At 39.4% G+C, this 56641-nt stretch carries 63 protein-coding genes (1 of these 63 cut by a window edge); 27 read left to right on the top strand and 36 right to left on the bottom strand.

The genetic code is table 11. The annotated features are described in order from the left end of the window. From HMPREF3279_RS05290 to HMPREF3279_RS05250, 9 genes are all read left to right on the top strand, one after another. Positions 1-1161, top strand: partial view of an ABC transporter ATP-binding protein gene (locus tag HMPREF3279_RS05290; RefSeq protein WP_070868290.1) — the 3' portion only. 684 nt of this gene lie to the left of the window's left edge; only the last 1161 of its 1845 coding nucleotides appear in the window; its start codon lies beyond the left edge, outside the window; it ends in the stop codon at positions 1159-1161. A gap of 133 nt (positions 1162-1294) precedes the next feature. Continuing rightward, positions 1295-1819: a 23S rRNA accumulation protein YceD gene (gene yceD / locus HMPREF3279_RS05285; protein WP_070868289.1), complete on the top strand. Its 525-nt coding sequence runs from the start codon at positions 1295-1297 to the stop codon at positions 1817-1819. Positions 1820-1841: 22 nt separating this feature from the next. Beyond that, the gene (gene rpmF, locus HMPREF3279_RS05280) at positions 1842-2012 is read left to right on the top strand and encodes a 50S ribosomal protein L32 (RefSeq protein ID WP_005544470.1); all 171 of its coding nucleotides are present in this window, start codon (positions 1842-1844) and stop codon (positions 2010-2012) included. Positions 2013-2033: 21 nt separating this feature from the next. Continuing rightward, positions 2034-3053, top strand: a complete 1020-nt coding sequence (plsX, locus tag HMPREF3279_RS05275; RefSeq protein WP_070868288.1) for a phosphate acyltransferase PlsX — start codon at positions 2034-2036, stop codon at positions 3051-3053. A gap of 18 nt (positions 3054-3071) precedes the next feature. Further along, on the top strand, positions 3072-4022 hold the full coding sequence (locus HMPREF3279_RS05270; RefSeq protein WP_032822546.1) for a beta-ketoacyl-ACP synthase III: 951 nt from the start codon (positions 3072-3074) through the stop codon (positions 4020-4022). A 92-nt stretch (positions 4023-4114) separates the two neighbouring features. Then, positions 4115-5053 (top strand): ACP S-malonyltransferase, encoded by a 939-nt coding sequence (fabD, locus tag HMPREF3279_RS05265; RefSeq protein WP_070868287.1) that lies wholly within the window; start codon positions 4115-4117, stop codon positions 5051-5053. Between the two features lie 13 nt (positions 5054-5066). After that, positions 5067-5795 (top strand): 3-oxoacyl-ACP reductase FabG, encoded by a 729-nt coding sequence (fabG, locus tag HMPREF3279_RS05260; protein WP_005695317.1) that lies wholly within the window; start codon positions 5067-5069, stop codon positions 5793-5795. A gap of 218 nt (positions 5796-6013) precedes the next feature. Next, positions 6014-6244, top strand: coding sequence for an acyl carrier protein (acpP, locus tag HMPREF3279_RS05255; RefSeq protein WP_005544465.1), 231 nt, complete (start codon positions 6014-6016; stop codon positions 6242-6244). 282 nt (positions 6245-6526) lie between these two features. Beyond that, positions 6527-8194: an anaerobic C4-dicarboxylate transporter gene (locus HMPREF3279_RS05250; protein ID WP_070868286.1), complete on the top strand. Its 1668-nt coding sequence runs from the start codon at positions 6527-6529 to the stop codon at positions 8192-8194. A 48-nt stretch (positions 8195-8242) separates the two neighbouring features. Here HMPREF3279_RS05250 and HMPREF3279_RS05245 read toward each other — a convergent pair whose 3' ends face one another. The 18 genes from HMPREF3279_RS05245 to HMPREF3279_RS05160 are packed head-to-tail and all read right to left on the bottom strand — an operon-like array spanning position 8243 to position 23430. Further along, positions 8243-9487, bottom strand: coding sequence for a beta-ketoacyl-ACP synthase (locus tag HMPREF3279_RS05245; protein ID WP_070868285.1), 1245 nt, complete (start codon positions 9485-9487; stop codon positions 8243-8245). A gap of 59 nt (positions 9488-9546) precedes the next feature. Next, the gene (fabG, locus tag HMPREF3279_RS05240; protein WP_070868284.1) at positions 9547-10275 is read right to left on the bottom strand and encodes a 3-oxoacyl-ACP reductase FabG; all 729 of its coding nucleotides are present in this window, start codon (positions 10273-10275) and stop codon (positions 9547-9549) included. 3 nt (positions 10276-10278) lie between these two features. Then, positions 10279-10731, bottom strand: a complete 453-nt coding sequence (locus HMPREF3279_RS05235; RefSeq protein ID WP_005695322.1) for a hotdog family protein — start codon at positions 10729-10731, stop codon at positions 10279-10281. Next, on the bottom strand, positions 10724-11944 hold the full coding sequence (locus HMPREF3279_RS05230) for a beta-ketoacyl-ACP synthase (RefSeq protein WP_180365027.1): 1221 nt from the start codon (positions 11942-11944) through the stop codon (positions 10724-10726). Before HMPREF3279_RS05230 ends, HMPREF3279_RS05235 begins: the two co-directional genes overlap by 8 nt. A gap of 8 nt (positions 11945-11952) precedes the next feature. Next, positions 11953-12453, bottom strand: coding sequence for a hypothetical protein (locus HMPREF3279_RS05225; RefSeq protein WP_070868282.1), 501 nt, complete (start codon positions 12451-12453; stop codon positions 11953-11955). 26 nt (positions 12454-12479) lie between these two features. Then, the gene (locus tag HMPREF3279_RS05220; protein ID WP_070868281.1) at positions 12480-14756 is read right to left on the bottom strand and encodes an MMPL family transporter; all 2277 of its coding nucleotides are present in this window, start codon (positions 14754-14756) and stop codon (positions 12480-12482) included. A gap of 13 nt (positions 14757-14769) precedes the next feature. After that, on the bottom strand, positions 14770-15354 hold the full coding sequence (locus HMPREF3279_RS05215; RefSeq protein ID WP_070868280.1) for an outer membrane lipoprotein carrier protein LolA: 585 nt from the start codon (positions 15352-15354) through the stop codon (positions 14770-14772). A gap of 2 nt (positions 15355-15356) precedes the next feature. Next, on the bottom strand, positions 15357-15800 hold the full coding sequence (locus HMPREF3279_RS05210) for an acyl-CoA thioesterase (RefSeq protein WP_005695327.1): 444 nt from the start codon (positions 15798-15800) through the stop codon (positions 15357-15359). Continuing rightward, positions 15797-16735: an LpxL/LpxP family acyltransferase gene (locus tag HMPREF3279_RS05205; RefSeq protein ID WP_070868279.1), complete on the bottom strand. Its 939-nt coding sequence runs from the start codon at positions 16733-16735 to the stop codon at positions 15797-15799. Before HMPREF3279_RS05205 ends, HMPREF3279_RS05210 begins: the two co-directional genes overlap by 4 nt. After that, entirely contained in the window at positions 16732-17460 is a 729-nt protein-coding gene (locus tag HMPREF3279_RS05200) for a glycosyltransferase family 2 protein (protein WP_070868278.1), read from the bottom strand. Before HMPREF3279_RS05200 ends, HMPREF3279_RS05205 begins: the two co-directional genes overlap by 4 nt. A gap of 6 nt (positions 17461-17466) precedes the next feature. Next, positions 17467-18774 carry an AMP-binding protein gene (locus HMPREF3279_RS05195; protein WP_070868277.1) on the bottom strand — a complete coding sequence of 436 codons (1308 nt, stop codon included), beginning with the start codon at positions 18772-18774 and terminating at the stop codon, positions 17467-17469. Continuing rightward, a complete protein-coding gene (locus HMPREF3279_RS05190) occupies positions 18767-19324 on the bottom strand; it encodes a COG4648 family protein (RefSeq protein ID WP_083327171.1) in 558 nt (185 codons plus the stop codon). Before HMPREF3279_RS05190 ends, HMPREF3279_RS05195 begins: the two co-directional genes overlap by 8 nt. Further along, entirely contained in the window at positions 19299-20984 is a 1686-nt protein-coding gene (locus HMPREF3279_RS05185; RefSeq protein WP_373897132.1) for an ApeI family dehydratase, read from the bottom strand. Before HMPREF3279_RS05185 ends, HMPREF3279_RS05190 begins: the two co-directional genes overlap by 26 nt. Further along, the gene (locus tag HMPREF3279_RS05180) at positions 20981-21232 is read right to left on the bottom strand and encodes an acyl carrier protein (RefSeq protein ID WP_005695334.1); all 252 of its coding nucleotides are present in this window, start codon (positions 21230-21232) and stop codon (positions 20981-20983) included. Before HMPREF3279_RS05180 ends, HMPREF3279_RS05185 begins: the two co-directional genes overlap by 4 nt. A gap of 3 nt (positions 21233-21235) precedes the next feature. Further along, positions 21236-21499, bottom strand: coding sequence for a phosphopantetheine-binding protein (locus tag HMPREF3279_RS05175; RefSeq protein ID WP_049380663.1), 264 nt, complete (start codon positions 21497-21499; stop codon positions 21236-21238). After that, a complete protein-coding gene (locus HMPREF3279_RS05170; protein WP_070868275.1) occupies positions 21499-22272 on the bottom strand; it encodes a lysophospholipid acyltransferase family protein in 774 nt (257 codons plus the stop codon). The genes HMPREF3279_RS05175 and HMPREF3279_RS05170 overlap by 1 nt, the downstream gene beginning before the upstream one ends. Then, on the bottom strand, positions 22257-22994 hold the full coding sequence (locus HMPREF3279_RS05165; RefSeq protein ID WP_070868274.1) for a beta-ketoacyl synthase chain length factor: 738 nt from the start codon (positions 22992-22994) through the stop codon (positions 22257-22259). Before HMPREF3279_RS05165 ends, HMPREF3279_RS05170 begins: the two co-directional genes overlap by 16 nt. Before the next feature lie 16 nt (positions 22995-23010). Continuing rightward, positions 23011-23430, bottom strand: a complete 420-nt coding sequence (locus HMPREF3279_RS05160) for a hypothetical protein (RefSeq protein WP_070868273.1) — start codon at positions 23428-23430, stop codon at positions 23011-23013. A gap of 156 nt (positions 23431-23586) precedes the next feature. Between HMPREF3279_RS05160 and HMPREF3279_RS05155 the strand changes: the two genes are divergently transcribed. Beyond that, complete coding sequence (locus HMPREF3279_RS05155) at positions 23587-24012, top strand: excinuclease ABC subunit A (protein WP_049364834.1); 426 nt, start codon at positions 23587-23589, stop codon at positions 24010-24012. A 33-nt stretch (positions 24013-24045) separates the two neighbouring features. Here HMPREF3279_RS05155 and HMPREF3279_RS05150 read toward each other — a convergent pair whose 3' ends face one another. The 9 genes from HMPREF3279_RS05150 to HMPREF3279_RS05110 are packed head-to-tail and all read right to left on the bottom strand — an operon-like array spanning position 24046 to position 31346. Beyond that, positions 24046-24642 (bottom strand): beta-ketoacyl-[acyl-carrier-protein] synthase family protein, encoded by a 597-nt coding sequence (locus HMPREF3279_RS05150; protein WP_070868272.1) that lies wholly within the window; start codon positions 24640-24642, stop codon positions 24046-24048. Further along, complete coding sequence (locus HMPREF3279_RS05145) at positions 24639-25625, bottom strand: beta-ketoacyl synthase N-terminal-like domain-containing protein (RefSeq protein WP_070868271.1); 987 nt, start codon at positions 25623-25625, stop codon at positions 24639-24641. Before HMPREF3279_RS05145 ends, HMPREF3279_RS05150 begins: the two co-directional genes overlap by 4 nt. Beyond that, positions 25625-25915, bottom strand: coding sequence for a phosphopantetheine-binding protein (locus HMPREF3279_RS05140; RefSeq protein WP_070868270.1), 291 nt, complete (start codon positions 25913-25915; stop codon positions 25625-25627). The genes HMPREF3279_RS05145 and HMPREF3279_RS05140 overlap by 1 nt, the downstream gene beginning before the upstream one ends. After that, positions 25915-27156, bottom strand: a complete 1242-nt coding sequence (locus tag HMPREF3279_RS05135; protein WP_070868269.1) for an ABC transporter permease — start codon at positions 27154-27156, stop codon at positions 25915-25917. The genes HMPREF3279_RS05140 and HMPREF3279_RS05135 overlap by 1 nt, the downstream gene beginning before the upstream one ends. Beyond that, positions 27150-27872 (bottom strand): ABC transporter ATP-binding protein, encoded by a 723-nt coding sequence (locus tag HMPREF3279_RS05130; protein ID WP_070868268.1) that lies wholly within the window; start codon positions 27870-27872, stop codon positions 27150-27152. The genes HMPREF3279_RS05135 and HMPREF3279_RS05130 overlap by 7 nt, the downstream gene beginning before the upstream one ends. Then, positions 27869-28858: a BtrH-related acyltransferase DarH gene (locus HMPREF3279_RS05125; protein WP_049364840.1), complete on the bottom strand. Its 990-nt coding sequence runs from the start codon at positions 28856-28858 to the stop codon at positions 27869-27871. The genes HMPREF3279_RS05130 and HMPREF3279_RS05125 overlap by 4 nt, the downstream gene beginning before the upstream one ends. Positions 28859-28883: 25 nt before the next feature. Then, on the bottom strand, positions 28884-29273 hold the full coding sequence (locus HMPREF3279_RS05120) for a DarG family dialkylresorcinol biosynthesis protein (RefSeq protein WP_049364841.1): 390 nt from the start codon (positions 29271-29273) through the stop codon (positions 28884-28886). Beyond that, the gene (locus HMPREF3279_RS05115) at positions 29263-30423 is read right to left on the bottom strand and encodes a beta-ketoacyl-ACP synthase III (RefSeq protein WP_049364842.1); all 1161 of its coding nucleotides are present in this window, start codon (positions 30421-30423) and stop codon (positions 29263-29265) included. The genes HMPREF3279_RS05120 and HMPREF3279_RS05115 overlap by 11 nt, the downstream gene beginning before the upstream one ends. A gap of 2 nt (positions 30424-30425) precedes the next feature. Next, positions 30426-31346, bottom strand: a complete 921-nt coding sequence (locus tag HMPREF3279_RS05110; RefSeq protein ID WP_049364843.1) for a hypothetical protein — start codon at positions 31344-31346, stop codon at positions 30426-30428. A gap of 364 nt (positions 31347-31710) precedes the next feature. Between HMPREF3279_RS05110 and aroK the strand changes: the two genes are divergently transcribed. The 3 genes from aroK to HMPREF3279_RS05095 are packed head-to-tail and all read left to right on the top strand — an operon-like array spanning position 31711 to position 34220. Then, positions 31711-32253, top strand: a complete 543-nt coding sequence (gene aroK / locus HMPREF3279_RS05105; protein ID WP_005699620.1) for a shikimate kinase AroK — start codon at positions 31711-31713, stop codon at positions 32251-32253. 9 nt (positions 32254-32262) lie between these two features. After that, the gene (gene aroB, locus HMPREF3279_RS05100; RefSeq protein WP_070868267.1) at positions 32263-33351 is read left to right on the top strand and encodes a 3-dehydroquinate synthase; all 1089 of its coding nucleotides are present in this window, start codon (positions 32263-32265) and stop codon (positions 33349-33351) included. A gap of 14 nt (positions 33352-33365) precedes the next feature. Next, the gene (locus HMPREF3279_RS05095; RefSeq protein ID WP_070868266.1) at positions 33366-34220 is read left to right on the top strand and encodes a Dam family site-specific DNA-(adenine-N6)-methyltransferase; all 855 of its coding nucleotides are present in this window, start codon (positions 33366-33368) and stop codon (positions 34218-34220) included. A 1-nt stretch (position 34221) separates the two neighbouring features. Here HMPREF3279_RS05095 and HMPREF3279_RS05090 read toward each other — a convergent pair whose 3' ends face one another. Then, positions 34222-34542, bottom strand: a complete 321-nt coding sequence (locus tag HMPREF3279_RS05090) for a DciA family protein (RefSeq protein ID WP_070868265.1) — start codon at positions 34540-34542, stop codon at positions 34222-34224. 72 nt (positions 34543-34614) lie between these two features. Between HMPREF3279_RS05090 and secM the strand changes: the two genes are divergently transcribed. From secM to HMPREF3279_RS05070, 4 genes are all read left to right on the top strand, one after another. Continuing rightward, positions 34615-34932: a secA translation cis-regulator SecM gene (gene secM, locus HMPREF3279_RS05085; protein ID WP_005698080.1), complete on the top strand. Its 318-nt coding sequence runs from the start codon at positions 34615-34617 to the stop codon at positions 34930-34932. Positions 34933-35005: 73 nt separating this feature from the next. Continuing rightward, positions 35006-37702, top strand: a complete 2697-nt coding sequence (gene secA / locus HMPREF3279_RS05080) for a preprotein translocase subunit SecA (protein WP_070868264.1) — start codon at positions 35006-35008, stop codon at positions 37700-37702. 86 nt (positions 37703-37788) lie between these two features. Further along, positions 37789-38193 carry an 8-oxo-dGTP diphosphatase MutT gene (mutT, locus tag HMPREF3279_RS05075; protein ID WP_005699596.1) on the top strand — a complete coding sequence of 135 codons (405 nt, stop codon included), beginning with the start codon at positions 37789-37791 and terminating at the stop codon, positions 38191-38193. Positions 38194-38215: 22 nt separating this feature from the next. Beyond that, positions 38216-39880 carry a sulfatase-like hydrolase/transferase gene (locus HMPREF3279_RS05070; RefSeq protein WP_070868263.1) on the top strand — a complete coding sequence of 555 codons (1665 nt, stop codon included), beginning with the start codon at positions 38216-38218 and terminating at the stop codon, positions 39878-39880. Between the two features lie 30 nt (positions 39881-39910). Here the strand turns inward: HMPREF3279_RS05070 and holA are convergent, their stop codons facing one another. From holA to HMPREF3279_RS05035, 7 genes are all read right to left on the bottom strand, one after another. Next, entirely contained in the window at positions 39911-40948 is a 1038-nt protein-coding gene (gene holA, locus HMPREF3279_RS05065; RefSeq protein ID WP_070714877.1) for a DNA polymerase III subunit delta, read from the bottom strand. Then, positions 40948-41451, bottom strand: coding sequence for an LPS-assembly lipoprotein LptE (lptE, locus tag HMPREF3279_RS05060; protein WP_054420312.1), 504 nt, complete (start codon positions 41449-41451; stop codon positions 40948-40950). The genes holA and lptE overlap by 1 nt, the downstream gene beginning before the upstream one ends. An 87-nt stretch (positions 41452-41538) precedes the next feature. After that, entirely contained in the window at positions 41539-44127 is a 2589-nt protein-coding gene (gene leuS, locus HMPREF3279_RS05055; RefSeq protein WP_070868262.1) for a leucine--tRNA ligase, read from the bottom strand. Positions 44128-44245: 118 nt separating this feature from the next. Beyond that, positions 44246-44533, bottom strand: coding sequence for a DUF167 family protein YggU (gene yggU, locus HMPREF3279_RS05050; protein WP_070868261.1), 288 nt, complete (start codon positions 44531-44533; stop codon positions 44246-44248). A gap of 78 nt (positions 44534-44611) precedes the next feature. Next, positions 44612-45157 (bottom strand): YggT family protein, encoded by a 546-nt coding sequence (locus tag HMPREF3279_RS05045; protein ID WP_070868260.1) that lies wholly within the window; start codon positions 45155-45157, stop codon positions 44612-44614. Then, entirely contained in the window at positions 45157-46104 is a 948-nt protein-coding gene (gene corA, locus HMPREF3279_RS05040; RefSeq protein WP_070868259.1) for a magnesium/cobalt transporter CorA, read from the bottom strand. The genes HMPREF3279_RS05045 and corA overlap by 1 nt, the downstream gene beginning before the upstream one ends. 312 nt (positions 46105-46416) lie before the next feature. After that, positions 46417-47016 (bottom strand): YajG family lipoprotein, encoded by a 600-nt coding sequence (locus HMPREF3279_RS05035; protein ID WP_070868258.1) that lies wholly within the window; start codon positions 47014-47016, stop codon positions 46417-46419. Positions 47017-47100: 84 nt separating this feature from the next. On the opposite strand from HMPREF3279_RS05035, the gene HMPREF3279_RS05030 reads away from it, so the two are divergent. From HMPREF3279_RS05030 to mnmA, 10 genes are all read left to right on the top strand, one after another. Continuing rightward, positions 47101-47412 (top strand): BolA family protein, encoded by a 312-nt coding sequence (locus tag HMPREF3279_RS05030; protein WP_070868257.1) that lies wholly within the window; start codon positions 47101-47103, stop codon positions 47410-47412. Positions 47413-47811: 399 nt separating this feature from the next. Beyond that, positions 47812-49155 (top strand): Na(+)-translocating NADH-quinone reductase subunit A, encoded by a 1344-nt coding sequence (locus tag HMPREF3279_RS05025; RefSeq protein WP_070868256.1) that lies wholly within the window; start codon positions 47812-47814, stop codon positions 49153-49155. A gap of 2 nt (positions 49156-49157) precedes the next feature. Further along, positions 49158-50393 (top strand): NADH:ubiquinone reductase (Na(+)-transporting) subunit B, encoded by a 1236-nt coding sequence (locus tag HMPREF3279_RS05020; protein WP_014064157.1) that lies wholly within the window; start codon positions 49158-49160, stop codon positions 50391-50393. Then, on the top strand, positions 50386-51177 hold the full coding sequence (locus HMPREF3279_RS05015; protein WP_005695373.1) for a Na(+)-translocating NADH-quinone reductase subunit C: 792 nt from the start codon (positions 50386-50388) through the stop codon (positions 51175-51177). The genes HMPREF3279_RS05020 and HMPREF3279_RS05015 overlap by 8 nt, the downstream gene beginning before the upstream one ends. After that, complete coding sequence (locus tag HMPREF3279_RS05010) at positions 51177-51806, top strand: NADH:ubiquinone reductase (Na(+)-transporting) subunit D (protein WP_005695375.1); 630 nt, start codon at positions 51177-51179, stop codon at positions 51804-51806. Before HMPREF3279_RS05015 ends, HMPREF3279_RS05010 begins: the two co-directional genes overlap by 1 nt. A 3-nt stretch (positions 51807-51809) precedes the next feature. Then, positions 51810-52406, top strand: a complete 597-nt coding sequence (nqrE, locus tag HMPREF3279_RS05005; RefSeq protein ID WP_049362633.1) for an NADH:ubiquinone reductase (Na(+)-transporting) subunit E — start codon at positions 51810-51812, stop codon at positions 52404-52406. A gap of 10 nt (positions 52407-52416) precedes the next feature. After that, positions 52417-53652: an NADH:ubiquinone reductase (Na(+)-transporting) subunit F gene (gene nqrF / locus HMPREF3279_RS05000; protein ID WP_070868255.1), complete on the top strand. Its 1236-nt coding sequence runs from the start codon at positions 52417-52419 to the stop codon at positions 53650-53652. A 144-nt stretch (positions 53653-53796) separates the two neighbouring features. Further along, on the top strand, positions 53797-54837 hold the full coding sequence (locus HMPREF3279_RS04995; protein ID WP_049369781.1) for an FAD:protein FMN transferase: 1041 nt from the start codon (positions 53797-53799) through the stop codon (positions 54835-54837). A gap of 2 nt (positions 54838-54839) precedes the next feature. Beyond that, positions 54840-55100 carry a (Na+)-NQR maturation NqrM gene (gene nqrM, locus HMPREF3279_RS04990; RefSeq protein ID WP_005629187.1) on the top strand — a complete coding sequence of 87 codons (261 nt, stop codon included), beginning with the start codon at positions 54840-54842 and terminating at the stop codon, positions 55098-55100. A 116-nt stretch (positions 55101-55216) separates the two neighbouring features. Then, positions 55217-56371, top strand: a complete 1155-nt coding sequence (mnmA, locus tag HMPREF3279_RS04985) for a tRNA 2-thiouridine(34) synthase MnmA (RefSeq protein WP_143422662.1) — start codon at positions 55217-55219, stop codon at positions 56369-56371. Between the two features lie 46 nt (positions 56372-56417). Here the strand turns inward: mnmA and rplS are convergent. Beyond that, a partial coding sequence (gene rplS / locus HMPREF3279_RS04980) for a 50S ribosomal protein L19 (RefSeq protein WP_070868254.1) occupies positions 56418-56641 on the bottom strand: 224 nt, incomplete at its 5' end.

Genomic DNA, 56641 nt, shown 5'->3' with positions numbered 1-56641 from the left:
GATGCTTACTCAAATATTGCAACGGTGAAACTATTTTCACATGATGCGAGAGAAGCGAATTATGCAAAACGTTCTATGGAAGAATTTATGGTCACCGTGCATGCACAAATGCGTTTGGCGAGTTCATTAGATACCTTAACTTACGCAACCAATATCTTCTTAACGTTAAGCACTGCAATCTTAGGCGTGGTGTTATGGCAAAACGGCCAAGTGGGCGTGGGAGCCGTGGCGACTGCAACGGCGATGGCATTACGTGTAAATGGGCTTTCTCGTTGGATTATGTGGGAATCAGCTCGCTTATTTGAAAATATCGGGACAGTGAATGATGGTATGGCAACGCTAACCAAACCGCATACCATTGTTGATAAGCCAAATTGTGCTGCATTAGAAGTGAAACAAGGTGAAATCAAATTTAACGATATTTCGTTTGCCTATGATCCGAATAAACCGTTACTTAACCATTTTAATCTCACTATTAAACCAGGTGAAAAAGTGGGCTTAATTGGTCGTTCTGGTGCGGGCAAATCAACCATTGTGAATTTACTTTTACGTTTCTACGAGGCCCAAGAAGGCTCAATTACTATTGATGGTCAAAATATTTTAGATGTAAGCCAAGAAAGCCTTCGTAGTCAGATTGGTTTAGTGACACAAGATACCTCGCTTTTACACCGTTCTGTTCGTGATAACATTATTTATGGTCGTCCAACTGCGACAGATGAAGAAATGATCAATGCAGCTAAACGTGCGGAGGCGGCAGATTTCATTCCTTATCTCAGCGATGCACAGGGTAGAAAAGGCTATGATGCCCATGTTGGTGAACGAGGGGTGAAACTGTCGGGTGGTCAACGCCAACGTATTGCCATTGCGCGTGTCATGTTAAAAGATGCGCCAATTTTACTGTTGGATGAAGCGACCAGTGCGCTAGATTCAGAAGTAGAAGTCGCGATCCAAGAAAGTCTCGACAAGATGATGGAAAATAAAACGGTTATTGCGATTGCTCACCGTTTATCCACTATTGCGGCAATGGATCGTTTAATCGTGTTAGATAAAGGACAAATTGTTGAGCAAGGGACTCATGCAGAGTTGCTCGAACAAAATGGCCTTTATGCTCGCCTTTGGAAACACCAAAGTGGCGGCTTCTTGAGTGAGCATGCCGAGTAAAACACAGGAAAAAATGACCGCACTTTGTAAAGGTACAAATCTTGAGAGAGTTTAGATAGCAATTGAACTTTTCTCATAATTAGTGCGAATTTCCTTTGACTATTTTATTGACAACAGGTAATATTCGCACCCTATGCAAAAGGTAAAACTACCCCTAACCGTTGATCCGGTTAAAGACGCTCAACAAAGAATTGATTATGATGGTTATTATACCGCTAGTCAGTTAGTGCGTTTAGCTGAATCTACGGGGAAAGTGCTCAGCGATGCACTGGTAACATTATCGTTTTATATTGATCCACAAAAATTAGTGGTGATGAAAGGGCAAGTACAAGTTGATGTTGAATTAGAGTGTCAACGTTGTGGCGAACCATTCAAACAAACATTGGAATGTAACTTTACTTATAGTCCAGTGGCTAATTGGGATCAGGCTGATGACTTGCCGGAAATTTATGAGCCAATCGAATTTAATGAGTTTGGTGAAATAGATTTACTTGGTGCAGTGGAAGACGAACTTATTTTAGCTCTACCGCTTGTCCCAATGCATTCATCTGAACACTGTGAAGTGTCCGCGCACGAACAGGTTTTTGGCGAATTGCCTGAAGAATTGGCAAAAAAACCGAACCCGTTCGCTGTATTAGCTAATTTAAAGCAAAAGTAAATTAAATTTAGGAGTATAGCCAATGGCTGTTCAACAAAACAAAAAATCTCGTTCACGTCGTGATATGCGTCGTTCACACGATGCATTAACTACTGCTGCAGTATCAGTGGATAAAGCAAGCGGTGAAACTCACTTACGCCACCACGTAACTGCTGACGGTTACTACCGTGGTCGCAAAGTGATCAATAAGTAATTTTACTTATAAGGTATTCACTTGAACCGTCTAACCTTAGCGTTAGATGTGATGGGCGGGGACATTGGTCCCCGTATTACTATCCCCGCATCTCTTTCAGCGTTGGAAGCAGATCCAATGCTCTCTTTAGTGCTGTTTGGCGATAGCCAACAAATTTCCCCTTTACTGGAAAATGCACCTTCTTCCCTTTTAGAACGTATTCAAATTCATCATTGCACTAAGACTATTGATAACAATCAAGGTATTTCTCATGCATTGCGTCATAGCAAAGGCACGTCGATGCGTTTAGCTATTGAAATGGTTCAGAAAGGCGAGGCGCAAGGTTGTGTCAGCGCAGGAAATACGGGCGCATTAATGGGATTGTCAAAGGTTCTCTTACAGCCTTTAGAGGGGATTCAACGCCCAGCGTTGGTATCCTTATTACCATCGATGACGGGTGATAAAACCGTGATGTTAGATTTAGGTGCGAACATAGAATGTTCTGCTCAAAATCTCTATGAATTTGCCGTCATGGGCTCGATCTTTGCCGAAAACCGATTGAACTTAGTTTATCCACGTATTGCCTTACTCAATATCGGTGCGGAAGAAATTAAAGGGCATCAATCCATTCGTGAAGCTGCGAATTTATTAGAAAAATCAACCGCACTTAATTATACCGGCTTTATTGAAGGTAACTTTTTATTAAATGGTGTGGCTGATGTGATCGTGAGTGATGGGTTTTCGGGAAATATTGCATTAAAAACCCTTGAAGGGGCAGCTAAGAATCTGTTATCTCTTCTGAAAGGAAAAGAAAAACAGCCTATTTTTAAATCATTTGCCAAATTTATTCTGCGTTTTTTCTTTAAGGATGCTTATCATCGCTTGAAACGCATTAACCCAGATGAATATAATGGGGCATCTTTACTCGGATTAACGGCTGTTGTGGTGAAAAGCCATGGCAGCGCAAATGTGGATGCATTTGCTCGTGCAATTGCGGATGCAGCTTTGCAAGCTCGTTTGCAAATTCCACAAAAAATCTTGGCGGGTTTACAACGTTATTAATTAATAAGTTTTGATATGATGAATAGTAGAATTTTATCCACCGGTAGCTATTTGCCGAGCCATATTCGTACCAATGCGGATTTGGAAAAAATGGTTGATACTTCAGATGAATGGATCGTGACACGTTCAGGCATTCGTGAACGTCGTATTGCAGCTGCAGATGAAACTGTTGCAACAATGGGATGTGAAGCAGCCAAAAAAGCACTTGAAATGGCCAATCTTGATCCTCAAGAAATTGAGTTGATCATTGTTGCGACAACCAGTGGTTCTCACGCTTATCCAAGTTCAGCTTGCCAAGTTCAAGGTTTATTAGGTATTGAAGACGCGATTTCTTTTGACTTAGCAGCAGCTTGTACCGGTTTTGTTTATGCTTTAGGTGTAGCGGATAAATTTATTCGTTCAGGTAGCGTGAAAAAAGCCCTTGTGATTGGTGCAGATCTTAACTCGCGTAAATTAGATGAAACGGATCGTAGCACTGTTGTGTTATTTGGTGATGGTGCGGGTGCCGTGATCTTAGAAGCATCAGAGCAAGAAGGCATTATTTCAACGCATTTACATGCATCGCCAGATAACAATGCGGCATTACTACTTCCACAAGCAGAACGTGGCGTGGAGAAGTCTGGCTATATTGAAATGCAAGGTAATGAAACCTTTAAATTAGCGGTGCGCGAGCTTTCCAATGTGGTGGAAGAAACCCTTTCTGCCAATAATCTCCAAAAAACAGATATTGACTGGCTTGTACCACATCAAGCGAATTTACGCATTATCACTGCAACAGCGAAAAAATTAGAGATGGATATGTCGCAAGTAGTGGTAACGCTTGATCGTACAGCCAATACCAGTGCGGCGACAGTACCAACAGCTTTAGATGAAGCAGTGCGAGATGGCCGAATTCAACGCGGTCAATTGCTTTTACTCGAAGCTTTTGGCGGTGGTTGGACTTGGGGTTCAGCATTGGTGCGATTCTAATTAATTTGTTAGAATCCCGACAGAATTTTAAAAGTGCGGTTAAATTTGACCGCACTTTCAACATTTAAACGATGAAGAAATAGGAAGAAAACATGAAAAAATTCGCAATGGTTTTTCCAGGACAAGGTTCTCAAGCTGTTGGTATGTTAGCTGATCTTGCTAACGAATATCCGGTAGTCACTGAGACTTTTAAACAAGCATCAGAAGCACTTGGCTATGATTTATGGAACTTGGTTCAACAAGGTCCAGCAGAAGAATTAAATAAAACTTGGCAAACTCAACCAGCATTATTAGCGGCATCCGTTGCGATCTTCCGTGTATGGCAAGAAAAATACCCACAATTACAACCAAGTGTGATGGCTGGTCACAGTTTAGGTGAATATTCTGCGTTAGTCTGCGCAGGTGTCATTGATTTTAAAGATGCGATTAAATTAGTCGAATTACGCGGTAAATTAATGCAGCAAGCAGTACCAGAAGGTACGGGTGCAATGTATGCGATTATTGGTTTAGACAATGAAGCAATTATCAATGCATGTAAACAAGCAGAACAAGGTGAAGTCGTATCTGCAGTAAACTTTAACTCACCGGGCCAAGTGGTGATTGCAGGGGCAAAAGAAGCCGTAGAACGTGCAGCTGCTTTATGTAAAGAAGCGGGGGCAAAACGTGCTTTACCATTATCGGTAAGTGTTCCTTCACATTGCGCATTAATGAAACCTGCAGCAGACCAATTAGCTGTAACACTTGAAAGCATTGTGCTTAATGCGCCAGCAACTGCTGTCTTAAATAACGTGGATGTCAAAGCGGAAACTGAAAGTGCAGAAATTCGTACCGCACTTATTCGTCAATTATATAGCCCGGTTCGTTGGACTGAAACCGTTGAGAAAATGGCGCAAGATGGCGTAGAAGTTTTAGTTGAAATCGGCCCAGGTAAAGTATTAAACGGTTTAACAAAACGTATCGTGGCAGAATTACAAGCAACATCAGTAAACGATGTGGCATCATTAGATGCTGTTGAAGCATTATTAGCATAAAAGGGGATTAAAAATGCAAAATAAAATCGCATTAGTGACAGGTGCAACACGTGGTATTGGCCGCGCAATTGCAGAAGAATTAGCATCAAAAGGTGCATTTGTAATTGGTACCGCAACCTCTGAAAAAGGTGCTGATACCATTTCTGCTTACCTTGGTGATAAAGGTAAAGGTTTAGTATTAAATGTGGCAGACAAAGAAAGTATTGATGCCGTATTAGAACAAATTAAAGAGCAATTTGGTGATATTGATATTCTTGTGAATAACGCAGGTATCACACGCGATAACTTATTAATGCGTATGAAAGATGAAGAATGGTTTGATATTATGCAAACTAACTTAACTTCTGTATTCCATCTTTCTAAAGCAATGTTACGCTCAATGATGAAAAAACGTTTCGGTCGTATTATTACTATCGGTTCAGTGGTGGGTTCAATGGGCAACCCTGGTCAATCTAACTATTGTGCAGCAAAAGCGGGTTTGATTGGTTTTTCTAAAGGTTTAGCGAAAGAAGTGGCATCACGTGGTATTACTGTAAACGTTGTGGCTCCAGGTTTCATCGCAACGGATATGACAGAAGTGCTTACTGAAGAACAAAAAGCAGGTATTCTAGGTAATGTCCCTGCAGGTCGTTTAGGTGAACCAAAAGATATTGCAAAAGCTGTGGCGTTTTTAGCTTCTGATGATGCAGCTTATATTACAGGTACCACATTACATGTAAATGGCGGCTTATATATGAGCTAACCCTTTAGGGGAGATATATCGGGGATTTTGTCTATAAAATATAGCAAAGCAGTTTAGTTAATGATAAAATCCCAACCGCAATGTAACTTTTTCTCTGTATGTGTTTTTACATTGCCTGTTTTTTTGTGGTGCGACCACCTAAGAAATAGTTGCAACTTTATCAAAAATGCATACACTAACCGCTCTTAAATGAGTTAAAACAACAATAGGAAAAACAAATGAGTATTGAAGAACGCGTGAAAAAAATCATCGTTGAACAATTAGGTGTTAAAGAAGAAGACGTAAAACCAGAAGCTTCTTTCGTTGAAGATTTAGGTGCGGATTCTTTAGATACAGTTGAATTAGTAATGGCTTTAGAAGAAGAATTCGATATCGAAATTCCTGATGAAGAAGCTGAAAAAATCACAACTGTTCAATCTGCGATTGACTACGTTCAAAACAATCAGTAATTTTTAAGTTGGGCGATCTTTTAGGTCGCCTAATTTTTTTCTTTAAATTTCTTTTCTAAATTCTTTATCTTCAAATAAAACAAGATACATCTAAATCTTTTAAATTTCCGACCGCACTTCCCTTTATTTAATCTTTCTCAGATTTGCTTTTATTGTTTGGTTCTCCTATTTTTTGATTTAAAACAAAATTTACCCTAAAAATACTTATTATGAGTTAATTTTAGTGCTAATATTTGGTCCAAATTTTTTTCTAATTAACCATAAAATGATTCGGAGTATCTTATGGATTTTCTAATGAACCTAGGTGAAGGTAGCCAGTTTGCTATTCAGCTTGTTATTGTTCTTATCTGTTTGTTTTACGGGGCAAAAAAAGGTGGTATTGCACTGGGTATGCTCGGTGGGGTAGGCTTAATTGTTCTTGTTTTCGGCTTTGGTATTGAACCAGGTAAGCCAGCTATCGATGTGATGTTAACTATCCTTGCAGTGGTGGTCACATCGGCAACATTACAAGCCAGTGGTGGTTTAGATGTAATGTTACAAATTGCGGAGAAAATGCTTCGTCGTAACCCGAAATATGTCAGTATTTTGGCACCATTCGTCACCTGTTTCTTAACTATTTTATGTGGTACAGGACACGTGGTTTATACCATGTTACCAATCATTTATGATATCGCGATCAAAAATGATATTCGTCCTGAACGTCCAATGGCGGCAAGTTCAATTGCTTCTCAAATGGGTATTATCGCATCACCTGTTTCTGTGGCAGTAGTAACTTTAACCACATTCTTAGTGAATGCTAAAACCCCATTAGCAGGTTTTGATGGTTATTTAGATTTATTAAAAATTACCGTGCCTTCAACCCTTTGCGGTGTGTTGGCTATCGGTATTTTCAGCTGGTTCCGCGGTAAAGATTTAGATAAAGACCCAGAATTCCAAGAGAAATTAAAAGATCCTGAATTCAAAAAATATGTTTATGGTGATAGCACATCATTGTTAGACAAAAAATTACCACAATCTAGCTGGAATGCGATGTGGATCTTCTTTGGTGCAATTTTAGTGGTAGCGGTATTAGGTTACTTTAAAGATTTACGTCCAGCTTTCGAAAAATCAGCACCAGCTCAAGTGGTTGAAATTGTTTCTGCCGATAAAGCCGTGAAATCTTTCAATGTTAAAGACGGTAAAATTGTTGCATTAGCAAAAGATGGTACATTAGTGCTTGATGTTAAAGACAGCAAAGCGAAAGCTCAAACAGCCTACAATAATGTTGCAATTTATAACGATAAAGGTGAAGTCGCTCAAACAATTACCGCTCAAGATAACAATGTTGTGATCACTGCGGGTGATAAAACTGAAACTATCGATAACGCTGCAATCGTATTAAAAGACACCACTAAGAAAAAAGTGAATTTAAGTATGGTTCATGTTATTCAAATCTTCATGTTATTAGCGGGCGCATTAATTGTTATCTTTACTAAAACTGATGCGGGTAAAATCAGTAAAAATGAAATTTTCCGTTCAGGTATGATTGCATTAGTAGCCGTATTCGGGATTTCTTGGATGGCAGAAACCATGTTTACCGTTCACACGCCAATGATGAAAGCGGCACTTGGTGATGTGGTAAAAGCACATCCTTGGACTTACGCCGTGATGTTGTTATTAATTTCTAAATTTGTAAACTCACAAGCTGCAGCATTGGTTGCATTCGTTCCATTAGCTTTAGGTATCGGTGTTGATCCAGCTGTTATCTTAGCCTTTGCTTCAGCTTGTTACGGTTACTACATTTTACCTACTTACCCAAGTGACCTTGCGGCAATCCAATTCGACCGTTCAGGCACAACCCACATTGGTAAGTTTGTAATTAACCACAGCTTTATTTTACCGGGCTTAATCGGTGTAATTACTTCATGTATCTTTGGTTACATTTTCACAAGCTTGTTTGGTTATCTATAATAACTAACAGATAAAAGAAAAGGCTATTCGTTTGAATAGCCTTTTTTATTATGCTTCCCAGCGTTTAAAAATGAGCGAGGTATTAACGCCCCCAAAAGCAAAGTTATTATTCATAACATAGTTTGTTTGAATTTGTCGGCCATCACCTTGAATATAGTCTAATTTGCCACAGCGTTCATCAATATTGTCTAGGTTAATGGTTGGGGCAAACCAGCCATCACGCATCATTTCAATTGAGAACCATGACTCTAATGCACCACAAGCACCTAGGGTATGTCCTAAATAGCTTTTTTGTGAGCTAAGTGGTATTTTTCCAAACACAGCTTCCGTTGCGAGTGTTTCTGCGATGTCGCCTTGTTCAGTGGCCGTACCATGGCCATTTACATAGCCCACTTGATCTGGAGATAACTGCGCATCTTTTAAGGCTAACTCCATACAGCGCTGCATAGTATCTTTTTGTGGACGTGTCACATGAGCTCCATCGCTATTAGCACCATAGCCAACAATTTCTGCAATGATATTGGCACCACGAGAAAGCGCATGTTCCAGCTCTTCTAATACAAAAATACCTGCACCTTCACCAATCACTAATCCATCACGATCTTTATCATAAGGACGAGGCGTTTGTTTAGGATGTGCATTGTTTCTACTTGCCGCATAAAGAGAGTCAAATACATAGACCTCAGATGGGCAAAACTCTTCTGCGCCGCCAGCAAGCATCATTGGGATTAAACCATGTTTAATTGATTCATAAGCATAACCAATACCTTGGCTGCCAGAAGAACAAGCACTAGATGTGGGAATGATTCGGCCTGTTAGGCCAAAGAAAATGCCAATATTCGCTGCAGTGGTGTGAGGCATCATTCGTACATAGGTATTGGCATTAAATCCATCTGATTTTCCGGTCATGAGAAGTTCTGCTGCATCTCTGACATCATTTGTTGAGCCAGTAGAAGAGCCACAGGCGACACCCATTATTCCTTCTTTTAAATAAGGTAAAATGATTCCATTCTCATCTAATAAATTGGCATTTGCTAAGGCGAGTTCAGCGGCTTCAACAGCAAATTGAGAGACACGGCCTAAACTGCGAAGTTGTTTTCTATTCCAATGGGCAGGAGGGGTGTAATCATGGATTTCTGCACCGAGATTTGCACCTAACTCAGGATAACGTTCAGCCCATTCAGTTTTCGCTTGAACTGCATTTTGTTTGCGTTGAAAGGCAGCTTTTACGTCTTCCCATGTTTTTCCAAAGGCTGTGACCGCACCAATACCTGTAATGACAACTCGTTTCATTTTTTTATCTCAATTATTCATTATTAGACTAGCACAAACAATTTTGTACTGTAAATGTTTTAGCAAAGCCCGCCATTTACAGCGATAACTTGTCGAGTAATATAAGCTGCTTTTTCGTCCATCAGAAAATCTACGGCATGCGCAACTTCTTCAGGGCTTCCCATTCTTGCCGCTGGAATCATTTTTAAAATTTCATCAATTGGGAGATTTTCCTCCAAGATATCCGTATCGATGAGACCTGGAGCTACACAGTTTACCGTGATTTTGCGTTTAGCGAGTTCGACGGCGAGCGCTTTTGCTGCCCCGATAATACCAGCCTTAGATGCGCTATAGTTAACTTGGCCTCGGTTGCCAATTAGTCCAGATACAGATGTAATACAAACGATTCGACCCGCTTTACGGCGTCGGATCATTGGCATCATAATAGGATGGAGAACATTATAAAATCCATCTAAATTCGTGCGTAGAACAACATCCCAATCTTCATCAGTCAGAGCGGGGAATGCATTATCTCTCGTTAATCCTGCATTGAGAACAACGCCATAATAAGCACCATGAGATTCAACATCCGCAAGTAGTTTTTCTGCTGTTTCGTTTCGATGACTAACATCAAACTGTAATACGCGAGCTTGACGACCTAATTCTCGAATTGATTGTGCGACCTCTTCAGCTTCTTCAATACGACTGCGGCAATGAACCACAATATCAAAACCTGATTGTGCAAGGCGTAAGGCGATGGCTTTACCGATACCTCGGCTTGAGCCTGTAACTAAAATGGTTTCACTCATTTTTTATTCCTGTGATACTTGTGGTCTGAAAACGTTTAATGCACCTTCCACTAAAGGTTGCTGATTAGAAAGATCGATTAACGTACAGTCAAAAACACCAAATCCTGTTGCGTCTTCAATAGAACGTTTAATTTGAATTTGTAATAAACTTCCGACTGAGATATCTTGGCGATGTAATGTCAGTTTTCTTGAGCCGATCCAATAGCCTAATCCAATAGGTTGACCCGCTTTTACACATTTACATCCCGCCCATGCTGCTACGCCTTGAGCTAAGATTTCAGCGCCCATATAAGTAGCCAATTTACCGTCTTTTAAGAGCAGGCAATCTGGTTTTACGGTCATCTCTGCGATCAAATAATCTTCGCCAAATTCAGTAATTTTATCTAGCATGACCATTTCCCCACTATGAGGGATTAATGGTGAGATATCAGTAATAGGACAGGTTAAATCAATCATTCACTTCCCCTAAAATAAGTACTGAATTATTCCCACCAAAAGCGAAAGAGCTACTTGCACCAATGCGTCTGTCGGATTTCCAATGACTCATGTGATCAGTAATGGCAATCGGTGGCATTTTTTCATCGGTTTGTTCATCCCATAATTGTGCAGGGAGTTTACCTGTTGGGTTAAAAGTGCGGTCAATCATTCCCCATAAAATAGCGGCCTCAATAGCACCCGCAGCACCTAGTGTGTGTCCTGTATAAGGTTTTGTTGTTGTGCAAGGGGTATCGTGACCAAAAATATGGTGAATGGCTAAGGCTTCCATCTGATCATTATGAATGGTGCCTGTGCCATGTAAATTAACCCAATTGATGGCTTCTGGTGCAAGTTTTGCTGAGTTTAATGCGTTTTGGAACGCTTTAATCGCACCTTCACCTTCAGGGTGTGGCGATGACATATGATAGGCATCACTGCTGGCGCCATAGCCTAATAGCGCAACATTATGATCATCTAATTTTTCTTTACTCATCACGAATACAGCGGAACCTTCACCAAGATTGATCCCTTGTCTGTTGGCAGAAAAAGGATTGGTTTGTTCAGCAGATAAAACGGAGAGAGAGTTAAAACCAACTAAGGTTAATAGCGATAAAGTATCGACGCCGCCGCAAATTACCGCATCGCACAAATTTGCATTCAATAAGCGAGCTGCACTAATTAATGCTTTCGCACCCGATGTGCAAGCGGTTGAAATGCCATAGATAAGATTGGTTAAGCCATATTGATGGGCAATGAAATCAGCCGGAGCAGAAAAATATTGTTGTTGTTGATTAAATTCCGCGCCAGACCAATCTTCATGTTCTGCAGCATATTTAAATACAGGTAAATTTTCATCTACTCCCGTGGTAGATGTACCGATAACTACTGCAATACGGTGACGACCAAAACGTGAGATAGCTTGCTGAATCGTTGGTTCAATTTGTTCTAAGCTGTGCCAGAGTAATTGATTGTTTCGGCTGTGATGTTTTTTGGGTAAATCAGCCGGAAATGCACGCAAGGAGCTGTTGACTTCACCCAGAGTATTATATTTACCCTGTAAGCCATTTTCTTGGAAATGCTTGTTAGAAAAAGTCAGTGGCGAGTCACTACCTTCTAATAAAGTTTGAATATGTTGAGATAGACTATCGCCAATACTACTCAAAATGCCTGGTTGAGAAAGAAATAATTGCACAGAGATTCCTAATTGTTAAGTTCTTCAATTTGCCAACGACTGCCATCTGCTAGCTGAATAAAATATTGATTTGATTGTTTGCGAACGTTCCATAAAAAACGACCATTTTGCTGGTAAATCGTCGTGTTTTGTTGATGCGATACATCCACATTCATTAATGTTAAGTGTTTTGCATTGGGTTGTTGTTCTGTAAATGCAGTTGCCAGTGCCAAGAATAAACCTTGTGCTTGTTTATTCGGCATCACAAAGCCATCATTTTTCCAGCCTTGTTTCGTTAATAATAATCGAGCAATGGGTGAGCCAAGAGGATCTGTTTGAACCCATCGCCATTGGTCAGGCTGGAATTGAACAGTCAGCAAGCTTGTTTGTTTAACTTGTTGTTCTGAAAGTTGCTCTACTTTAAAGGTTCGGCTATCTGTTTTTACTTCCGGTAATGCCTCAATATTAGGTAAAGTTGAGCAAGCTGTTAGTAATGTTAATGCCCATAATAAAAGGTATTTTTTTATCATAAAGTGCGGTCATTTTTATGCGTTTTTTAGCGCATGAGTTTTAATGTGGTTAAAAGACTTATTATAACACCAATACTGACACTTATACCAAATGTCGCCACTGCTGGGGTGGAGCTAATGGCGAGCAGTAAAAATGAGATTAATGTGGTACAGGCGGCTAATGTTAGTGTAATGCGTTTATGGGATGCCTCTTCATTGACAGTTTTCATATAAACGGCGTAGTCAATGCCAATGGCCGAAACCAGTAATAATCCAAACATTGAAAATAAACCAATAGGCAGGTCTATCCAACCAAAAATAGCGATCGTTCCTAAGATTGCTATACAAGGAATAAATAAGATTCGAATACTTGTTTTGGTTTCAAATACTTTCCATAAAAGTAATCCAGCGATAACAAAAGAAATGATTTTTAGCCAGGCAGCTTGCTCTTTTGCTTCTTTAAAAGCTTGATTTAAATAAGCGCGTTTATCTTGCCAGAAAATATCTCGATTATTTGCTAATGCTTGCATTGTTGCACTATCCGCTTGAGATATTTTTATGACACTCGCCACTTGGTTAGGAGCTAGCTCGCCTAAATAAAGCATCTTCCACGCTTGCCCAAGTTGCGTGTTAAGTGCTTCAGATAATGTCAAGGGTTTATGTTGAGAAAGTGCGGTCAAATTTTGCTGAATTTTTTCAGTGGGTACACCAATATCATTTAATACAGCATAATCATCAGCAGAAATATGTTGAAGGTATTCTGCTAATTGTTTCTGTTCTGCGTGTGGAGAAATCCACTGGCTTAATGATTTAAATGTGATGTTACGTTGAGCTAATTGCTTGCTTAACTTCGCATCCTTTTCAAGTAGTAATGCCTCATTTTCAGCCGTCAATAAAAAATATTGGCTTCCTAAATCAACCCCAGTGAGTTCACCGATAGTTTTCGCTTCATTTAACATGGATTGAGGCATGGAAACCCATTGTCGGATATCGTCATGCCATGAGGATTTAATCCCGCCTCCTAAAACTAAAAGAGAGATAATAAGGAGTGTACCTTTATTAAAGCGTTTGTTTGCAAAGGTATTTAATCCTTTTTGTATGAGATTAAATGTTTTTCTTTCGGGTAATAATGTTGTTGGCTGATACCGATAAAATAAATAAGGTAAGAATAACTGTGTCGCAAGTAATGCGGTAATCAAGGATACAGCCGAAAAAAGAGCAGTTTGCTGCAAGATAGGCAGATGGGTAAAGGCAAGTAGTCCATACCCAAGTAAGGTAACTAACAAGCTGATGAAAAACGTAAAATGCAATTTTTGCATCGCAAGAAGGGGCAACCATTTTCGGTCAAAAAGGGATCCTGCAAGCCAGTGAAGAGGAAAGTCAATTAATACACCGACGAGACTGGTCCCAATAACAAGGGTGAGAATATGAATTTGACCAAATCCCCACACCGTTGCTACAACACCTGAAAGCATCCCAATTAGAATAGGCAAAAATAACCATAAAATACGAGGAGTGCGAAAGACAATCAGTAATAATAATAACGTTAAGCTCACGCCGAGTACGCTCATTAATGTACTTTCTTTTTCGGCTTTTTGTTTTGCATCAGCGGCAAACAATGCACTACCCGTAATTTTAAATTGGGCACCAGATTGAGTGAGATATTGGCGATTTTCTGTCAGAAGTGCGGTTAAATTTTCTGATGGATTGATGAAATCATTTTGTTGCAGTTCAGCACGTAATAGAACCCAAGTCATATTATCTTGGTTGACTGTGAGCATGCCATTTTCGGCGTGCCATTGCACATTACCTTGTTGTGTTTGCTGTGCAAAACGTCCAAAACCAAGCCAATCTTGTTCTAGTGAAAGTAAATTATTTCGCTTAAATGGGTTAACGATGTCCTCCGCATATTGTTGAAAATAGCCTTTAGGATCGTTAATCAACTGTTCACGAACAGTTTGTGGCAAAGTAGCAAATGCGACAAGCTGAATATCTTGTTGTAGCTCAGTAAGATTAGGCTGAATGCGATCGGTAATATGAGAGAAAAGTTTGCTACTATGCCACGTTTGCACAATATGGTCAGTCAGCTGAAAAGCCTGTTTTTCGTCAGGATGTCCGATAAGTGCAATAATTTGGCTGTTTAGCTGTTTTTCTTGCTGTTGATCAGCGAGAACTTGAACATCCGCCCATTCTTGTTGAGAGGGTAGTAATGTGTGTAAATCTGTTTGTAGCCAATTTCCTTGTTTGACAAAATAGCCAAACAAGAGGGAAACAAACAAGATAAATACAGCATATAACAAGGAAAGTGCGGTTGTTTTTTTCATCTTTTACAATCGTTTATTCCAGCGCTGAACGGGCAAACTGACTTAATGACTGATTTAGCTGGATTTGTTTAAATTCAATTTGTGTGCGATCGCCTTGTTTTTCATTTAAGGTTAATTTTTTCACAGTTTGATCGCCTGAAATTTCAATAGTTGTGAAGATTTGCTGCATTAATAATGAATTAGGCGTTAAGGTCAGTTGCCATTGGTTAGCATTGCCGGATAATGCAAAATCAAATTGAGATTTGAGTCTATCAATATTGCCGGATAACAAACCTAAAAAAAGACCAATTTGCTCGTTTTGCCCAACATTACCGCTATTCACCCACTGAGTTCCATTCCATTGTTGAATCCCGTTAGGCGTGACTCTTAAGCTGTTATTAAACGGTTTTTCAAGCTGCCATAATAGCCCTTTTTGAGCTAACAAGGCAAATTGACCTTGCATTTCAATTGGCTTGTTTAATGCCTTTAAATAGCGATGTTGGATAAAGTTTCCTTGAACACTTTGCGGTTGCTGGAGTTGTTTAACTAAATCAGCTTCAGAAAAAGCGAAGCTTACGCTGCTTAGGAACAAACCTAAGATGAAGATCATCAATCGCATTATTATTCCCCTTCAGATACAAAAGTAGGATGAGTTTTGACCGCACTTTGCCAACATGGTGGTGTTTGTAATTGCATTTCGCGTGTTTGCATACTAACGGCTACTTGGGTGGTACTTGCCGTGGTTAATTTTTGATTGGTTTTAGCATCAAAAATAACATAATCAATGCGCAAACAAGTTTCATATTCGACTACTTTTAATTCAATTCGGATTTTTTGACGAAATAATGCCGGGTTAACATATTTAATATTAAGTTGAACGATTGGCCAACCAAACCCTTGTTTTTTCATAACATCATAGGTATAGCCAATTTCCTCTAGGAATTGACAGCGTGCCATCTCAAGGTATTTGACGTAATGCCCATGCCACATAATATCCATCGAGTCGACATCAAAGAATTGCACTTCGAATTCAGAATTATGACGGCAAAAAACATGTTTTTTCATTTTTTATCATTCCAAAAGTTATAAAAGTTAAACCAAAGTAGAGGATTTTCTGCACATTCTTTGGCAAGTAAGTCTGCATATTGTTGCATGACTTGTTTAATATTTTCTTCTCGCGCTTTGCCACGCCCGCTAATTGGGGGAGAAAAACGGCGCAATTTCATTCGATATTGTCCTTTTTCTTTAAGGCAAAAAATTGTATTTAAAGGTGCTTTTAAAATACTTGCAAGTAGCCACGCACCTTGAGGGAATTCAGCATAATGGCCAAGGAAGTTGACTGATTGTGTTTTATCGCCACGGATAGGTACGCGATCAGCCGCAATCGCAATCCATTCACCTCGCTCTAAGCGTTGAGAAAGCTCTAACATTTTTTGCGCATCTAAATCTTCAACTTGAATAAGGGGTAAGGCATCTGCACCGGCTTCAACTAATGCTTTATTAAAAGCTTCAGCATTTTTGCTATGTACTAATACATTCAAATGAAAGTTTTTGTGTTGTCCGCTATCGACTAATGCTCGACAAATCTCGATGTTACCAAAATGCGAGCAAACAAGAATCTGACCTCGTCCACCTTGATCTACATCGCCATATAAATTATCAGCATCATCGACAATTAAATCCGTGTAATGGATTTTCCGCTGCCAAACCGCAAAGTTGTCACAAATGATTTCACCAAAAAAGAGAAATTGACGAAATACAGGGAATGAAGGGAGATGACAATGCGGAAATTGTTGTTTAAGACGATATTGGTAAGCTTTAATGTTGTTTCGCGCTTTTCTGGCAGTCAGATAAAAATAACAAACCACCACAAATGTGGCGATTTTAATTAACCATAATGGGCAATATTTCACGATTAATCGCGTGAGATTTAAGAAGAACGCATTTCCTCGCTCTGATTGTTTCGCCCAATGTTGGCTATTCTCATTTGATTGATTCATAGCGGCTTTCCGGTTAATAAGCGTTTTAACATACCAAAAAATAAATACATGTGCATTTTACTGATTAACACATTGTCTTTCCAAGCATTGAAGTGTGAAACGCCATTTTTATCATAGGAAACAGGGGTATCAACCCAAATTAATGGTATTTGATACCAGTGAGCCTTGATGAGAATTTCGATATCAAAATCCATGCGGTTTCCGACATGTTCATTATCTAGAATTTCAATGGTGCGATTTAATGGATATAAGCGAAAACCACACATGCCATCTTTAATATCGAGAGAAAGCGTGTGAATAGCATTCCAAAAATCCGTAATTTTGCGTCCATAAAGTCGAGATTTAGGTGCATCATCACCATATATTGGCTTACCACAAATAAGTGCGGTCGGATTTTTGAGCATTTTTTGTTGCATTGAAAGGGCATCAATCAGATTATGTTGGCCATCTGCATCCACTTGCAAGGCATGTGTGAATCCTTGCTCAAAAGCTAACCTAAAACCTACTTTCATCGCGCCACCTTTACCTTGATTTTGTGGGCAATAATGAATATGTAGATTGTCTTTTTCTGAAAGAGAAGCTAATGCTTGTTTATGCTGTTCAGATGAGCCATCATCAACCACTAATACAGGCAAATTTAGCTTGTGTAATTGGTTAATTACATCGCCAATTTTATCGGAATGATTGTAGTGCGGGATAATCGCAATAAGTTTCGGTTCCATCATAGCAAGTTAAAATTGTTCTTCTTTTTCATGTAAAAATATGGCATCAAAATCTGCTCGGCTAATCTTGAATTGGCTATTACGTGGCAATTTGTTAGTAAATCGCCAAAAGCGTGGTAAGCCTGAATGTTCCTGGGTTTTACTTAAATGGAGACGGAGTTGTTTTAATAATTCAGCCCGTCCTTTTTGTAGATAAAAGGAAATGCCTTCTTCCTTTAATTCAACCCAAGCAGCAGGGCGTAAATGATTAGGGTGTTGTGCAACATAGCAATCTCGAATATAAGGGTGTTTCAATAGGTCTTGTTCAATTCGAACTAAAGAAATACGCTTATCGCCAAATTTAACGATACGATCAATGCGGCCTAATAAGTTAAATTGATTACCGATGATTTCAACGCCATCAGCCGTTTGTTCACGTTGATCAAGCCAAGGTGATTCAACCCATAATGCATTTTCTTCATTAACCCCGATTTTAGTTACGGGGGTAGGGGTCCAAAGTCCGGCTTGTTCACGAAATGCAATGACGCCTGTTTCTGTACTGCCATAGCCTTCAATGGTTTTAGTTTTAAGCTTGGCGCGCATGGCTGTTGCGGTTTCTTCTGGCAGCATCCCACCAGAAGATAGAATACCTAAAATACGACATTGATGAAGTTGAGGTTCATCTAAATTTAAATGGGTCAGTAATGCAGGGCTACTAACCCAAATAGATTGTTTCGCAATAAGGCTCTCTGCAATCATATATTCTGGATAAGGGAGCTGTTTTCGACCAATTGACCAGCCCATTGTCAGCGGTAACATGACTCGATAGGATAAACCATAGTGGTGTTGTGCAGAAACGCTTGAGACAATATGGATGCCATTTCCTTCTGGGAAAGGAAGTGACTGACTGATTGCTTCAGATTCTTGCCACATTTTTTCAGCTGTTTTCATCATGATTTTAGGTTGACCACTACTTCCTGATGTTTTTAGCCAAATTTCGGTTTGACAATGTTTATCAATAAAGAAATCTTTTTTATCAATAACTTGTGAAATGCCGTAGGTGTTGAATTTATTGTCATCAAATAACATATCAGCATTATCACGAATCCATTCTTGATTTTCATCGAGAAGATTAGGTGGAAGCAAAATTCGGGTTTTAGCATCAAAACAGGCAAGCATTGCACAGGCATAGTTTGCGGCATCTTCAAACCAAAATGCTGCACTTTGAATATTATCTTGTTGGAGTTGTTGGCTGATTTGTTGACAACGATAAATAAAATCTTGCCAGCGCCATTCTGGATTTAATGCAATCAGTGAGTTAGGTTGATGTTTATTCATAGTGATTCCGTTTTACGCGTTGACGAATGAGCCATTCAATACTCATAACTAGGCCCATAATAATGTAAGAAATAACCCCAGTATAAATTGCCCAATATTCTAATAAGTTAAATGCAATAAAGAGCGTTGAAAGCAAAATATTTAAACAAAATACACCACACCAGACTTGGGTTACTCGGCGAGTATATTGAATAGCTTGAGCATTGAGATTAGGCGTCTGTAAACGCGCTAATCTTTCAACCAATGATTGAGATTGGAATAGACTTCCGCCAAATAACACCAACATGATGCCATTCATTAAAATAGGGTACCAATACATCATATCGAGTGAGCGTTGCCACCCCACAAGGAATAATAGGCCAGCCATGCATAATGCAAAAATTCTTTGTCCCTTATTCGGGTGTATTAGGCTTTTAATCAACCATAATAAACTCATCACATAAGGTAACGTATGCAAGAGTTGGTCTGCTTGAAAGAAAAGCCAAATAATCGGGTAAGCGATGGCTGTTAGCGCAAGCAATATATTAACAATCAGTAGGATGATCTTCATGCTCTATGATGGCTAATCCAGTACAGCAAGTTTCATTATTGGCAAGTAATTGAAATGCCATTCTATTTTTTGATGAATCCCATTTTAATTGAATATCAAAGCGATCATTCGGTCGTAAGAATGTTTGATACTTCAGCTTATCGAATGAACGAATAATGACTTCTTTACCAAAAAACGCCTTTATTTTTTCCGAAATCCATTGTAATTCAATGACACCAGGGACTAATGGAAATTCAGCGAAGTGATCTTTTAGATACACTAAATCAAGCGGCACAATACCAGTTGATGTTTGTGAATTTTCATTTTTGCTTTGTTCAAGCCAAATCGCATCCTTACAGGTTTCTAAACAAGTGCGGTTAAATTCCAGCTTATTTATTTTTGACTGACTATTACGTGGTAATTGATAAGTGAATCGCCAGAAACGAGGGATAGCTGCTTTTTCTTGAGAATGCTCTAAGAAAAGTTTTAGCTTATGAATAATCGCTCTTCGACCTTTCTCTCTAAAAAATTGAATGCCTTGCTCGGTTAAGCCAATCCAGGCGGCAAGACGAGATTTCTCAGGATGTTGAGCAATATAACAATCCTCAATAAATTCGTGTTTATTCAACGCCGTTTCTACGCCTAATAAGGAAATTCGTTTATCTCCTATTTTGACGATGCGATCTGCTCGTCCTAATAAACGGAAACCGTTTTCTTCAAACTCAACCACATCTGCGGTCTGCTCACGTTTAGCAAGCCAAACACCTTCAATCCATAACTCGCCTTGCTCGTTGCTACCAAGTTGGCTATTAGGTAATTGTCGCCAAAGGGAAATATCATCCCGAATAGCAATTGGACCCGTCTCCGTACTGCCATAAATTTCGATAACGGGATGGTGAATTTTGGCTCTAATTTGCTCAGATAACTCTTCAGCTAGTGCACCACCTGAAGAAATAATACCCACAATGTTTTCGGCAATTTTCATTTGCTGCCAATCTATGCCTGAAAGCATCGCTGGACTGCTCACAATAACTGCTGATTGTGATTTATTAGCTTCTTGCATGATGCATTCAGGGTAGAAAAGTTGTTTTCGACCAATTTGCCAACCGTTAACCAGTGACATCATAATATGTACGGTTAAGCCGTAAATATGCTGAATACTCACTGTGCTAATTGCCGTAATGTTATTTTCTGCAGGGAATGGTAAACCTTTGGCTAATACTTCTCCGCCTAACCACATTTGTTCTGCTGTTTTAATGATGGTTTTGGCTTCACCGGTGCTACCTGATGTTTTCAACCAGATTTCAGTTTGGTTACTAAAGTCAAAGAGCGGTCGATTTTTAGCAACTTTTTCCCAATCTTGTGTGATGCCAAATTGAGAGATTTGCTCGCATTTTTCGAGTTCAATATCACGATCAGTGAGCCAAAGTTCAGAATGCTCATTTGCCCACTGAACACTTTCTTCAGTGAAATTAGGTGGAAAAAGAACACGAACATTAGCATGCCAAGCACCTAGCAGTAGGCATGCCAATGTTGCACCATCTTCTAGCCATACCGTAACGGATCGAAGTTGACGCTGTTGCAATTCAGCTGAAATTTGAAACGCTCGGCACTCAAAATCAGCATAGTGCCAACTTGGGTGCTGAGCAATAAGAGAAGTCGGTAAGTAAGGTGTCATTATTGTGCGTTTTGACTAAGTTTTAGAACCGCCTGAACCACGTCATCTACAGTACGCACATTGCGGAAATCTTCCGCTTGAAGTTTATGCCCTGTTTTACGTTTAATATGATCGATTAAGTCAATAGCATCAATACTATCGATCTCTAAATCTTCATAAAGATTAGTTTCCGGCTTAATTCTTTCTGGTTCAATCTCAAATAAAGATTCCAGAGCTTCCGTTAATAAATCTCTGATTTCCTGTTCAGTCATGAATTATGCCTCACCTTTTTGTGTACGAATAAAGTGAGCAAGTGTTGCTACGCTTTCAAAGTGATCTCTTAATTGAGTTTGTTCACCATCTAATTGTAGACCAAATGTTTTTTGAACAGCTAAGCCAAGTTCTAAGGCATCAACTGAATCTAAACCTAGCCCTTCAGATGAAAAAAGAGGCATGTCAGTTTCAATATCTTCGATACTGATGTCTTCTAATGCCAGGCTGTCAATGATAAGTTGTTTTAATTGTTGTTCAAGTTGCATTATTGTGATCCTTTTTGTGAGGTTTGAGAATTAAAATAATCTTCTAAATATTTCGTTAAACGGCGAGACGCCATCGGGATAGATTGATTTTCTATCCATTCTTGTGGATTAATATCATCGCCAACGGATAATTCATAATGAATTTGTTTGTCTGGTATTTTATACCATGGATGACCTTTTTTTAGGCTTAATGGATTCATCCTGATAGTGACGGGGGTAATAACTTTTGCGCTACGTAAACCAATTGAAACAGCACCGCGATTTAATTTTACGATGCCATCCCAGCCAGTTCTGGTTCCTTCAGGGAACAATAAGAGGCTCTCTTGTTGCAATACACGCTCACAATGATCCAAGAGTTCTAGAGACTCGGTGTTGGGGATAAAACCACAAGCGAGAATTTGATTCCTCATTGTGGGATTGTGTAAAAGATCTTTTTTCACAATACAGTTAAGTGAAGGCGCTTTACTGAGAATCAGTACTACATCAAGTAGAGATGGGTGATTGACCACAACTAATTGACCTGGACGTCCCAATTTTTCAAACCCTTGGTAAGTCACTTTTAAAGCACCCGCACAAGACAGGTAACGAATAAAATAATACCAAATCCCGCCAACAAAACGACGAACTTTTAATTGGGTAGCTAAATTAGCTTGCTTTCCTTTTTGGACAAAAGGAAGTAAAACGAGTTGTAATAGTGTGCCTGCCACAGCCCAAAATAAAAAGGCAATGGCGGTAGCCAGCCAACGTTTAAGAAAATCTAATTTTTCTGCCATAGCCAAGTTCCATTTGAACTACTTGGTGTGTGCCAAGTGCGACTCTCAAGATATTGGTGAGAAACCCAAGTTAGTGCATTATCGGTAACATCATGATTAAAAGGGGAATCAGTCAGTGTTAATTGATATTGCTCACCTTTAGTGACGACTAAAGCTAAAGCATAACCTAAAGGTGTACGAATGACAGGTTGAGCATTATATTTTGCTTCAAGCGGCGATTCAGCAATAACAACAAGCACTTTTTCATGCCCTTCATTAAGTAGTAATGTCGCTTCTAATAGTGCAGTTTCAAGGTTGTCCACTCGAGCCATAATCGAAGTGGTTTCTGATTTAACTTGACGTAATTCAGACCATTGTCCAATTAATGCATTATGAACTGAGAGACTAAAAGAGGTGGGAGAAAGATCCCCCTCTTTTAATAAGGAATGCCACAACGCAAAATTACGATTCATTTCACTGTTTGATGAGGCATAAACCACAGGCATATCTGCATTTTCTCCTACCAAATCCCACGCAGCCTCAAAAAATAGACGGGCTGAATCACTTAAACGACGACGTTTTAGTGGAGGTAAAAAGGCTAATTTAGGTGCAAAGTCTTCAAATGTTTCACTTTTGTTTCGCAAATAAGTATAGCCTTGTTTCCAATCATCTGCAGTTAGCGATTTATTGCAAACAATATTCCACCCTTGAAGTGAGAAAGAGAAATTACAGATTTCAGTCATGTTATATGGTTAAAAATTAATTGTTTTTGAATAATTCATTAATCATTAAATCTGTTTGGCCTTGTAAACCAACTTGTTTTACACGATCAGCTTCGTCACCGCGGTGTTTATGAGAGACAGAGCCAAGAGAAAGTTTATTTGAATCTCTTAAATCTAATCTTGCTCTTGCAATAATTTTAGAGTTACCTTTTACGCTGAAGTGTAAAATATGGCTACAGCCTTCATCTTTTTTAACAAGTCTTGCGGTGATATGTTTTTGTTTTAAACTTTTTGTTAACGCCTCTACAATTTCATCTGGCGCTTTACGAATAGATCCTTTCAAGCATACTTCTTTGATATTTTTAGCTTCTACCGGTTTTACATCATTAACGCCTGATGAACAAGCTGAAAGAACAAATGAGCCAAATAAAAGTGAGGAAAGTAATAGTTTTTTCATGGGTTGGTACCTTAAGTTATAAATAAAAAATTTTTAAGATTTTACACTACTTCTATTCACAATAAAATAGTCGTAGATAGGTTAAAATTTGATATATTACTCATCTCTATGTTATAAAGAGAAATATTTATTTCATTCAAATCAAAAGGAGTCAAAATGAAATTAGTATCTAAATTAAGTATTGTTGCTACGGCTATGCTTATGGCTGCTTGTGCACCAAGAGATACAACGCATTATTATTCTATTCAGGATGCGTTAAATTCTTCAGAAGCAAAAGAAATTATTGACCCATCGGTTAAACTTTATTTTGGCAAACCTGCACCCGGTAAAGTGGTTAAAGCAGGTTTGGTAAGTAATAAGAAAACGAATGCGGCAAATAAATCAGATGAAAAATCTTGTCAGTGGGCATTCCTTTCTACGGTAAAACAATTCCAAGATAGAGCAAAATCACAAGGTGCGAGCAAAGTGGGTAATATCGTCAGTTATTACAAAAAACACACGTTCCAAAGCTCAACTCAATATGAATGCCATGCAGGTAACTTAATGAGTGGTGTAGCATTAAAAGGCGACATTGTTAAGTAATTGCTTATTAAATAACACCTTAATTGATATCAATTAAGGTGTTATTGTTCTTATATGAGAAAGAAAATCTAAGTTTTCAGACATTGAATGCTCAAGAGATAAGAGAGCAAGTTTTCTTTCCGAATTTTCCCCGTCTTTAGAAATAAGCCAAAATACAGCCCCTTCAGTTTGCTCAGAATGTTCACTTTTTTCTAGCGTCCAACCGATTAATGCTGATGATATTTTATCGTTTTCAAGATCCAATAAGGCGAGTTTTAGCGGTTGCCAAATGGTTTGGTGGTTAACCGCTAAAAATATGGAGTTGGTGGAGGTTTGTAAGGTCTGAGTCAGCTGAAATGTCGCCGCGTTATTAATATTTGCCATAAAATCTAAAGGACTAGGCAAATTTTGCTCCATCAGTTGATGAAACATTTTATTGAATTTGCTCGGCGAATTAAAAAGCGATCCTAAATAAATTCCTGTATTTTCATCAATATAGGGTTTTAATGGTATCGCACCAAGCAAAGCAAGTTGAGTGAAACGGCTTAAACGACGAGCATCGAGACCTTGTTCTTTGAGTTGCAGGCGTAATGTTTTATCATCCACATCATTGGCGATGAACTGATTAGTTTGTTTTATATAAAATGTCATTCACCCACCTTTAAAATCCATGCAATATTGCTACCGCCAAAACCTAAAAAATAATTTAAAAAGTGACCGCACTTTATATCAGTTTTTTGTAAGTGTTCGATTAAAAATGCGGTTTCTAATGCACCACAAGCACCTAGCGTATGTCCCATATCGGGTTTAACTAAAATGGTTTCGGTATTAGGGAATAATTCCTGTAAAACAGATTGTTCCATCTCATCGCTATTACCCCCTACACCATGCACTTTAATGCCTTGAATGTTTTCTATTTTTAGATTTGTTTTAGTTAAACAGTTGGTGAGTAATTGATGTAATACAGTTTTGCTACTGTTTGTCAGATTTTCATTATCTGTGATCGTTGTTATCCCAAATATTTCACATAGGAATGACTCGTTTTTTTCTGTTGATAATGCGACACACCCAACGCCTTCGCCTAATACAATGCCCGTAGGATTAATAAAAGGCTGATATTCATTGGCTTGCGATAATAGGTTCATTGATTGGAAATGTTCAAAGGTAAGACGATTAAACATCTCAAAACCAATTACTAGGGCTTTTTTATACATGCCAGCTTTCAGCATTTTGTACGCATAACCAATGGCTTGTGCTGAAGAGGTACAAGAGGTGGCAAAACTAAATACTTCTGTCTGATAGCGATTTCCTAAATCCTCAGCGATGGCTGTAAGGTTATATTCTTTCGGTAATGCTTGATGATGAGCCACACGCATTTCGCAGTCACTGATCATATAAGCGGTAGAACCAAGTAGAATGGGAATATTTTTTAGCTCAGATTTATCCCAACCCGCACGTTGCAAAGTGCGATCAATTTCGAGGTCAATATAGTGATAGAGCTGCTCTAATGACAACAATGGTTCCTTAAATGCGTTGAAATAAGGAAAACTAAGCGGTTGGCCTAGCATATTAGAGGTTCTTAATCCGAGCGTTTCTGCAAATCGGGCAGAAACAGCGTTGATATAAACGTTCATTAGATTTTACTATGCTGTTCGCGGATAAATGCTGCAAGATCACGTACGTTCATCATATGTTTACGCACCATGCGATCACCCTGTAAACGCACACCAAAATGAGCCTGTACTGCTACAACAACTTGCAACGCATCTAATGAATCTAATTGAATACGGCTTTGCTCTCCAAATAGCCATTCATCATCACTAATTTCGGCAGGATCAAATTCATCTTTTTCTGTTTCTTGCACGATGAGTTTTTTGAGTTCCAGCTCAAGTGCCGGTGCTTCCAGTGTAAAAGTATAAGCCATTAGAATCTCGCTTGTTTAGTTAATTGTCGTTGATAAATGAAAGTCGCTAAAAGTAATGTGATTGTCCCAAATCCACTTAATAAATAGAGCGGTTGTTGTATTTGGTTAAGCTCATAGTGATTTAATAATAAATTTTGGAAACCACTTAATGCCCATCCCATAGGCGAAAACTGTGAAATGGTTTGCATGATTTCTGGCATCACATAAACAGGCACCATAATACCACCCATAGCTGCCATAATAATGATGCCGCCTCCACCTAACACGACCGCATGTTCCGTTGTTCTCGCTACCACACTAATTAACAAACCATATCCTAGTGCAGCAAGGCTTACTGCACTGGATAATACGATGTAAGGTAACCAACTTCCTGAAAGCGTAAATGCGGGCATATCAAGTGCAGGGAGGACAAAATAACCCAGCGCGACCATGCCGACAAATTGTAATTGGTTAATCAAAAAATAAGGAATTAATTTGGCAATAATCAAACTCAATGCAGAAGCCCGCGCCATGCGTAAACGAGTTAGCGTATTGGTCTGACGTTCCATTGCCATCACGTTAGATAGAGGAATCATAATAAAGAACATGCCAAAAATCAGCCAAGCCGGTACACTATGTTGTACGGAGCTTGGTTTGCTCACTTCCTTACCATGACGATTGACATAAATTTCTTGCCACAAATCTTTCGCGAGATAATCATTAATTTGAGCAAATTTGCTATCTAACTCTTTATTGACTTTATTCTGAATGTCTTTGATTGGTTTGCGTTTATTATTTTCTAACGTGATGTGATTATCAGCTAAATAGTCATTTAAACGCAGTTGAGAGTAATGTTTTTGCAATACACCTTTCACACCTAGTAGCCAACTGCGATCTACGCTAGGATTCAACCAAAGTTGTAAAGCCTGTTCTTCTGAAAGTGCGGTCTGTTTTTGATTAGGATTTAAAATTAGCAAGTCAAATTTACCCGCTTGTAAATCCGCTTGATATTGAGCTAATTCAGACAACGGAGCTTGTTTAACCGCAAGATTTTCCTTCTTGAGTTGAGTGAGAAAATCATCATTTAGCTGATTTTTTTCACTTAATAGCACAATCTCTGAACGATTACTTAATGCATTGTCGTTACTCAATGCTGCCGACATAATCAACATAAACAGAATTGGCATAATGAATAATACAGCGACACCATGTAGATCGCGGCTTAATAGGCGCATTTCTTTAAAAATCGATGCAATTAACATGTTTTTCCCGCCTGATTTAAAAAATCTAAATAAAAACGTTCCAAACTTTGCCCTTCTTCTAAAATGCCTTGCACGGTGCCTTGATAAATGAGATTGCCTTCATTTAACAGCACTAATTTGTCACATAATTGCTCAATTTCTTGTAAATAATGAGAAGTATAAATTACCGTCACACCTTGTTCTTTCAGCGCCGCTACGCTATCTAAAATAAATTGGCGGGACTGAGGGTCAATACCCACCGTTATCTCATCTAGAAAAATCACTTTCGGACGGTTAATTAAGCCAATAGCAAAATTAAGACGTCGTTTTAATCCGCCTGATAAATGTTTCGCGAGCTTATTTTTATGAGAGGTTAAATCGACTTTAGCGAGTAGTTCCAATAAATAACCTTTATCTCGAACATCATACAATGACGCAAAAAATTTCAGATTTTCCCAAACCGTGAGTAAGGGATAAAATGCAAAATCTTGAGGTACTAACGAAATCTGATGGCGCTGTTTTTTACTTAATTTTGCAAAAGGTACACCGTCAAAATAAATTTCGCCTTGTTGCACAGATTGCAACCCAGCAAGTAGAGACATTAAGGTCGTTTTACCTGCACCATTCGGACCTAAAAGTCCAATCGTGGAGGCTGATTCAATATCAAAATTGATCGCACTTAATGCATTTTTTTCTGCGTTAGGGTAGAGATGGCTAAGATTATTTATTTGAATCATAAATTACGTAATGTCTGCCAAATTTGTTGTTCTTTATTTGCAATGTCACGCAAATATTCCGCTACGGTATGGTACCCTTCGATTGTAGGCTTCTTACATTGTTTCACGCATAATCCCGCAAATTGACGCCACATGTCACCGATTTCCGTCATGTGTTCAGAGGCCTGTTTGTATTTTGGCTCTTGGCAGATATCAGCGGCTTGTTCAAGGAAATAGGCGTATAAATAGCGGAAACCTGCACCGCCAGTGCCGATTTCTTCTTGCATGCGCACGATGTGACCCAGATATAAGCGTTTGTATTTATCTGAAGGATGATTTGCTAGCTTTTCAATTTGTTTTGCAACAGTGCGAATGCCTTTTACACCGACGAAAAAGAGTGGTGCTAACATTTGCTTGGCATTTTTTCGAATAGCTTTACGGGTAATACTTGGTAAATCGATCTTCGTTAAGTCAGGTTGGCTTTCAAAGTAATACATCAACCCTTTTGGCGCTAGTACACCTTTTACAAAACGCGCGCGTTGTAAATCTTCAGCAGCACAACGCTGCACCGTTTCAAAGACAGGATCGCTAATTAAGTAGTCATTGTGTTCTTTGCCATACACAATTAAATTGTGAGCATTAAAATGGAAGCGCATTTCTGGTGGGAAATAAGGCAACCAGAAGACAGAAGTTTGTAAACCAACCAATTTATTTTCGGCCAATGCGAGATCGAGTGATTCTTGTCCAGCTTGTGGTGCACGAAACTTTTGTATTTTTAACCGCACTTTTAAACGTTTTGCCACATTTTTAATGATAGATTTTGGTGGCATGCGGTAGGATATAAGTGGCATTCCATTGACTTTGACTAATGGAATATAAACAAAGGTCAACGCTGAGGCCAAGCCGAAAACCATCGCTTCGTTAAAATCGACACCTTGTGCTTTCAACATAGTGGACATGACACCACTTTCGCAGTGAGCCGTGTGCTGATGCTGGAAATTGTTCATAAGAATTAATATATCACTGTTATTTTTAGATCGTTTTTAATGTTGAAGTTGATACGCCAAGTGCTTCTGCATATTTAGCTAATACATTATCCGAGAGTTTATCAAAGATACTCGGTTTAAAATGTCGTTTAATTTGCCACTGCCAAAACCCTGTGGTTTGAGCGAGCGTTTGAAGATCGAAACGATAACGGTACATATAATAAAAGAGCGGTGATTTTTCACCGCGTTTTACCGCATCTAAGGCTTCATTGGTTAGTTGGTTAAATTCTTCAACCGCTTGTTCTGTAACAAATGCTTCCGTATCCCAACCTGTCGTGGTGCCAGTTTTATAATGACCATTTTGAGTGGCATAAATGACTTTCTTTTGCCCACGGAAAATTTTACTGTCATCTTGTGGGATTTCATTAATGTCCATTCACGACCTCAAGTAGCATAAAACAAGAGGAGAAACGACCGCTCTCTGGAATATAGCACAATACTTTTTGCCCATTTTTGAGTGGGAATTTCTCTAGAAACTCTTGCAAAATGATATAAATCGATGCCGAGCCTGTATTTCCTTTGCTTTCAAGATTAGTGAACCATTTTTCTTGTGGAATCTCGAAATTAATATTTTTCAGACCATCTAATAATTTATCTCGGAAAAAGCCTGAGGAATAATGAGGTAAGAAATAATCAATTTCGTCCGCTTTTAAATCATATTTATCAATTAAGCGTAACAGCGCATTTTCAACTGTGCAACGCACAATATTTTCATTGAGTAATTTGACATCTTGTTTAACGGCCATCAGACTACGTGCTTCACGCTCTTCTTTAGTGACGTTTTTCCAACTCACAAATTGTTCATTGCGAATTTCTGCGCCCGCATACATACAAACAGGCATTTCGTTGGCGTAAGAAATGAGATCAATCCAGTGGATCTTTAAGCTGAGACCATGTTGGTTGGGGTGGTTACTTAATTGTACAGCGCCAGCACCGTCAGAAAGCATCCAGCGTAGGAAATCTTTTTCAAAACCAATTTCCGGTTTAGCTTCATCTAACAGTCTTTGTTCAATTTCGGCTTGAAAATGTTCACCACGCATGATGGCAGATGCCGCTTCAGATGCCACGGCAATTGAACTTTGATGTTCACCAGTTCGAACGGCATTATAAGCATGCTTCATTGCAGCCATACCGGCTACACAAACGCCCGCGGTTGTCAGCACTTCATAAGGTGGGGCATTAGGAATCAAACCATGTACCATGACACCTTGCCCAGGCATAATTTGATCGGGATAAGAGGTACCGCATGCCAAGCAACTCACCTCATTGACATTCATCCCTTGGCGAATTAAATCATTAATGGCTTCTACTGCAAGCTCAGTGCTAGTATGTGTCGTTTCTCGGGTTTCCGGATTAATTGCATAATGACGCGTTTTTATCGCATTCGAACGTAAGATCATTTTACGTACACGGGATGGTGTATTACCAATCATACCGAGTACTTGTTCCATTTGATCATTTGTTACGGGTTCATTTGGTAAAAATGCAGCAACTCGATTAATATAAACATCATGTAGTGAAGTCAAAATTATTCCCCTGACGGTTCAGCAAAATAGCGCTTTTGGCGTGCCAGTTTTTCTTTTAATAATGGTTTTAATAAGCGTTTTACCACGGCTGAAAGTGGTACAACAGTGAGAATTAGTATAATCAAAAATACGATATAAAAATAGAGTACGGCTTGACGAAAAACAGGTGAAATTTGACCGCACTTTAACAGCAATTTTCCCCAGATATAAAAACTGCGGTGACCGACTTTTTCGCTCATCATTAATTTTTCATCAATTTTGACGGCGCCCATGTTTTTGAAAAGTGATTTATCTAGATGTTGATTTTCGTTCAGAACTTGTACTAAACGGCATCCAAAACGTTGCATATCTTGCATATCTGCATCACTAATTCCTGCGCTCGGTAGCCATGAAAAATAACGTTTTTTTCCACTGAACATCCATGCCGGGGTCGTAATAAAACTTGCCCAAGCATTGGATTGATCCGTTTTAACCACATTGCCAATTAAATTAGCATCAAGTGCAGTCAGCATTTTTTTCATTTTTTCTTGAGCCATCAACCACATATTACGGCAGCCAATCAGAGTAATGACAGGCGTGTTTTTTAAGATTTTAGCTTGTTCAGATTGCAAAAATGCGGTGATAGGTTGTGAAGGCGATAAAAACCATACGCTGTAAGCGATGATGACTAAATCATATTTTTCACGTTGTAATATTGGCTTTTCAATCGGCGCGGGTTTGAGATGAACCGATTCTGGAAACTGATTAAAAAAGGGAATAAATTTCCAAGGAAAAGAATAGGGTTGAATCGGTTTAATTTGACATTCTTCAATGACAATATTTTCTTGTTGCTTTAATGGTTGAAGAAAATGTTGCGTCAGCTCATTTAACTGACCCGTTTGTGAATAAGAAATAACTAAAATATGCTTTTGCGATTGAGACATAATTAAACGTAGAATGTAATTTAACGCGGCATTATATATTATTTAATGTTTGATTTATAGCCTATTCAAACTCTCGGTCTAATCGATATTTTAGCTAAAAAATGAGGCATTAAATTCATTTTGTCAGTGTGGTCTTTCTATCACTTTAGAAAATGGGATTTAGTCTGAACATAAAAATCCCCCAAAACTGACCGCACTTTTGCGTTTCTTAAAATAAATTCCTGCTAAAGGTTGAAACATAGGGGGATTTATTGCGATAATCCTCATTATTTTTTGGGTGATCTTTCGGGCTGCCATTTTTTCAGGTGGCCAGTTTTTATTAGGAAAGATTAATTTGAACATTATTTAAGTTAGAAGAATAACAATGGCTGAAAAACGTAATATTTTTTTAGTAGGACCGATGGGCGCAGGTAAAAGCACCATTGGCCGTCAGCTTGCGCAACAACTGAATATGGACTTTGTCGATTCAGATGCAGTAATTGAGGAACGTGCGGGCGCAGACATTAGCTGGATTTTTGATTTAGAAGGCGAAGAAGGTTTTCGTAAGCGTGAAGAGCGCATTATCAATGAATTAACCCAATTACAAGGCGTTGTACTTTCCACTGGTGGTGGTGCAGTGATGTCAAAAGAAAATCGTAATTATCTTTCTGCTCGTGGAATTGTGATTTATTTAGAAACCTCAGTAGATAAACAATATCAACGTACGCAACGTGATAAAAAACGTCCTTTATTACAAGGAACAGATAACCCACGCCAAGTATTGGAAGATTTAGCCAAAGTACGCAATCCGTTATACGAAGAAATTGCAGATATTACTTTGCCAACAGATGAGCAAAATGCCAAAGTAATGGTTAATCAAATTGTTGATTTAATTGACAATCTAAACGGCTTAAACGGTTCACTCTAAGGATTTAAAATGTTGTGCGTAAATGTTGAATTAAAAGAACGTCGTTATCCTATTTATATTGGAGAAGGGTTACTTAGAGATGAAACCTGTTATCCGCTGAAAAAAGGGGATAAGGTGATGATCGTGACTAATCCAACCGTCGCACAATATTATCTTGAGCCCGTTACAGAAACGTTAGAAAAAATAGGTTGTCAGGTTGAATCAGTATTATTGCCTGATGGTGAAAAATATAAAACGCTCGATTCTTTAAACCTCATTTTTACCGCACTTTTAAAGCATAATCATGGGCGAGATACCACGATTGTTGCATTAGGTGGTGGCGTGATTGGTGATGTAGCAGGTTTTGCTGCAGCAAGTTATCAGCGTGGTGTGCGTTTTATTCAAATGCCTACCACATTATTAGCCCAAGTGGATTCTTCTGTTGGTGGCAAAACCGCCGTTAATCATGAGTTAGGCAAAAATATGATTGGGGCGTTTTATCAACCTTCTACGGTGATCATTGACACCCTTACACTCAATACTTTGCCAAAACGTGAAGTGAATGCGGGACTTGCGGAAGTTATTAAATATGGGGCGATTTTAGATTATGCCTTTTTTGAATGGCTTGAAGTGCATATTGATGAATTAGTCGCATTAAATCAACATTCACTGCAGCATTGTATTGCGCGTTGCTGCCAGATTAAAGCTGATGTTGTTGCACGCGATGAAACTGAAAAAGGCGATCGTGCATTACTAAATCTCGGTCATACTTTTGGTCATGCGATCGAAACACATTTAGGCTATGGAAACTGGTTACATGGTGAAGCTGTTGCAGCTGGAACTATGATGGCAGCGGTGTTATCTGAACAATTAGGCAATCTTTCTTTTGGAGATGTTGCACGTTTAGAAAAACTTTTAGCGCGTGCTAATTTGCCGACCGTCTCGCCTGATAGCATGCAACCAGATGATTATTTACCGCATATGATGCGAGATAAAAAAGTACTGGCAGGCAAGTTGCGTCTTGTGTTGCTAAAAGCGCTTGGACAAGCCTACGTGGCGACTGATACTGACAAATCTCTTGTGCTAAACGCGATTGAGCGTTGCACACAACATGATTAACTGTCATTGCTCTCATGTTGCGTCCAAAAAATAACAAAACGAAACCTAGAATTAAACACCGCCCGTTTTTAAAATGGGCGGGCGGTAAATTTCGTTTAACGGACGATCTCAACCGAGTCTTTCCTAAAAGAAAACAGTGTTTGATCGAACCTTTTGTGGGGGCGGGTGCTGTTTTTCTTAATTCTCATTTTGAGCGTTATATTTTGGCAGATATTAATCCTGATTTGATTAACTTGTTTAATATCGTCAAGGAAAATGTAGATGCCTATATTGAGGCTTGTAAGCCAATTTTCTTTGCGGAGAATGCCAATACAGCCGACTATTATTACGCCCAGCGTGATGCCTTTAATCAATCAAGCGATCCTTTCGAGCGCTCGGTGTTGTTTCTTTATTTGAACCGTTTTGGTTTTAATGGATTGTGCCGTTATAACAGTAAAAATGAATTCAATGTGCCATTTGGCGCTTATAAAACCCATTATTTCCCTGAAGATGAATTGCGCTATTTCGCCCATAAAGCACAAAGTGCGGTCTTTTTATGCGCTGATTTTCAACAGACCTTTGAATTAGCGGATAAACACAGCGTGATCTATTGTGATCCGCCTTATGCACCGCTTCCGCAAGATACTAATTTTACTGGATATGCAGGGAATGCTTTTGGCCTTGAACATCAAAAGAATTTAGCAGAATGCGCCAAAAAAGCGCAAAAAGAAAAGCAAATTTCTGTTGTGATTTCTAACCACGATACGAAATTTACGCGTGAGATTTATAAAGGGGCAAAATTTAAACGCGTTAAAGTACAGCGCTCGATCAGTCAATCCTCAGAAAAACGAGTTAAAGTAAAAGAATTAATCGCTATCTTTAAAGGTTAGTTTAGTAGGTTAGTTCGGGATTGATTTTAATCTCAAAGCCTTTTACTTCGGGATAAGTCGGTTGAATTGCGGCGAGTAATTCGCTTTGGCGAAATAAAATCCCTTGGCGAACGACTGCACTTTTAACTTCTATAAAGAGTTTCCCATTCGTAATGGAGCCTAAACGAAAAAGTCCTTTAAATTCTTGAGGGAAAAGGCGGCTGATGTTTTGGTTCAGTTCATTCAACATTAACCCTTTCTGCATGATTTTGGCAAATTGTGATCCTTCTAGCACATCAATAATATTCATGGCTTTTTGATAACGCTCATGCTTGTTTTCCACAAAAATACCCCAATAATGACTTTACGTTGAATTTCCGATACAATACACACAAATTTTGTCAGAGACAATAAGATGATGAAATCAAACAAAGGTAAAACAAATTTCTGGTCGCAGTTGCTGTTAAGCATGATTGCGATTTTTGCTTTACCTGTTGCTCAGGGATTGGAGGCGCCGCCTTCATCAAATATGAGTGGCGAAAATTACCAAACATCATCTGAACAACATATGTTGATTGCAGTGCGTGAAATTCGTCAGGCATTGCAGGTTCAACCTCAGCCAACAAATCACAAAACCCATTCCAATCAAAAACACGAAAAAATTCAACCGCACTTTATCGCGGCAGAGTTTCCTGTTTTTGCCCCTATTCGTGCGGGTCCAGCCATCATTTAATTTTCTTTTATCTTTGAACGAACCGATTTTTTAATCGGATGATCCTTTTTATTTTTTATTTGAAAGAGAAATTATGAGTTTTTTAACAAAAATTTTTGGCAGCCGTAACGAACGTATTTTACGCAGATTAAGAAAACAAGTTGCGAAAATCAACAAAATGGAGCCGGCTTTTGAAGCATTAAGTGATGATGAATTAAGAGCAAAAACTGACGAGTTCCGTAGCCGTTTAGCTAACGGTGAAACCTTACAACAAATTTTACCAGAAGCGTTTGCAACCGTGCGTGAAGCGAGTAAACGTGTACTCGGTATGCGTCATTTCGATGTGCAATTAATCGGTGGTATGGTGCTAACAAACCGTTGTATCGCAGAGATGCGTACGGGTGAAGGTAAAACTTTAACTGCAACCTTGCCTTGTTATTTGATGGCGTTGGAAGGTAAAGGTGTACACGTTGTGACAGTAAATGATTACTTAGCACGTCGTGACGCAGAAACTAACCGTCCATTATTTGAATTTTTGGGGATGACTGTGGGGGTGAATATCCCTGGTTTACCGCCTGAAGCAAAACGTGAAGCTTATGCGGCAGATATTACATACGCGACAAACAGTGAACTAGGTTTCGATTATCTTCGTGATAACTTAGCGCATTCTAAAGAAGAACGTTTCCAACGTCATTTAGGCTATGCCTTAGTGGATGAGGTGGACTCTATCTTAATCGATGAAGCGCGTACGCCATTGATTATTTCTGGTCAAGCGGAAGACAGTTCAGAGCTTTATATTGCGGTAAATAAATTAATTCCGAATTTAATTAAGCAAGAAAAAGAAGATACGGAAGAATATACCGGTGAAGGCGATTACACCTTAGATCTTAAAACCAAACAAGCGTATTTGACTGAACGTGGTCAAGAAAAAGTTGAAAATTGGTTAATCGAACAAGGTTTAATGCCTGAAGGTGATTCCCTTTATTCACCTGCGCGTATTGTATTGTTACACCACGTCATGGCGGCATTACGTGCGAACACCTTATTTGAGCGCGATGTAGATTATATCGTGAAAGATGGCGAGATCGTGATCGTCGATGAGCATACTGGTCGTACTATGGCGGGGCGTCGTTGGTCTGATGGTTTACACCAAGCGATCGAAGCGAAAGAAGGCGTAGAAATTAAGAGTGAAAACCAAACTGTTGCGTCGATTTCTTACCAAAACTACTTCCGTCTTTATGATAAATTAGCGGGTATGACTGGTACAGCAGATACCGAAGCCTTTGAATTCCAACAAATTTATGGTTTGGAAACTGTCGTTATCCCAACCAATCGTCCAATGATTCGTGATGATCGTACGGACGTTATGTTTGAGAATGAAGAATACAAATTCAATGCAATTATTGAAGATATCAAAGACTGTGTCGCTCGCAATCAACCAGTTCTTGTCGGTACCGTATCAGTTGAAAAATCTGAAATGCTTTCTCAAGCGTTAGATAAAGCGGGTATCAAACACAACGTATTGAATGCAAAATTCCACGCACAAGAAGCGGAAATTGTTGCGGAAGCAGGGGCGCCAGGTGCAGTAACCATTGCAACTAACATGGCGGGTCGTGGTACCGATATTATCCTCGGTGGTAACTGGAAAGCAAAAGCTGCAAAATTAGAGAACCCAACACCTGAGCAAATTGAGGCGCTTAAAGCTGAGTGGGAGAAAAATCACGAGATCGTGATGCAAGCAGGTGGTTTACATATTATCGGGACAGAACGTCACGAATCACGTCGTATTGATAACCAGTTGCGTGGTCGTTCAGGTCGTCAAGGTGACCCAGGTTCTTCACGTTTCTACCTTTCTTTAGAAGATGGCTTAATGCGTATTTATCTGAATGAAGGTAAATTAAATATGATGCGTAAAGCCTTCACTCAACCAGGTGAAGCGATGGAATCTAAGCTTCTTGCTAAAGTGATTGCATCGGCGCAAGCGAAAGTCGAAGCGTTCCATTTTGATGGTCGTAAAAACTTGCTTGAATATGATGATGTGGCTAATGACCAACGTCATGCGATTTATGAGCAACGTAATTACTTGCTCGATAACGATGACATTTCAGAGACTATCAAAGCAATCCGCAGCGATGTATTTAACGATGTGATTGACCAATATATTCCACCACAATCGTTGGAAGAACAATGGGATATTAAAGGCTTAGAAGAGCGTTTAGCGCAAGAGTTTGGTCTTGAGTTACCAATTGAACATTGGTTGGAAGAAAATAACAATCTTCATGAAGAAAACTTGCGTGAGCGCATTATTCAAGAAGCGGAAGATGAATACAAAGCGAAAGAAGCGCTTGCAGGTGAAGAAACCATGCGTCATTTCGAAAAAGGCGTGATGTTACAAACCCTTGATGAACTTTGGAAAGAGCACTTGGCGGCAATGGATTATTTACGTCAAGGTATCCATTTACGTGGTTATGCGCAAAAAGATCCAAAACAAGAGTATAAAAAAGAATCTTTCCGTATGTTTACTGAAATGTTGGATTCTTTAAAACATCATGTGATTACGACACTTACTCGAGTGAAGGTCCGTACACAGGAAGAGATTGAAGAAGCGGAACGTGCACGCCAGGAAATGGCTGAACGTGAAGCATCAACACATCAACCTGTAGATGAAAATACAGAGCAAGCTCAAAGCGAGGACTATTCTGATCGCCATATTGGACGTAATGAACCTTGTCCTTGTGGGTCAGGTAAAAAATACAAGCATTGTCACGGCAGTAAAGCCCGATATGCTTAGTTAAGGTAAAGAGCGGTTAAATTTTTGCGTGTTTAAAACACCGCTAAAAATGACCGCTCTTTCTACTTTTGAGATAAGGAAAGACAATGAGTAAGCCTATCATTCAAGTTGCGGCAGGGATTATTCGTAATGAATTTGGGCAGCTATATTTGACCCAGCGTTTAGAAGGGCAAGATTTTGCGCAAGCATTAGAATTTCCAGGTGGCAAAGTTGATGCAGGTGAAACACCTGAAGAAGCGTTAAAAAGAGAATTGGAAGAAGAGATTGGCATTCACATTTTAAATGCTGAGCTGTACGAACGTTTTCAATTTGAATATCCAACCAAAATTTTAGATTTTAGTTTTTATCTGGTCACTGAATGGATTGGCGAGCCGTTTGGTCGAGAAGGCCAGGAAGGTTTTTGGCTTGAACAAAGTGAGCTTGATGCAGGGCAATTCCCACCAGCCAATTTAAAGCTGATTCAGCGTTTAGTAGCTGAAAGTGTCAAATAACATTTAATCAAATTTATTTATTATGATTCCAAGTATTTTTCTGAGTTTATTTTTTATTGCGACGGTGATTTTTATCGTCAATTCGCACTATCGTTGGACATATTTTTTTGCGATTGCATTATTCGTCTTATTGTTTAGTTCAATGTTTGCGATAACAGGTCAATGGCAACGCGGATTGAATTTTGCGTCCGTACTTTTTGTGGTATTGATGTTATTCCATCGCATGAAAATTCATTACTACAAACAACCTTTACTCATTTCAGATTTTTGGCTTGTGACAGACTGGCGAAATTGGGAAACCCTCTTACATTATAAAGGGGCCATTTTCGGTGTGTTGGGGCTATTAGGTCTGCTGGGTTATGCTATCTTTGGCTGGTCAGATGTTGAAACAGCATCTATTGGATTTCGTGTATTTGCAGTAATACTCGCAGCAACAAGCTTTGGTTTAATGTGGCATTATTCTAAAGATCCGGATGCGACAAAAGTCTGGCTAGATTCATTGCCGGATGATGGTCGAGATGTTTTCTTAAACCTGCCAATGTCTTGTCGTGGCGTATTCTTTAAAGTGCCAGAATTTGAAGGCGATAGCCAAAAATTTAAAGAAAAACTGACCGCACTTTTAAGTGAAAAGGCAGAGAGCAAAACTGAAAGTGCAGAAAAGCCCGATATTGTGGTGTGTCTACAAGAATCAACCTTGAATCCGCATCAATTTGATTTTGATGCAGAAACCATCCCGCCATTTTCGATGTTTAATAAGCAAGAAGATACCGCATTTGTAAGTCCATTGCGCGTACATACGGTGGGCGGTGCAACGTGGAAATCTGAATTTGCTTTTCTTGCAGGGGTGCCTTCAACCGATTTTGGTGCTTTGGCAAGTGGGGTGTTTTATTCGGTTGTGCCACACTTACAGACGGGTTTTATTAAAAATCTTCGTGAGCAAGGCTATTTTTGTGTGGCGTTATCGCCTTTTACGAAAGGTAACTACAATGCAAAACCTGCTTATGACCACTTTGGTTTTGATTTGATGTTGCAACCACAAGATTTAGGCTATCCAGCATCAATCAGCAAAAATCTCTGGCACATTACCAGTGAAGAGATGATGTATTACACTAAGCTGATTCTGCAGAAACAGCATCCATCATTGGAAAATGTGAAACAGCCTATGTTTGTCTATGTGCTCACGATGAAAGAGCACGGCCCTTACAACACAAATATGCCAAACCATTTTAATTTGGCGAGTAAACGTTTAGGGGGAAAAGCGATTTCCTGCCTAAATGATTATATTGATCGCATTACTAGCCTTAATGAGGCAATCGAAGGCTTGAATGATTATTTGAAAGCACGTGAAACACCTTATGTATTCGGTTATTTTGGTGATCACCAAGTCGCTTTTGATAATCAGCTTCCACCGAAGAAAGGTAATTTTGTAAATCCAGATTATGTGACTCAATTTGTCGTTAGAACTAATCGTAAGACTGACTTTGTTCAACAGCAAGATTTCTTAGATTTAGCCTTTGTTGGTGGTGTATTACTTGATGTGGCAGGTTTATCACCGAAAGATGACTTTATGCGAGCGAATATCGCGATGCGTCAGCTAAGCCAAGGTAAGCTCGAAGATGCAGAGGATGTGGATTTAGTGAATAGCTATCGAAATTATCTGTATCAAGATTTAAAAATTGCGCAATAATAAAAAATCTCGGTTAACGCCGAGATTTTTTTATAAGCAAAATTTAACCGATAAGTCTGCCAATTTTACCCACACGTCTTGACCATATTCTTGTTTGGTTATGCGCTCAATATCTGCTAATTCTTGCAATATTTCAAAGAGCTTTTGATAGGTGAGTCGTTGTATTGCCGCTGTATAAAGAGGACGACGACTTTGCCAAATTTTAAGGCGATCAAAATCCGCTTTGAGTGTCTGTGTAGGCAAACTCGTGTTAAGAGAGGGATTACGCAGCTGTGGTTTGGTTAATTCTAACAACGTGAGCAGTTCACGCTGTAAAGTACGCAACAAAATAACGGGCTGCACATCTTCAGCCTGTAAACCACGCAAAATCCGCTTTGAGCGGTTTGCTTTGCCTGATAACAATGCATCAACCCATTGGAAAGGGGTAAAGACAGAAGATTGTTCTACCACTGATTTAACGCGGTTATACGTAAGTTTGTGATCAGGATAAAGCAAATCTAAAAGCTGTAATGCTTGTTTCAATGCCAGTAGATTATTTTCATAGCTGTAACAAAGTAGTTGAATGGCTTCCTCATCAGCTGATAATCCCATATTTTTTGTACGATGCTTCACCCAACGAGAAAGCTGTTCTGAATTCGGTGTTTGGCAGTTCACTATAACTGATTGCGGATCAAGTTGATTCGCCTGAATAAACCACTCTTGTTTTTCGGCTGCTTTAGACAATTTAGGCAAGGTGAGAACAAGCAAGCTATCTTCATTTAATCCACTGATAAATTGCAGAAGGTTTCTCTGCAAAAGTGCGGTCAAATTTTCGGGTAAATTGAGAATGAAAATTTGCTTATTAAAGAAGAGTCCCATAGACTGGCTGGCCTCGATTAATGCAGGCCAGTCAGTATTAGTATCTATAGTGATTTGATTTTTTTCATCAAAACCTTGAAGAAGGGCGGCTTGATGAATGAGGTCTTCACTTTCACTGAGCAACAGGGGATCTGTCCCAACCAAAAAATAGACTTTCGCTAAATGGCTGTTCAGGTTAGAGGCCAGTTGCTCAGGAAAAATGCGGTTCATTATTTTCCTTGAACTTGATGTTGCAAGGCAGCCATTTTATTAATTAATTGGCGAGCCGCTTGTTCGCGCATATCATTCCAAATCACATCGCGCTCAGCTGATTTTGCTAATGCAGCACGTGAGTTATCAAAGAAAGTGCGGTTGATTTTTGCGGAGATTGGATAGGTTTCCCCATTTGCTAAACGCACGCTAGCCTCAACATCAAGGGTCAGTACTTTTTCTGCTTCACGGCCTTGTTTAAAGACAGATGCCACTTTATCGCTTGAAGTCTGTTTATTTAAACGCAACACTGGCACACCTTGTTTTGCAGGAACAAGGTTCACGTTGTTGCTAAGCAGTTGCTTACGCATTGCCATTGACATTTCACTGTATGGGTCGCTACTTTCAAGGGCCATTGTTTTTAATTCTGCAGGAACAGCCGCACCATTATCGAAGTGCCAACCACAAGCAGTTAAAAAGGCTGTTGCCCCAACAAAGCAGAGCGTTTTGATTGATTTCATCATAAAAATTACCTGTAAAATTCACCGCACTTTATTTTGTTTAAGAGCCGTTTATGCAACGCTTAGAATAAAATGCGGTTATTTTATGGATTATTGTGGTTTAACCACCACATTTAACAATTTACCAGGTACATAAATCACTTTCACGATTTGTGTATTGTCAGTAAATTTCTTCACATTTTCATCTGCAAATGCAACCGTTTTCACGGTTTCTTCATCCGCATCAGCTGCAACGGTGACTTTACCACGAACTTTACCGTTGACTTGAACCACGATAAGTTTTTCATCTTCTACCATCGCCGCTTCATCAGCTTTCACCCATTCTGCATGGTCGATGTTGCTTTCGTTGCCTAAAGCTTTCCATAACTCAAAGCAGATATGTGGTGTGATTGGGTAAAGCATACGCACGACTGCGCTTAATGCTTCTGCCATAACCGCACGATCTTGCTCGCTTTCTAATGGCGCACGGGTTAATTTATTCATTAACTCCATTACTGCTGCGATAGCAGTATTGAACGTTTGACGGCGACCAATATCATCGCTCACTTTGGCGATCGTTTTATGCACATCACGGCGAAGCGCTTTTTGGTCTGCAGAAAGTGCGGTCACATCTAAAGCAGTTTTTGCAGGATTTTGACTGTATTCATACACCAAATTCCATACACGACCTAAGAAACGTTTCGCACCTTCAACACCAGATTCTTGCCATTCAAGTGTCATTTCTGCAGGAGATGCGAACATCATGAAGAGACGCACAGTATCTGCACCGTATTTTTCCACCATCTCTTGTGGGTCGATACCGTTGTTTTTGGATTTCGACATTTTGGTCATACCGGTATGCACCAATTCACGACCTTCCGGATCGGTTGCTTTGATGATACGACCTTTTTCATCACGCTCAAGGGTCACTTGCGTTGGGCTTACCCAAATACGCTCGTTGGTCGGACTGGTGTAATAGAACGCATCGGCTAATACCATACCTTGGCATAATAATTTTTGTGCCGGCTCATCGCTCGTTACGAAACCTGCATCACGCAATAATTTGTGGAAGAAACGGAAGTAGAGCAAGTGCATTGTCGCGTGCTCGATACCGCCGATATATTGATCCACCGGTAACCAGTAGTTAGCTTCCTCTTTATCCAACATGCCTTCAGCATAGCTTGGTGAGGTGTAGCGCGCATAGTACCAAGACGATTCCATAAAGGTATCAAAGGTATCGGTTTCTTTTAACGCAGGCTCACCATTGAAGGTGGTTTTTGCCCAGTTCGGATCCGCCTTAATTGGACTTTTCACGCCATCCATGACCACATCTTCCGGCAGAATAATCGGTAAATCTTCGATTGGTGCCGGTACGGTTTCACCATTTGGTAAGGTGAGCATTGGAATTGGTGCACCCCAATAACGTTGACGAGAAACGCTCCAGTCACGTAAACGATAATTCACTTGGCGTTTACCTACGCCTAATTTTTCTAATTTGTCCGCAATACCGTTGAATGCAGCATCAAAATCCAAACCATCAAACTCAGCAGAGTTCACTAATTTACCGTGTTCAACAAAAGCTTGTTTGGTTAAATCAATTTCTTCATCTGCAAGCGGTGCGATTACCTGTTTAATTGGCAAACTGTATTTTTGAGCAAATTCAAAGTCGCGTTGATCATGTGCTGGAACCGCCATTACCGCACCAGTGCCGTAGTGCATTAACACGAAGTTAGCGACCCAAATTGGTAATTTTTCACTGGTTAATGGATGAATCGCGAATAAGCCAGTTGCCATCCCTTTTTTCTCCATAGTGGCAAGGTCTGCTTCGGCCACTTTGGCATTTTTCGCTTCACGGATGAATTCAGCCAATTGAGGATTTTTTTCTGCTGCTAATTCTGCTAATGGGTGCGCTGCCGCGATACCTAAATAGCTCACACCATAGAAAGTATCTGGGCGGGTGGTATAAACCGCAACTTTTTCTGCGGTATCCGCCACATCAAACGTAATTTCCACCCCTTCAGAACGGCCAATCCAGTTACGTTGCATGGTTTTTACCATATCTGGCCATTGTGGTAGTTGATCTAATCCACCTAATAATTGTTCTGCATAGTCGGTGATTTTAATAAACCATTGTGGGATTTCTTTTTGTTCGACCGGAGTATCACAACGCCAGCAGCAACCTTCGTGCACTTGTTCGTTCGCCAATACGGTTTCATCGTTCGGACACCAGTTCACAGTTGAGGTTTTTTTGTAAACTAAGCCTTTTTTATAAAGCTCAGTAAAGAACCATTGTTCCCATTTGTAGTATTCCGGACGGCAAGTCGCAATTTCGCGATCCCAGTCATAACCAAAGCCCAACATTTTGAGCTGGTTTTTCATGTATTCAATGTTTTCGTAAGTCCATTTTGCGGGCGCAGTTTTATTTTTAATCGCAGCACCTTCAGCTGGCAAACCGAAAGCATCCCAACCAATCGGTTGTAATACGTTTTTGCCGTTCATACGTTGGTAACGTGAAACTACATCACCGATGGTGTAGTTACGCACATGGCCCATGTGTAAACGACCTGATGGGTAAGGGAACATTGAAAGACAGTAATATTTTTCTTTAGACGTATCTTTGATTGCTTTGAAGACTTTATTTTCAGCCCAATATTGTTGAACGGCAGGTTCAATCAAATCAGGGCGGTAATGTTGTTGCATAGAAAATCACCTTAAATTTTGACCGCACTTTGCGGCATATTTTGCTTTATAAAATGTGGTATAGGATAGCGTAAAACGGGGAAAATTGGTAGAAAGTGCGGTGATTTTTTTACTGATTTTATAAGAGATTTTGAATTTCAGATGGAATTAATTTAGGCGAAGGAATCCAAACTTGTTTATGTCGGTTTAATTCACCTTTTTCAAGTATGATTGTACTTTTAGGTACTTTGAATGCTTTACTCAAAAATTTCATCAAGTGAGCATTTGCTTGACCATCAACAGGTGGTGCGGTGATCGTGATTTTGAGTTCATCATCATATAATCCCACAATTTGATCTTTACTGGCTTTGGGTTGCAAAATGATTTTAAGGCGTAGTCCTTCAGATGTTTGTTCGATTGCTGACATAACTAAATTTACTTACCATATTTACAATAAGGGCTGGAAAATCCAGCCCGAAAAAATAATGTTATTTTTAACCGCACTTTACGCAGCAATTGCCCATAAAAGGTTAAAGTAATCGTAAAAGAGATTATTCAAAAATAACAGGATAATAGCGATAACCATCGGTGAAAAATCAATCACGCCCACAGTTGGTAAAATGCGTTTAATGGGTTTCAATAATGGTTCGGTAAGTTGATATAACGCATAGAATGCAGGATTATTGCCACGATTAAACCAACTTAAAATTGCACCGGCAATTAACACATAGAAAATGGCCACACCGATATTTTTAATTAGTCCTAATATGCCCAATAGCAAGAAGAAACTGAGATTTAATCCGCCAAAGAGAATCGATTTTAGTCCGCAAAGCAAGAAGACTAAAAACAGTGCCGCAGTTTCCACTTTTTTCACCACAGGAAAAACTTTACGTAATGGCGCAATAACCGGTTGGGTAAATTTCAGCGTAAATTGAGAAATAGGATTGTAATAATCCACGTTAGCTAAGGGAAGCCATACGCGTAAAATTAACACTAAACAATACAGATCGATAATCGATCCTAAAAATAATGCAGTTTGGGAAATTTCCATTATAACCAACCTTTCCGTTTGAAATAGATATAAGGCGTAAGCGCCGCACCAATCATTAATCCAATAGCCATTGGGTAACCATATTTAAAATGGAGTTCCGGCATAAGTTCAAAGTTCATCCCGTAAGTAGATGCGACAAGTGTTGCCGGTAGGAACATAACCGATACGACCGAGAAGAATTTCATGATTTTATTCTGCTCTATATTAATGTAACCCATTGCCGCCTGCATTAAAAAGTTTACTTTTTGGAACAAAGACTCATTATGCGGTTGCAAGGATTCAATATCTCGTAAGATTTCTCGTGCTTGTTCTAACTGGTTTGGCGGCAAGCGCGTTTTACGTACCAAGAAACCCAATGCACGTTGTGTATCCATCAAACACAAACGCACTTTAGAACTGGTATCTTCTTGTTCTGTTAGGGTATTTAAGGCTTCATCGAAAGCTTCATCTTGCGTACCGTTTAAAATTACGCGACTTAATTTTTCCAAATCCGCATAAACGTTTTCGATAACATCGGCTAATTGCTCAATTTTGGTTTCAAATAAGTCGAGTAAGACTTCATATGCATTACATTCGAATAAGCGCTGGCTACGAGAACGCATACGATATAAACGGAATGCCGGCAATTCACGATCACGTAGGGTAAATAGGCGGCCATCACGAATAGTAAACGCTACGCTTGCGAGGTCAGCGTAGTTTTCTTCGTCTTCACAATAGAAGAATGAGTGCAAGTGCAAGCCATCTTCGTCTTCAAAGAAACGTGCAGATGCTTCGATATCTTCCAATTCGAGGAATGAGGCGAGACTTTGTCCTAAGCCTTCTTGCAACATTTCACGTTCTTCCCCTGTCGGCTCCAGCAAATCTAACCAAATGGCAGAGCTGAGATCGGCTGGTTCGTCATCAATACGAACCAAGCGGGAATCGTTAATGGCAAAAGCGTTAATCATTGGTCATACTCCTTTTGGGATTATGAAGATCCAACTGTGAACAAAAAAAGCTCAAACGAAATTGGCACTAGAGAAAAGTGCGGTCAAATTTTTGAATGTTTTAAAATGGGTTTCGTTCGATAAAAGATGCCGAAGAAAGGTAAATTGATTACCAGCGAACTCTCGCTGATAAGAGGCGAGAGTCTAAAGCGATATTCGGTATCGACTATGACTGTCCAAAGTGTGTGTCCTTCTCGTTAAAAAATTGGGCGAATGTTACGCTTGAAAGGCACTTTCGTCAAGTATTATTGAAAAGGACACGGCACTTTTTAATTAATTGGTATATTGATTAATTGCGTTAGTAACTTCTTGATCTTGATAAATATTATTAACAATATCTTTGAAGGTTTCGCCTAACACTTTTTGGATTTCATCATTGCCCGCATTAAATGCGCCAGACTGTGAACGGGTTGCATTAAAGGTTTTGTTGTATTGTCCGCGTGGACCTTGTACATAAACAACCGCTTGAATTTTGCTGTTTAAGGTATAACGTAAATTACCTTGCTCAACTTTAGCGTTGAATTCTTTTACATCAACAGTTACGCCAGCATTTGCATTATTCGCTTGTCCAATACGGAAACCTTTGCTAACTAAATTTTGTTGCATCACTTGTTGAAAAAGTTGAGTAACGCTTGGTGAGGCGTTTAATTTAATCAGCTCTCCTGATTTAGTATAAGTTGCAATTTCTTGTTGTGGACGAGAATCGCGAGTATTGACTGTTACCACTGCTGATTGGTTAATATTCATTGATGCAGTTGGTGATTGAGGCGCAAAAGTTAAGGTATTAGATTGCGCTTGGCAACCCGCTAAAAATAATGTCGCAGCGGCCAACGTCATTGTTGATAATGCTTTGATTTTGTTTGTTACTTTCATAATTTCCTCATTGAATTAGGTTAATTTGTGTTATTCTTACAAACTTAACGCTGAATGTATAGCAAAAAGTTAGGGAGTTTATTTATGTCAAAACAGCAAGAATTATTAGAGAGAATTCAAGCCGAATTTCAACCGCACTTTGCCACCGTGGAAAATGAAAGCCATATGCACAGTTCCGGTCGAGGGGCTGATTCTCATTTTAAATTAGTGATTGTCAGCGATACTTTTGAAGGCATGCGCAAGGTGCAACGCCACCAAAAACTTTACCAACTTTTGGCCGATGATTTAAAAAATGGCATTCACGCATTAGCTCTTCATCTTTATACAAAAAGCGAATGGGAGAGCCTAGGTGAAGCATTTCCAAAATCACCAAATTGTCTTGGTGTTGGACAGTAAGTATTCTCTTACGTTCCCTGTATTCCATTTCAATAATAAGAGAGAAGGCAAGAGGTTTTCTCTCTTTTTATTTTAACGTGAATTTATTTTTAACTCCTGATGAGTATTACTCTAAAAACTTCACAAATATTTCACAAAAAGTATCGGGTTAAAGTAGAAAAAAAGCCCATTTTCCGCTAGAATGAAACGCTTTTAATTTTCGAATTTCAATTTCTGGATGAGTTAGTCATTCTTAACGAGTCGAGAAATTAAACAGATTTGAGTTTTTAAATTTATGTGTCAGTTAATAACGCTTTGATCTTAAAAGCGTTTTCTGGCTCGCTCAATCGCGAGATTGCTTTTAGAGCATATGCTTTGATTGCAATCGTGTTTTTAACCTAGAAAAGTAGTGCAAACAGTATGATTACAATCAAAAAAGGCTTGGATCTTCCTATTGCAGGAAAACCAGCACAAGTAATCCATAGCGGTAACGCTGTGAATCAGGTTGCGATTCTTGGTGAAGAGTATGTGGGTATGCGTCCTTCTATGAAGGTACGTGAAGGCGATGTCGTGAAAAAAGGCCAAGTGCTTTTTGAAGACAAGAAAAACCCTGGAGTGGTTTTCACAGCCCCTGCGAGTGGTACTATCACTGTAATTAATCGTGGCGAAAAACGTGTATTACAATCTGTGGTCATTGATGTGCAAGGTAACGATCAAGTTGCTTTCGCTAAATATAACGCAGGTGAGCTCAATACGCTTTCTTCTGAACAAGTTAAACAAAACCTCGTTGAATCCGGTTTGTGGACAGCGTTCCGCACCCGTCCGTTCAGCAAAGTGCCTGCCTTAGATGCAGAACCTTCTTCTCTGTTTGTAAATGCGATGGATACTAATCCTTTGGCAGCAAATCCAGAGGTGGTGTTAAAAGAGCATTGGCAAGATTTTATTGACGGTTTAACAGTATTAAGTCGTCTATTCCCAAATAAACCATTAAATCTATGTAAAGCTGGCGATAGCAATATCCCAACCGTGGATTTAGCTAACCTAAAAGTACATGATTTTGGTGGTGTTCATCCTGCTGGCTTAGTGGGTACACATATCCACTTTATCGATCCGGTTGGTGTTCATAAAACCGTATGGCACATCAATTACCAAGATGTGATTGCTGTAGGTAAATTATTCACTACAGGCGAACTTTATGTTGAACGTGTTGTATCTCTTGCGGGTCCGCAAGTGAAAGAGCCTCGTTTAGTTCGTACAGTAATCGGTGCTAACCTTTCTCAATTAACGGCAGGTGAATTAAAAGACGGTAATAACCGTGTGATTTCTGGTTCAGTACTTTGTGGTCAAACAGCAAAAGATGCTCACGACTATTTGGGTCGTTATGCATTACAAGTTTCTGTGATTGCAGAAGGTAATGAGAAAGAGTTCTTAGGTTGGATCACACCACAATCGAACAAATATTCGATTACCCGTACCGTATTAGGTCACTTTGGTAAGAAATTATTCAACTTCACTACCGCAGAGAATGGTGGTGAGCGTGCAATGGTACCAATCGGTAGCTATGAGCGCGTAATGCCGTTGGATATTTTACCGACATTATTATTACGTGATTTAATCGTGGGCGATACCGATGGCGCACAAGCGTTAGGTTGTCTTGAATTAGATGAAGAAGACTTAGCATTATGTTCTTTCGTTTGCCCGGGCAAATATGAATACGGTTCAATCTTGCGTCAAGTATTAGATAAGATTGAGAAGGAAGGTTAAAAATGGGTTTAAAAAATCTTTTTGAAAAAATGGAACCCGCGTTTTTACCAGGTGGTAAATACAGCAAGCTTTATCCGGTCTTTGAATCGATTTATACCTTGCTTTATACACCAGGTACGGTAACGCACAAAAACACACACGTTCGTGATGCGTTAGACTCAAAACGTATGATGATTACGGTTTTCCTTGCGTTGTTCCCAGCGATTTTCTACGGGATGTACAATGTGGGTAACCAAGCGATCCCTGCCTTAAATCAATTAGGCAATTTAGATCAATTAATTGCTAACGATTGGCACTATGCGCTTGCAAGTTCATTAGGTTTAGATTTAACCAATAATGCAACTTGGGGCTCAAAAATGGCGTTAGGGGCGATCTTCTTCTTACCAATTTACTTAGTGGTATTTACCGTTTGTACAATTTGGGAATTATTATTCTCAGTGGTGCGTGGTCATGAAGTAAATGAAGGGATGTTCGTTTCAACCATTTTATTTGCGTTAATCGTTCCACCAACATTACCACTATGGCAAGCTGCACTAGGTATCACCTTTGGTATCGTGGTAGCGAAAGAAATCTTCGGTGGTGTAGGTCGTAACTTTATGAACCCAGCGCTTGCTGGTCGTGCGTTCTTATTCTTTGCTTATCCGGCTCAAATTTCCGGTGACTTAGTATGGACTGCTGCAGATGGTTTCTCTGGTGCAACCGCACTTTCACAATGGTCTCAAGGTGGTCAAGCAGCATTACAACACACTGTAACCGGTCAACCTATTACTTGGATGGATGCATTCATTGGTAATATTCCAGGTTCAATGGGTGAGGTTTCAACGCTTGCGTTGTTAATCGGTGGTGCAGTGATTGTATTCACTCGAATTGCTTCTTGGCGCATTATGGCTGGTGTCATGATCGGTATGATTGGTACAGCAACCTTATTCAACTTAATCGGTTCTGATTCTAACCAAATGTTCTCAATGCCTTGGCATTGGCACTTTGTATTAGGTGGTTTTGCACTTGGTATGATCTTTATGGCAACCGACCCAGTATCAGCTTCATTTACCAACACGGGTAAATGGTGGTACGGTGCGTTAATTGGCGTGATGGCGGTATTAATTCGTACAGTGAACCCAGCTTATCCAGAAGGGATGATGTTAGCGATTTTATTTGCAAACTTATTTGCACCAATTTTCGACTACATCGTGGTTCAAGCAAATATCAAACGTCGGAGAGCAAGAACAAATGGCTAAATTTAATAAAGATAGCGTTAGCGGTACAGTTACCGTTGTTGTGTTGCTAAGTTTAGTGTGTTCTATCGTGGTTTCTGGTGCTGCAGTAGCATTAAAATCCAAACAAGATGAACAAAAAGCACTCGACGTTCAACGTAACATTTTAACTGTTGCTGGCTTAATGAAAGAAGATAATGCATCAGTAATTAAAGACACTTACAGCAAATTTATTGAACCACGTTTAGTTGATTTGCAAAGTGGTGATTACGTTCAAGCTTCAGCAGAAGAAATTAATAAATTTGAACCTAAAGATGCCGTTAAAGATCCCGCTAAAAGCCAAGCTATCCCAGCTGAGGCTGATAAAGCAGGAATTAAGGTTCGTGCAAACCAAGCGCGTGTTTATCTTGTAAAAGATGAACAAGGCAATGTAACCCAAGTGGTATTACCAATGTATGGCCGTGGTTTATGGTCAACCATGTATGGTTTTGTTTCTGTTGCACCAGATGCGAATACCATCAAAGGTATTACTTACTATGATCAAGGTGAAACAGCTGGTCTTGGGGGCGAAATTGCGAACCCACGTTGGCAAGCACAGTTCGTTGATAAAAAATTATTCGATGAACAAGGTAACCAAAAATTCAAAATCTATAAAGGTAGCTCTGCTGCAGATAAAGAGCACGGTGTAGATGGTTTATCAGGTGCAACTTTAACCAGTAATGGTGTTCAAGGTTCATTTGATTATTGGTTCAGCCAAAATGGCTTTGGTCCATTCTTAGCGAAATTTAAAGCAGGAGAAATCAAATAATGGCTGATGCAAAAGTAAACTTAAAAGGTCTTTTATTCGATCCTATTGTTAAAAATAACCCGATTGCCTTGCAAATTTTGGGTATCTGTTCTGCATTAGCGGTAACGACCCAATTACAAACCGCGATCGTTATGGCGATTGCGGTAAGTTTGGTAACCGGTTTCTCCAGTTTGTTCATTTCATTGATTCGCAACTATATTCCAAATAGTATCCGTATCATTGTGCAACTGGCGATTATCGCATCTTTAGTAATCTTAGTTGACCAAGTACTAAAAGCTTATGCTTATGGTTTATCTAAACAACTTTCTGTATTCGTTGGTCTTATCATTACAAACTGTATCGTAATGGGACGCGCAGAAGCGTTTGCGATGAAATCACCTCCGCTAGAAAGCTTTGTTGATGGTATCGGTAACGGTTTAGGTTATGGTGCGATCTTATTAATTGTTGCAACATTACGTGAACTAATTGGTTCTGGTCGTTTATTTGGTTTCCCTGTATTCCAAACAATTCAAGACGGTGGTTGGTATCAACCAAACGGTTTATTCCTTCTTGCACCAAGTGCGTTCTTTATTATCGGCTTCGTTATTTGGGGCTTAAGAACGTGGAAACCTGAGCAACAGGAGAAATAATCAATGGAACATTATATTAGCCTATTCGTGAAGGCGATCTTCATTGAAAACATGGCGCTCTCTTTCTTCTTAGGGATGTGTACTTTCCTTGCGGTTTCTAAGAAAGTTTCTACGGCATTTGGCCTTGGTGTTGCGGTAACAGTAGTACTTGGTATTGCGGTACCAGCGAACCAATTTGTGTATGAACATGTATTAAAAGATGGCGCTTTGGTAGAAGGTGTGAGCCTTGAGTTCTTAAACTTCATTACCTTTATCGGGATTATTGCGGGTCTTGTTCAATTACTTGAAATGACTTTAGATAAATTCTTCCCAGCACTTTATAACGCATTAGGTATCTTCCTTCCACTTATCGCCGTAAACTGTGCGATCTTTGGTGGTGTATCTTTTGCGGTACAACGTGAATACACTTTTGCAGAATCTGCAGTTTATGGTGTAGGTGCGGGGCTTGGTTGGATGTTAGCAATCGTTGCGCTTGCAGGCTTAACCGAAAAAATGAAATATGCCGATGTACCGGCAGGCTTAAAAGGATTAGGGATTACCTTTATCACTGCAGGCTTGATGGCGCTTGGCTTTATGTCATTCTCTGGTATTCAGTTATAAGGAGGCATAAATGAGCGAATCTTCAATTTTATTATTAGGTGTTGCGGCATTTACGGTTATCCTTTTAGTGCTCGTTGCGATTATTTTATTCGCTAAATCAAAATTAGTGGATTCTGGTGATATTACCATTTCTATTAATGATGATCCTGAAAAAGCGATCACTTTACCAGCTGGTGGCAAATTACTTGGCGCGTTAGCAAGTAAAGGTATTTTCGTTTCTTCTGCTTGTGGTGGCGGTGGCTCTTGTGGTCAATGTATTGTGAAAGTGAAAAGTGGCGGTGGTGAAATTCTCCCAACTGAACTTTCTCATATTAATAAACGTGAAGCAAAAGAAGGCTATCGTTTAGCTTGCCAAGTGAATGTAAAAGGCAATATGGACGTTGAACTTCCAGAAGAAATCTTCGGTGTGAAAAAATGGGAATGTACCGTTATTTCTAACGATAACAAAGCAACCTTCATCAAAGAGCTTAAATTAGCGATTCCTGAAGGCGAAGAAGTACCTTTCCGTGCGGGTGGTTATATCCAAATCGAAGCTGATCCACATACGGTTTACTATAAAGATTTTGATATTCCAGAAGAATACCACGAAGATTGGGACAAATACGATTTATGGCGTTATGTGTCTAAAGTGGACGAGCATATTATCCGTGCTTACTCAATGGCTTCATATCCAGAAGAGAAAGGCATCATTATGCTTAACGTGCGTATTGCAACGCCACCACCACGTCAACCTGATGTGCCTCCAGGTCAAATGTCTTCTTACATTTGGTCATTAAAACCAGGTGATAAAGTGACAATTTCTGGTCCGTTCGGTGAATTCTTTGCGAAAGAAACCGACAACGAAATGGTCTTCATCGGTGGTGGTGCGGGTATGGCGCCAATGCGTTCTCATATCTTTGACCAATTAAAACGTTTACACTCTAAACGTAAAATGTCATTCTGGTATGGTGCACGTTCTAAACGTGAAATGTTCTATGTGGAAGATTTTGATCAGCTTCAAGCAGAAAATCCGAACTTTACATGGCATGTGGCATTATCTGATCCGTTACCAGAAGATAACTGGACAGGTTACACCGGCTTTATTCACAACGTACTTTATGAAAACTACTTGAAAAATCATGAAGCACCAGAAGATTGTGAATACTATATGTGTGGACCTCCGGTGATGAACGCTGCGGTAATCAAAATGTTGAAAGACCTCGGTGTTGAAGATGAAAACATTTTATTAGATGACTTTGGTGGATGATTTTAGTTAATCAATTCATCATAAAAACTGACCGCACTTTGTGATGAAGTGCGGTCAAAATTTAAGGTATTTTTAGAAAATTTTCTATGATTACAGGTAAGTTTTGTTGAGTTTGCCGGTAATTCACAGATGTAGGAAATCCAGATGAAAAAATTAATAAGCGGTATCATGGCGGTGGCAATGGCATTAAGTCTTGCTGCCTGTCAAAAAGAAACAAAAGTTATCTCATTAAGTGGTAAAACAATGGGAACAACTTATCATGTTAAATACCTTGATGAAGGCTCAATGAAAGCAACATCTGAAAAGACGCATGAAGAAATTGAAGCTATCTTAAAAGATGTGAACGCGAAAATGTCCACTTACAAAAAAGATTCGGAACTGAGCCGTTTCAATCAAAATACCCAAGTGAACACACCGATTGAGATTTCAGCAGATTTTGCCAAAGTATTAGCCGAAGCGATTCGTTTAAATAAAGTGACTGAAGGTGCATTGGATGTAACTGTTGGTCCTGTCGTGAATTTATGGGGATTTGGTCCTGAAAAACGTCCGGAAAAACAACCTACACCAGAACAATTAGCTGAACGCCAAGCATGGGTTGGTATTGATAAAATTGCCCTCGATATGAGTGGTACAAAACCGACATTAAGCAAAGCACTTCCTCAAGTTTATATCGATTTGTCCTCGATTGCTAAAGGCTTTGGCGTTGATCAGGTGGCTGAAAAGTTAGAACAATTAAATGCTCAGAATTACATGGTTGAAATCGGCGGTGAAATTCGTGCGAAAGGAAAAAATATTGAAGGCAAACCTTGGCAGATCGCAATTGAAAAACCAACTACAACAGGTGAAAGAGCGGTTGAAGCTGTCATTGGATTAGACAATATGGGAATGGCAAGTTCTGGCGATTATCGTATTTACTTTGAAGAAAATGGTAAACGCTTTGCTCATGAAATTGATCCGAAAACAGGTTACCCAATTCAGCATCATTTAGCCTCAATTACGGTCCTTGCTCCAACCTCAATGACTGCAGATGGTTTATCAACAGGGTTATTTGTGCTGGGTGAAGACAAGGCGTTAGAAGTGGCAGAAAAAAATAATCTTGCCGTTTACTTAATTATTAAAACAGATAATGGTTTTGTCACAAAATCATCCTCTGCGTTCAAAAAATTAACAGAAACAAAAGAATAGTTATGCAAACTTTATTTTTTACTTTAATCGCTTTTGTCGCGATTATATTGTTGATGTCTATCGGATTTATTATCAAAAAACAAAGTTTAAAAGGCAGCTGCGGTGGTTTATCTACCCTTGGTATTGCCAAAGCTTGCGATTGTGATAAACCTTGCGACACGCTTCAATCAAAATTAGATGCGGGCGATGAACAAGCAAAAGCCGAATATGAGCAAAAATTTGCGAAAAAAGATGATGATTCGCAATTTTATGAAGTGAAATAACTTGCTCAAAAATGACCGCACTTTATGTGCAAAATAAACCTAACGGCAAAATTATTTTGCCGTTTTCTCATTCAATGACCAATGTGCTTCGCCTTAACCGAAGTTACGGGAGAACTATGTTAATTTCAAATACTTATAATCAACACTTTCCTCAACTTACACAAGAACAGCTTGCGAGAAATGCTACCAAAAAAGTGATTTGTGGTATGTCTGGCGGCGTGGATTCTTCTGTGTCAGCTTTTATTCTTCAACAGCAAGGCTATCAGGTGGAAGGCCTGTTTATGAAAAACTGGGAAGAAGATGATGATACGGATTACTGTACTGCCGCAGCTGATCTTGCAGACGCTCAGGCTGTATGTGATAAGTTGGAGATTAAACTACATAAAATTAATTTTGCTGCAGAATATTGGGATAATGTTTTTGAGCATTTTCTAACTGAATATAAAGCAGGGCGCACGCCTAACCCAGATATTCTGTGTAATAAAGAAATTAAATTTAAAGCATTTTTAGAATATGCAGCAGAAGATCTTGGTGCCCATTACATTGCAACAGGGCATTATGTACGTAGAGCCGGTGATGATGAAAATGCAAAATTATTACGTGGTCTAGATGCCAATAAAGATCAAAGTTATTTTCTTTATACCTTAAGCCATAAACAAGTAGGGCAAAGTTTATTCCCCATTGGTGAAATTGAGAAGCCGATTGTTCGCGCTATTGCTGAAGATCTTGGCTTAATTACGGCAAAGAAAAAAGACTCTACCGGTATTTGTTTTATTGGTGAGCGTAAATTTAAGGATTTCTTAGCGCGTTACTTACCGGCTCAACCTGGTGATATTCGTACTGTTGATGGTGAAATTATTGGTCGCCATGATGGTTTGATGTATCACACGTTGGGACAGCGTAAAGGATTAGGCATTGGTGGTTTAAAAAATGCGGGTGATGAGGCTTGGTACGTGGTAGATAAGGATGCAGAAAATAACGAACTTATTGTCGCTCAGGGGCATGACCATCCTCGTTTATTTTCAAAAGGTTTGATTGCTAGCCAATTACATTGGGTTGATCGCGAACCAATTCGAGAGTTATTACGTTGTACGGTGAAAACACGTTATCGCCAACAAGATATTCCTTGTGTGATTGAACCGATTGATGATGAAACTATTAGAGTGATTTTCGATGAACCTCAATCAGCCGTCACACCAGGACAATCTGCCGTATTTTACCTTGGTGAAATTTGTTTGGGCGGTGGGATTATCGAAGAACGGATTAAATAACCTAACAAAAAAGGCTTGGAAAACCAAGCCTTTTTTATTTTGCGAATTATTCGCCCAAACGCTCTTTAATACGAGCTGATTTACCTGAACGTTCACGTAAGTAGTAAAGTTTAGCTTTACGTACTGCACCTTTACGTTTAACAGCGATAGAATCTACAGCTGGAGAGTGAGTTTGGAATACACGCTCAACACCTACGCCGTTAGAAATTTTACGTAAAGTGAATGCTGAGTGCAAACCACGGTTACGAATTGCAATAACCACGCCTTCGA

The organism is Haemophilus sp. HMSC71H05 (genome assembly GCF_001838635.1).
In the GTDB taxonomy this organism is placed as follows: Bacteria; Pseudomonadota; Gammaproteobacteria; order Enterobacterales; family Pasteurellaceae; genus Haemophilus_D; species Haemophilus_D parainfluenzae_R.
The sequence above is the reverse complement of the archived record's forward strand: the minus strand, read 5'-3'. Positions and strand labels throughout refer to the sequence as shown.

Bases quoted from the DNA above. Each gene is read 5' to 3' on its own strand.
- yceD (WP_070868289.1), top strand. From the start codon at position 1,295: ATGCAAAAGGTAAAACTACCCCTAACCGTTGATCCGGTTAAAGACGCT.
- rpmF (WP_005544470.1), top strand. From the start codon at position 1,842: ATGGCTGTTCAACAAAACAAAAAATCTCGTTCACGTCGTGATATGCGT.
- HMPREF3279_RS05270 (WP_032822546.1), top strand. From the start codon at position 3,072: ATGAATAGTAGAATTTTATCCACCGGTAGCTATTTGCCGAGCCATATT.
- fabD (WP_070868287.1), top strand. From the start codon at position 4,115: ATGAAAAAATTCGCAATGGTTTTTCCAGGACAAGGTTCTCAAGCTGTT.
- fabG (WP_005695317.1), top strand. From the start codon at position 5,067: ATGCAAAATAAAATCGCATTAGTGACAGGTGCAACACGTGGTATTGGC.
- acpP (WP_005544465.1), top strand. From the start codon at position 6,014: ATGAGTATTGAAGAACGCGTGAAAAAAATCATCGTTGAACAATTAGGT.
- HMPREF3279_RS05250 (WP_070868286.1), top strand. From the start codon at position 6,527: ATGGATTTTCTAATGAACCTAGGTGAAGGTAGCCAGTTTGCTATTCAG.
- HMPREF3279_RS05245 (WP_070868285.1), bottom strand. From the start codon at position 9,487: ATGAAACGAGTTGTCATTACAGGTATTGGTGCGGTCACAGCCTTTGGA.
- fabG (WP_070868284.1), bottom strand. From the start codon at position 10,275: ATGAGTGAAACCATTTTAGTTACAGGCTCAAGCCGAGGTATCGGTAAA.
- HMPREF3279_RS05235 (WP_005695322.1), bottom strand. From the start codon at position 10,731: ATGATTGATTTAACCTGTCCTATTACTGATATCTCACCATTAATCCCT.
- HMPREF3279_RS05225 (WP_070868282.1), bottom strand. From the start codon at position 12,453: ATGATAAAAAAATACCTTTTATTATGGGCATTAACATTACTAACAGCT.
- HMPREF3279_RS05220 (WP_070868281.1), bottom strand. From the start codon at position 14,756: ATGAAAAAAACAACCGCACTTTCCTTGTTATATGCTGTATTTATCTTG.
- HMPREF3279_RS05215 (WP_070868280.1), bottom strand. From the start codon at position 15,354: ATGCGATTGATGATCTTCATCTTAGGTTTGTTCCTAAGCAGCGTAAGC.
- HMPREF3279_RS05210 (WP_005695327.1), bottom strand. From the start codon at position 15,800: ATGAAAAAACATGTTTTTTGCCGTCATAATTCTGAATTCGAAGTGCAA.
- HMPREF3279_RS05205 (WP_070868279.1), bottom strand. From the start codon at position 16,735: ATGAATCAATCAAATGAGAATAGCCAACATTGGGCGAAACAATCAGAG.
- HMPREF3279_RS05200 (WP_070868278.1), bottom strand. From the start codon at position 17,460: ATGATGGAACCGAAACTTATTGCGATTATCCCGCACTACAATCATTCC.
- HMPREF3279_RS05195 (WP_070868277.1), bottom strand. From the start codon at position 18,774: ATGAATAAACATCAACCTAACTCACTGATTGCATTAAATCCAGAATGG.
- HMPREF3279_RS05190 (WP_083327171.1), bottom strand. From the start codon at position 19,324: ATGAAGATCATCCTACTGATTGTTAATATATTGCTTGCGCTAACAGCC.
- HMPREF3279_RS05180 (WP_005695334.1), bottom strand. From the start codon at position 21,232: ATGACTGAACAGGAAATCAGAGATTTATTAACGGAAGCTCTGGAATCT.
- HMPREF3279_RS05175 (WP_049380663.1), bottom strand. From the start codon at position 21,499: ATGCAACTTGAACAACAATTAAAACAACTTATCATTGACAGCCTGGCA.
- HMPREF3279_RS05170 (WP_070868275.1), bottom strand. From the start codon at position 22,272: ATGGCAGAAAAATTAGATTTTCTTAAACGTTGGCTGGCTACCGCCATT.
- HMPREF3279_RS05165 (WP_070868274.1), bottom strand. From the start codon at position 22,994: ATGACTGAAATCTGTAATTTCTCTTTCTCACTTCAAGGGTGGAATATT.
- HMPREF3279_RS05160 (WP_070868273.1), bottom strand. From the start codon at position 23,430: ATGAAAAAACTATTACTTTCCTCACTTTTATTTGGCTCATTTGTTCTT.
- HMPREF3279_RS05155 (WP_049364834.1), top strand. From the start codon at position 23,587: ATGAAATTAGTATCTAAATTAAGTATTGTTGCTACGGCTATGCTTATG.
- HMPREF3279_RS05150 (WP_070868272.1), bottom strand. From the start codon at position 24,642: ATGACATTTTATATAAAACAAACTAATCAGTTCATCGCCAATGATGTG.
- HMPREF3279_RS05145 (WP_070868271.1), bottom strand. From the start codon at position 25,625: ATGAACGTTTATATCAACGCTGTTTCTGCCCGATTTGCAGAAACGCTC.
- HMPREF3279_RS05140 (WP_070868270.1), bottom strand. From the start codon at position 25,915: ATGGCTTATACTTTTACACTGGAAGCACCGGCACTTGAGCTGGAACTC.
- HMPREF3279_RS05135 (WP_070868269.1), bottom strand. From the start codon at position 27,156: ATGTTAATTGCATCGATTTTTAAAGAAATGCGCCTATTAAGCCGCGAT.
- HMPREF3279_RS05130 (WP_070868268.1), bottom strand. From the start codon at position 27,872: ATGATTCAAATAAATAATCTTAGCCATCTCTACCCTAACGCAGAAAAA.
- HMPREF3279_RS05125 (WP_049364840.1), bottom strand. From the start codon at position 28,858: ATGAACAATTTCCAGCATCAGCACACGGCTCACTGCGAAAGTGGTGTC.
- HMPREF3279_RS05120 (WP_049364841.1), bottom strand. From the start codon at position 29,273: ATGGACATTAATGAAATCCCACAAGATGACAGTAAAATTTTCCGTGGG.
- HMPREF3279_RS05110 (WP_049364843.1), bottom strand. From the start codon at position 31,346: ATGTCTCAATCGCAAAAGCATATTTTAGTTATTTCTTATTCACAAACG.
- aroK (WP_005699620.1), top strand. From the start codon at position 31,711: ATGGCTGAAAAACGTAATATTTTTTTAGTAGGACCGATGGGCGCAGGT.
- aroB (WP_070868267.1), top strand. From the start codon at position 32,263: ATGTTGTGCGTAAATGTTGAATTAAAAGAACGTCGTTATCCTATTTAT.
- HMPREF3279_RS05095 (WP_070868266.1), top strand. From the start codon at position 33,366: ATGTTGCGTCCAAAAAATAACAAAACGAAACCTAGAATTAAACACCGC.
- secM (WP_005698080.1), top strand. From the start codon at position 34,615: ATGATGAAATCAAACAAAGGTAAAACAAATTTCTGGTCGCAGTTGCTG.
- secA (WP_070868264.1), top strand. From the start codon at position 35,006: ATGAGTTTTTTAACAAAAATTTTTGGCAGCCGTAACGAACGTATTTTA.
- mutT (WP_005699596.1), top strand. From the start codon at position 37,789: ATGAGTAAGCCTATCATTCAAGTTGCGGCAGGGATTATTCGTAATGAA.
- HMPREF3279_RS05070 (WP_070868263.1), top strand. From the start codon at position 38,216: ATGATTCCAAGTATTTTTCTGAGTTTATTTTTTATTGCGACGGTGATT.
- holA (WP_070714877.1), bottom strand. From the start codon at position 40,948: ATGAACCGCATTTTTCCTGAGCAACTGGCCTCTAACCTGAACAGCCAT.
- lptE (WP_054420312.1), bottom strand. From the start codon at position 41,451: ATGATGAAATCAATCAAAACGCTCTGCTTTGTTGGGGCAACAGCCTTT.
- leuS (WP_070868262.1), bottom strand. From the start codon at position 44,127: ATGCAACAACATTACCGCCCTGATTTGATTGAACCTGCCGTTCAACAA.
- yggU (WP_070868261.1), bottom strand. From the start codon at position 44,533: ATGTCAGCAATCGAACAAACATCTGAAGGACTACGCCTTAAAATCATT.
- HMPREF3279_RS05045 (WP_070868260.1), bottom strand. From the start codon at position 45,157: ATGGAAATTTCCCAAACTGCATTATTTTTAGGATCGATTATCGATCTG.
- corA (WP_070868259.1), bottom strand. From the start codon at position 46,104: ATGATTAACGCTTTTGCCATTAACGATTCCCGCTTGGTTCGTATTGAT.
- HMPREF3279_RS05035 (WP_070868258.1), bottom strand. From the start codon at position 47,016: ATGAAAGTAACAAACAAAATCAAAGCATTATCAACAATGACGTTGGCC.
- HMPREF3279_RS05030 (WP_070868257.1), top strand. From the start codon at position 47,101: ATGTCAAAACAGCAAGAATTATTAGAGAGAATTCAAGCCGAATTTCAA.
- HMPREF3279_RS05025 (WP_070868256.1), top strand. From the start codon at position 47,812: ATGATTACAATCAAAAAAGGCTTGGATCTTCCTATTGCAGGAAAACCA.
- HMPREF3279_RS05020 (WP_014064157.1), top strand. From the start codon at position 49,158: ATGGGTTTAAAAAATCTTTTTGAAAAAATGGAACCCGCGTTTTTACCA.
- HMPREF3279_RS05015 (WP_005695373.1), top strand. From the start codon at position 50,386: ATGGCTAAATTTAATAAAGATAGCGTTAGCGGTACAGTTACCGTTGTT.
- HMPREF3279_RS05010 (WP_005695375.1), top strand. From the start codon at position 51,177: ATGGCTGATGCAAAAGTAAACTTAAAAGGTCTTTTATTCGATCCTATT.
- nqrE (WP_049362633.1), top strand. From the start codon at position 51,810: ATGGAACATTATATTAGCCTATTCGTGAAGGCGATCTTCATTGAAAAC.
- nqrF (WP_070868255.1), top strand. From the start codon at position 52,417: ATGAGCGAATCTTCAATTTTATTATTAGGTGTTGCGGCATTTACGGTT.
- HMPREF3279_RS04995 (WP_049369781.1), top strand. From the start codon at position 53,797: ATGAAAAAATTAATAAGCGGTATCATGGCGGTGGCAATGGCATTAAGT.
- nqrM (WP_005629187.1), top strand. From the start codon at position 54,840: ATGCAAACTTTATTTTTTACTTTAATCGCTTTTGTCGCGATTATATTG.
- mnmA (WP_143422662.1), top strand. From the start codon at position 55,217: ATGTTAATTTCAAATACTTATAATCAACACTTTCCTCAACTTACACAA.